The sequence below is a fragment of the Nonomuraea sp. NPDC049709 genome, assembly GCF_040674815.1.
GTDB lineage: Bacteria > Actinomycetota > Actinomycetes > Streptosporangiales > Streptosporangiaceae > Nonomuraea.
Window position 1 is genome coordinate 1 of sequence record NZ_JBFANM010000078.1, and the last position, 52,268, is coordinate 52,268.

The following is a 52,268-nucleotide window of genomic DNA, read 5'->3' on the forward strand; positions in this document are numbered from 1 at the left end:
CAGCAGCGTCCGCGCCGCCTCGTCGGCCGTCCAGCCGGGCGCGTCGGGCAGCGGCGCCCGTCCGGTACGCCGTCCGGCGGCGGCGAACGCCCGGCCCACCGTCCCGGGCTGCTCGGCGGCGGCCACGAGCGCGCCGTCCAGCCACGCCCAGTGCGCCGTGCCCCGGAGCGCGGCCCGCAGGCCCTCGGTCGACATCACACACCCCCACCTTCGACAGCACCCGGTCCGGACCGCTCACCCTCACGGGCGGAAGCAGGCACCCCGGCCTGGCGCACGGACGCCCGCTCACCCTCACGGGCGGAAGCATGCACCTCAGGCGGGCGCTGGGACGCCCGCTCGTCCCCGCAGGCGGAAGCGGGTGCCTCTGCCGGGTGCAGGGATACCTGCTCGGCGTGGCGGAGGAAGGCCAGTGAGCGGGCGGCCACGTCGGGGGCGGCGTGCGAGTGGCGCGGCAGCTCGACGGCCACCAGGCCCCGGTAGCCGGAGGCGGCCAGCGCCCGCAGCACGGGCGGGAAGTCGATCTCCCCTTCCCCGAACTCGAGGTGCTCGTGCGTCCCCCGGCGCATGTCGTCGATCTGCACGTTGACCAGGTGCTCGGCGACGGCTGTGACGCAGTCGGGCACCGGCTCGGGCTCGTTGCACCGGCAATGGCCGATGTCCAGCGTGAGGCCGAACCCGTCCGGCCCGCCGAGTGCCCGGCGCAGCGCGTGCCAGCCGGCGATCGTGTCGACGAGCATCCCGGGCTCGGGCTCGAACCCGAGCGGCAGGCCGCGGGCCCCCTCCAGGACCCGCGCGCACCCCTCCACCAGCCGGTCCCAGGCCAGTTCGGGACGCACGTGGGCGGGACGTACCCCCGACCAGAACGACACCGCCTCGGCCCCCAGGTCGGCGCCGATGGCGGCGGCCCGGTGCAGGAAGTCGATCCGCTTGTCGCGGTCGTCGTCGAGCAGGGTGGGGGCGTGCTTGCGGCGCGGGTCGAGCAGGTAGCGGGCGCCGGTCTCGACCACCACGGCCAGGCCGAGCGTACGCAGGCGGTCGGCCACCTTGGCCACCCGCTGCCCCAGCCCGTCGGCGTAGGGGTCGAGGTGGTGGTGGTCGAGCGTGAGGGCCACTCCGGTGTACCCGAGATCGGCGATCACGTCGAGGGCGTCGGGGAGGCGGTGGTTGGCGAAGCCGTTGGTGCCGTAGCCGAATCGGATCATGTCGGGGACAGCTTTCTGGCCAGGCGGCGGGCCAGCGGGACCACCGCGGCGAGGGCGAGACCGATACGGGGCGCGCCGGCCCGTGCGACCAGGGCGCCCTGGAGTGCGGGCAGGCTGACGATCCCGGCCGTGACGGCGGCGCGCACCCGGGCCGCCGAGGGATCGGCGACGGCACGGGCTTGCGGGGACCCGAACTGCGCGGCGTACCAGCCGGCGAGCCCGGCCTGCGCGACAGCGCCGGCCACGGGCCGCCCGGTGGCGGGAAGGGGGCTCGGGCCGGACGGGTGACGGGCTGCGGGGAGTGGTCCCGAGCCGGACGAGCGGCGGGTGGCCGGGAGGGAGGTCGGGGGAAGGGGGCGGGGGGCGGCGGTGGTGGCCAGGGCGAGGGTGGCGGCCAGGGTGGCGGCGGGGCGGAGGCGGCTGGTGCCGGACGTCTCGCCACGGGACAGGTCGGTCAGGAGGTAGGTGTGGGCGGAGACGGTGACGGCGGAGGGCAGCGCGGCGGCGAGGTGACGGCCGGGGGTGGCGCCCAGCAGCACGTCGAGGCCCCGGCAGGCGGCCATCGCGAGGGGTCCGGCGGAGGTGTTCTTGGCGACCAGGTCGTACGTCCAGACGGCCGCCGCCAGCGGTACGGCGACCGCCAGCGCGCGGCGACCCCCGGTGAGCCCCGCCATGGCGACGCCCGCGACGGTGAGCCCGGCGGCCAGGGCCAGGGCGGTGCTCGGCGGCACCCGGCCCGACGGGATGGGACGCTCGGGCCGCTCGACGGCGTCCAGGTGCCGGTCGGCCCAGTCGTTGGCGGCCATCCCCGCCCAGTACAGGCAGACCGAGGAGCAGGCCAGGCCGAGCGTGCGCCCGCCGAGCGCCCGCCCGGCCGCGGCCCCCGCCACCACGTCGCCCGGGACCGACAGCGCGGCCGGCGCCCGGACGAGCTCCAGCAGGTCCCGCAGGGCCGTCATCGGCACTCCCCTCTCAACAGGACCTCCCACGCCGGCGCGCTCGGGGCCCCGCGACCAGCACAGCACCGGCCGGGACCGTGCCGGCCGAAACAGTGCCGGCCCGACGCCACGCCGTCCCTCGCCACCGGCCCCGGCGCACGGGTCCAGCCGTGCCGGGCCGTTGCCGCGTCTTTCCACTTCCCCGCGAGACGTTCTGCCACGCTCGGGCTGCCACGCCCGGGCCGGTGCCCGCGGCGCGGCGGGCACCGGGGTCACGGCGGGCACCGGGGTCACGGCGGAGCGGTGTCACGGCGCCTGACGTCACCGGGCCTGACGTCACCGGGCCTGACGTCACCGGGCCTGACGTCACCGGGCCCGGCGGCACGGCGGATGGCGTCATGACGCCTGACGGCACGGCGGATGGCGGAGTCACGGCGGACCGCCGGGTCACGGTGTGGCCTCGGGGCCGAGAGTGGTGACAAGGTCGTGCAGGGCCTGCCACTGCTCGGCCAGCCCGTGCGGGACCTCTCCGAGGGGGTCCTTGAAGAAGAAGGCCAGCTCCGTCAGCGGCCCGGCCCGTCCGGCGCGGTGGGCGGCGGCGGTGAGCCGGGCCAGGTCGAGGATCAGCGGCGCGGCCAGTGCCGAGTCGCACCCGTGCCAGGTGAACTCCATCCGCATGCCGGTCCCGAGGAAGCCCTCGAACGTGACGAGGTCCCAGGCGGTCTTGAAGTCGCCGAGGTCCTCCAGGTAGTCGATGCGCGTCTCTCCCTGCGGCGTGTAGCCGAGCGTCTCGGCCAGCACGCGCTGCTTGCTGGCCGCCTTGGCCGCGTTCGCGCCCGGTTGGGCGAGGTTGGCACCGTCGCCGCCGCCCAGCAGGTTGACGCCGGACCAGGTGCGGACCTTCAGGTTGCGCTGGGCGAACATCGGGGCGAGCACCGACTTGACGAGGGTCTCGCCGGTCTTGCCGTCGCGGCCGGCGTACGGCAGGCCGCGCTCGCGGGCGAGCGCGTCGAGCGCGGGCAGGCGGGCGCCCGTCGAGGGGGTGAAGTCGACGTACGGGCAACCGGCGAGCAGGGCGGCGTACGCGGCCAGCGCGCTGGGCGGCAGGATGGCCTCCGGGCCGGCCAGCGCGGCGCGCAGCGCGTCGAGGTCGTCGTGGGCGGGGTGCGGCGGCGGGACGGGTTCGGTGGTCGAGACGTTGATGACGACGACGCGGTCCAGGTCGTGCACGCGGCGGAAGCGGTCGAGGTCGGCGCCGATGGCCTGGGCCGCCTCGGCCTGGGTGGGCGCGGTGGGCACCGGCCGTACGCGCTGGTCGACGGCGAGGAGCTCCCTCCGCACGGCCAGGACGAGGGGGGACGGCACGACCCCCGCCTCGGCCAGCTCGGCGGCCTTCTTGTCCAGCGGGACGGAGGTGATGTCGTGGCCGCCGAAGACCAGGTCGCCGATGCCGGGCCGGATCCGGTCGCGCAACCCGGGCGACTCCAGGACGCATCCGGTGGGCGCGGCCAGGCCCGCCCGTATGGCGAGCGCTCCGACCATGCTGGTGACGGCGACCGAGCCGCGTGCCCCGATCAGCCATGCTCCGGTTCTCATGGGGTCTCCTCCGCGCGCTGGCCGGCGCACCGGCCGGTGAAACGCCTGATCGGCCTCGTCACACATCCTCCACAGAGGTCAGGCGGCTCCCGCGAACCGCGCGCTCGTCCCCGACCGCGGTCCGGCACGCGCAGCACCCGCGAGCCGTCGCCGGAGAGGCGGCTCGGGTGCCGGTGCCGGTGGCGATCGCTTCCAGGAAGCCTTCCCCTCGCGGGTGAAGGTCTGCTCGTGGCCGAGGCGGTGCCCCGGCAGCCACCGGACGTCGAGGTGAACATGAGACGTAAGACGTTTGTGATGATCGGACTCAGAGACCAGGATCCGCTGGAAACCGCCGCCGTTCAAGAAGGAGCCGAATCTTGTTCACGTTCTGCGGGCGGGTTTTGTGCGGAGGTCAGCCCTTCAGGCCGCCGCTGAGCAGGTCGAGCCGCCAGAACCGCTGCAGGAACAGCAGCAGCGCGATGAGCGGGATCACCGACACGGCCGCGCCGACGATGGCGATGCCGTACAGGGCGGGCTCCGAGGAGCCCTTGGACAGCAGGGTGTACAGGCCCACGGTGATCGGGAACTTGGACTCGTCCGACAACATGATGTACGGCAGCAGGAAGTTGTTCCACGTGCCCACGAACTGCAGCATGAAGATCGTCACCATGCCGGGGAGCATCATGCGCAGCCCGATCGCGCCCAGGATGCGATATTCGCTCGCGCCGTCGATCCTGGCCGCCTCCAGCGTGGCGTCGGGCACGGAGGCGGTGGCGTACACGCGGGCCAGGTAGATGCCGAACGGCGAGATGAGGCCCGGCAGCAGGACCGACCAGTAGCCGCCGACCAGGCCGGTCTCCGACATGATCAGATACTGCGGGATCGCCAGCGTCATGCCGGGCAGGAGCACGCCGGCCAGGATCGCGTAGAACAGCACGGTCCGGCCGCGGAAGTCGTACTTGGCCATGGCGTACCCGGCCAGCGTCGAGATCAGGGTCGAGGCCGCGGAGCCGGCGCCCGCGTACAGGGCGCTGTTGGCGGCCCAGAGCAGGAACTGGCCGTCGCCGTAGGCGAACAGGTCGCGCAGGTTGTCCAGCAGGGCCGTGCCGGGGGCGAACGTGAACGTGGAGAACAGCTCCGTGCTCGACTTGGTCGCGGCCACCACCACCCAGGCGACCGGCACCAGGCAGTAGAAGGCCCCGGCGAGCAGGACGAGGGTGGGCAGGATCCTGGCCCGGTGGTGCGGGAGCGCGTGGGCTCTCATTGCATGCCTCCGAACGCCCGCCGCTGGGTGATCCGCAGCAGCACGACCGAGACGACGAGGGTGCCCACGGCCAGGACGACCGAGGCGGCCGAGGCGAGCGGCAGGTCGTCGCGGAGGAAGGCGTCGCGGTAGATCTGCATGAGCGGCACCCAGGACTGGGAGATCTCCGTGGTCATCGGCTTCAGCGTGGTCGGCTCGCCGTACACCTGCAGCGTGCCGATGAGCGCGAACAGGCCGGTGAGCACGAGCGCGGGCGCCACCAGCGGGATCTTGACGTGCCAGGCGATCCGCCACTCGGAGGCGCCGTCGATGCGGGCGGCGTCGGACAGCTCGGCCGGGATGCCGCGCAGCGACGTGTAGATGATGATCATGTTGAAGCCCACGCCGCCCCAGACCGCGATATTGGCCAGCGACGGGTAGATGCCGCCCCCGTCGAGGAACGGGATCCCGCCGAGCCCCAGTTCGCGGGTCAGGTAGCTGAAGGGGCTGGTGGAGGGCAGGTACATGAAGCCCCACAGGAGCGAGGCCGTCACCCCGGGGATGGCGTACGGCAGGAAGATCGCCGTACGCGAGAACCGGCGGGCGCGCGACCCGGCGTGGTCGAGGAGCAGCGCGAACAGCAGCGCCGCCCCGAGCGTCAGCGGCACGCTGATCAGCCCGTACAGCGCGAGCCGGCCGAAGCCGGCCAGGAACTCGGGGTCGGTCAGCGTCCTGGCGTAGTTGTCGAGCCCGACGAAGACCTCCTCGCGCGTGCCGAAGATGCCCTTGCCGGTCAGCCGCAGGCCGCGCGCGCTGAGGTAGACCGCGTAGCCGATGGGGACCGCCAGGAAGGCCACGAACAGCAGCACGGCGGGGGCGACGAACAGGTACGGCGCCCGCGACCCGCGGGCGCCGGCCTGCGTGCTCATGGGCCCGCGACCTTGAAGCCCGTGGCCTTCATGTCGTCCACCACGGTCTGCTGCGTCTTCTTCAGCGCCTCGGCCAGCGGGGTCTTGTCGCGGACGGCGGCGGCCGCGGCGTCCTGGAACGCGCTCTGGGCGGTGCTGACGTTGGGACCCCAGCTGATGTGCGGGATCGTGCTCTGGGCGGCCTTGGCCGCGATCTCCCAGTAGTCCTTCTGGTTCGCCACCAGCTTGGGCGGCGGGCTGCTGCTGGTGGCCTGCTGGCCGGCCAGCGACGCCGGGTACTCGCCCTCGGCGATCTGGATGTCGTAGGCCGCCTTGTCGGTGTTCATCCACTTGGCGAACGTGGCGGCGGCCTGGGCGTGCTGGGAGTTCTTGGTGACGGCGATGGCGCTGCCGCCCTGGAAGGCCACCCGGCTGTCGCCCTTGGTCCACTGCGGCAGGGGCGCGATGGCCCAGTCGCCGGCCTGTTTCTCCGCGATCCCGTAGAGCACGCCCGGGGCCCACAGAGCGCTCGGCCAGCTGAGGATCTTGCCCTTGTTGAGCTGGTTGTTCCACTCGGGGGTGAGCAGCGGCTCCGCCTTGACCAGGTCCTTGTCGATGAGCCCCTGCCAGAAGCCGGCCACCTCCAGGGAGGGCACGTCGGCGATGCCGACCGTCCACGTCATGTCCTGGATCTTCCACCAGGACGCGCCGGCCTGCTGGGCGAGCCCGGCGAAGTTGCCGAACTCGGCGGGGGCGAAGGTGGCGAGGTAGGCCTCGGGGTCCTTCTCGCGCACGTCCGCGGCCACCTTGGCGAAGTCCTCCCAGGTGGCGGGCGGCTCGATCTTCAGCTCGTCGAAGCGCTTCCTGTTGTAGACCATCACCATCGGCCCGACGTCCTGCGGGATGCCGTAGACGGCGCCGTCGAAGCTGGTGAGCGTCCACACCTCCGGGCTGAAGGCGTCCTTGACGTCGGCGGTGTGGGCGGAGATGTCGGCCAGCGCCCCGGCGACGATCATGGCGGGCAGCGTCTGGTACTCCAGGCACGCGGTGTCGGGAGCGTTGCCCGCCCGGCCGGCCGTGAGCAGCTTGGCCGCGGTGTCCGTGCCGCCGCCGGCGTCGGTGAGCCGTACCTGGATGTTCGGATGGGCCTTGTTGAACGCCTCGACCTTGAGCTTCTGGCCCGCGCTCCAGCACCAGTGCTGGAGCGTGACCGGCCCGGTCTCGGCCGCCTGCGTGGCCGTGCTCCCGGCGCCGCCGTTCGTGCCCGACGAGCAGGCGGCCAGCAGAACGGCCAGGCCGAGTGCCGCGATCGGGCCGGAGACTCCCTTGATACGCATCCGCGTCCCCTTCCGTGCAAAGCAAAAGTTGGCTTTGCAAGAAAGCCAACCTAGGGAAAAGTGAGTTCTATGTCACTACTTGTGCAGAGATTTCAGGAGTGTTATGTGCGGCTACGGTTACAGGGCGGACATGTTAGCTTTGCGGCGAAACCAATCTGGGAGGGGTGGCGTTGATGGCGGTCGGGGCCCGAAGATGGGTCGGCATGTGGGACGCCCTTCCCGACGCCGCGCGCTCCATCGTCAAGGAGCTGATCATCCACGGCCCCCAGTCCAGGACCGCGCTGTCCAGGACCCTGCACCTGTCGACCGGCAGCCTGACCCGGCTGACCAAGCCCATGGTCGACGCCGGGCTGCTGGTCGAGGGCGACGTGGTGCACGACCCGGTCAACGGCCGCCCGACCCGCCCGCTCGACGTGGCCGCCGGCGAGCACCGCTTCCTCGGCCTCAAGCTGACCGCCGACCGCGTGTACGCCGTCGTCACCGACCTGCGCGCCGAGATCGTCGCGGCCCGCGACGAGCCCATCGGCGACCACAGCCCGAGCGCCGTGTGCGACCAGGCCAAGCGGCTGCTCGACGAGCTGTCGGGCGGGGCCGGCGCGCTCGTCGGCGCCGGCGTCACGGTCGGCGGCAACGCCCGCGCCTCCGCGCAGGTGGGCGGCGAGCGGCTGGTCGACGCGCCCTACCTGGGCTGGTGGCAGGTGGAGCTCAAGCCGCTGATGGAGCGCGCGCTCGGCGTCCCGTGCGTGGTCAAGAACGACGTGGCGGCGCTGGCCCACCAGCACCACTGGTTCGGGCCGGGCCGCGGGTTGCGCGACTTCGCGCTGGTCACGATCGGCGCGGGGATCGGTTACGCCCTCATCGTGCACGACCACCTGGTGGCCGCGACCGAGGCCGACCTGGGCATGTTCGGCCACCTGGTGCTGCAGCCCGGCGGCCCGATGTGCCCGGAGGGTCACCGCGGGTGCGCCGCCGCCTACCTGTCCGGCTGGTCCGTGGAGGCCACCGCGGGGCATGCGCTGCGGCGTACGGTGACGTACGACGAGGTCATGCGGCTGGCCACGGAGGGGGACCGGGTGTGCCTCGGCGTGGTCCGCGAGGCCGCGCAGGCGCTCGGCCGCCTCATCGGGCACGTCGCCACGATCTCGATGGTCAAGACGGTGATCCTGGCGGGCGAGGGCGTGGAGCTGGCCCGCATCGCCAAGGACGACCTCGCCCGGGCCCTCACCGAGAACCGGCGCGACGTGCCCGGCTCGGTGGACGTGGTGATCGAGGCCGACGACTTCCGCGAGTGGGCCAGGGGCGGCGCGGTGGTCGCCATCCAGAGTTTCGTGACCGGCAGCGACTGAGGAGGACCTCTCACATGAAGCGGAGACCGGGCGTATGAAGATCACCGAGGTCGAGGTGCTGGTCACCTGCCCCGGCCGGAACTTCGTCACCCTGCGCATCCGTACCGACGAGGGCGTGTACGGCCTCGGCGACGCCACCCTCAACGGCCGCGAGCTGGCCGTCGCCTCCTACCTGCGCGACCACGTGGCCCCGTGCCTGATCGGCCGCAACCCGTTCCAGATCGAGGACATCTGGCAGTTCCTCTACCGCGGCGCCTACTGGCGGCGCGGCCCCGTCACGATGACCGCGATCGGCGCCGTGGACATGGCGCTGTGGGACATCAAGGGCAAGGCCCTCGGCGTGCCGGTCTACGAGTTGCTCGGCGGCGCGAGCCGGACCGGCGTGCTGGTGTACGGGCACGCCAACGGCGCCACGGCCGGGGAGGCGGCGGAGGCGGTCGGGCGCTATCTCGACCTGGGTTACAAGGCCGTCCGCGTGCAGGCCGGGGTGCCCGGGCTGACCGGGACGTACGGCGTGGGCCGGGGCGAGCTGTTCTACGAGCCCGCCGAGGCCGGCCTGCCCGTCGAGGACCTCTGGAGCACGGAGAAATACCTGGCCACGGTGCCGTCGTTGTTCGCCCGCGTCCGCGAGGAGTACGGCGACGAGGTCCACCTGCTGCACGACGCCCACCACCGGCTCACGCCGATCCAGGCGGGCCGGCTGGGCCGGGACCTGGAGCCGTACCGGCTGTTCTGGCTCGAGGACGTCGCCCCCGCCGAGCAGCAGGAGGCCTTCCGGCTGATCCGCGGGCACACCACCACGCCGCTCGCGGTCGGGGAGATCTTCAGCACCATCCACGACGCCACCCTGCTGCTGCGCGAATATCTCATCGACTACCTGCGCATGACCGTGGTGCACGGGGGCGGCATCACCCACCTGCGCACCGCCGCGGCCTACGCGGACGTGCACCAGGTGCGCACCGGCTGCCACGGGGCCACCGACCTCTCCCCCGTGGCGATGGCCGCCGCGCTGCACTTCGATCTGTCGATCCCGAATTTCGGCATCCAGGAGTACATGCGGCACACCGCGGAGACGGATGAGGTGTTCCCGCATTCTTACGCCTTTTCCGGTGGTTATCTGCATCCGGGTGACACGCCCGGACTGGGCGTGGACTATCGCGACGATCTCGCCGGGCGTTTCCCGTATCAGCGGGCGTACCTGCCGGTCAGCCGCCTGGAGGACGGGACGATGTTCAACTGGTGATCAGCCGGTGGCCCGGGTGCGGGCCAGGAGGAGGGCGATGTCGTCCTCGGCCTGCGTGTCGCCCACGATGGTGCTGATCACGGAGGAGCACAGGCTCTCCAGCGGGGACGCGCCCTGCGCCAGCGCGGCGGCGAGGCGCTCCATGCCCGCTTCCAGGTCCGCCTCGCGGGTCTCGATCAGGCCGTCCGTGTAGAGGGCGATCACGGTCCCGGGATCGAGCTCGAGGTCGATGGACTTGAAGGAGCTCAGGCCCAGGCCGATCGGGGTGCCGCTGGGCAGGCACGGGTAGGTCACGCCGCCGCCGGGGTGCAGGAGCGCCGGCGGCGGGTGGCCGGCCGTGGCCATGGTGCACCTGCGGGTGGCCGGGTCGTAGACCGCGTACAGGCAGGTGGCGCCGGTGGCGCCGAGCGGGAGACCGTCGGCTCCGGCGTCCTCCTCCGCCAGGCGCACGACCAAGTCGTCGAGGTTGGCGAGCAGCTCGTCGGGCGGCAGGCCCAGGTACGCCAGGGTACGTACGGCGGTGCGCAGGCGCCCCATCGTCGCGGCGGCGTTGATGCCGTGCCCGGTCACGTCGCCGACGACCAGGGCGACCCGGGCCCCCGGCAGCGGGATCACGTCGAACCAGTCGCCGCCGACGCCGACGCCCACGCCGGAGGGCAGGTAGCGGGAGGCCACCTCGACCGCGTCGCCACCGCGCAGGTTGCGCGGCAGCAGGTCACGTTGCAGCGCCAGCGCGGCGGTGCGCTCGCGGGTGTACCGGCGCGCGTTGTCCAGGCTCAGCGCGGCGCGGGCGGCCAGCTCTTCGGCCAGGATCAGGTCGTCGCGCATGAACCGCGCCGCGTTGTCGTGACGGACGAACACGGCGACGCCCAGGATGTCGCCCCGCGCCTGCAGCGGGACGATGATCAGGCTGTGCATCCCGGTGGCGTGGATGACCCTCGCCCGATCCGGGTCCTGGTCGAGCCAGGTGCCGGGCGAGGTGTCGAGGACGGGCTCGAAATGGGACCGGCCGGAGACCAGGACCTTGGTGAAGGGCGACAACGGCGGGACGAAGACCGCCTGCCCGAGCGGCCACAGGGATTCGGGGGTCCCGCCGTGGACCGAGGCCACCCCCGCCCGCCGGAACACGGGGATGCTCTCCTCCGTGGACGCCAGCCGCTGCAGGGGCTCGCCGCCGGGGACGACCGACTCGGCGAGATCGACGGTGACGTAGTCGGCGAGCACCGGCACGGCCAGATCCGCCAGCTCCTGCGCGGTCTTCTCGACGTCGAGCGTGGTGCCGATCCGGATGCTCGCCTCGCGGAGCAGTGCCAGCCGGTCGCGGGCCCGGCTGTGGCTGATGTCCAGCGCGAGCGAGCACACGCCCAGCGGCCGGTCGTCCGCGCCTTCCAGGCGGAAGAGCGAGGTCGACAACGTACGCTCCTCTCGGCCGTCCGCCGAGGTCCAGCGCGCCTCACGGTCGATCATGGGCTCGCCGTCGGAGAGCACCCTCCGCATCGCCTCCTTGGCGGCCCGGGTGTCCACCCCTGGGATGTGCTCGGTCAGCGATCGGCCGAGCCGGTAATGGGGGAAGACGTCGCTGAGGCGCTCAGCCTCCGCGTTCAGCCAGACGCAGCGCAGGTCGAGGTCCCACATGGCCATGGCCACGGGGAAGCGGCTGATGAGCGACTCCAGCAGGGTGCCCGTCCCGCCCGACAGGTCCGCGACCACCGGCGTGGCCGACACGAGCCAGACGTCCTTCCCCGGCGCGGTGGCGAGCCGGGACCCCTCGACGCGCACGACGACCCTGTGGCCGTCGCGGTGGCGGATCTCGGCCACCCCGGACCAGTGCTCCCGGGCGGCCAGCCGCCGGACCGCGTCCTCCCGGTCCGCCTGCGGGAGCAGGGTCGTGGCGGGGCGGTCGAGGATGTCCTGGGCGCGGTACCCGGAGAGCTCTTCGGCGGCCCGCGTCCAGCCGATCACGGTGCCCTCGGGGTCGATCAGGACGACTGCCGGTATCGCCTCCTCCGCGGGTGTGGCCATGTCACCTTCCATCCGCGTCTCGACAATCCCCTACTTCAGGCCAGAATAATGCTGTTGACCTGGGTTGATTCGTGCTTGACCAAGCCTTGCCACGACATATGCCCACAACCTCCCCGCCCCGCTTCGACCGCACCCCGGTCCGCCGGCGCCCCCGCCTCGGGGCCGGGAGGGGACCGCCTCGGGGCCGGGAGGGAGCCGGCTCGGGGTCGGGAGGGGGCCGGCGGACGGCCGCCCCGTGAAGGCAGCCGCCGCCCACCATGCGCCGCCCACCATGCGCCGACAGACAGGGCCGGCAGACAGGGCCGGCTCCGGCGCTACGCGGCGATGTGCTCCGGGCGGGCGCCCATGCCGATGAAGCGGCCCATGAGGTGCCGCAGCGGCGGCAGCGTCCGGAACGCGGTGAAGATCGGCGGCACGTGCTGTGTCGTGTCGTCGCCCAGGTCCTTGGGGTAGAGGCCGCGCAGGATCCTGAGCTGGAACGCCTGCGTCACCCTCGCGGCGCGCTCCCGGCGCGACTGCACCCGGGCCAGGTCGGCTTCCCCGGGGACGCCGCCCCCGGCGAGTAAGGGGCCCAGGAGGTTGGCGGTGGCCACCGCGTCCTGCACCGCCAGGTTGATGCCCACGCCGCCCGCGGGCGACATGGCGTGGGCGGCGTCACCGATGCACAGCAGTCCTGGCCGATGCCACCGGGGCAGCCGGTCCACCCGGACGGTCAGGTGGTGCACCGCCTCCCAGTCGAGCTGGTGGACGCGGTCGCGCAGGGCGGGCGCCAGGCCGGCCACCCGCTCCCGGAACGCCGCCAGCCCGGCGGTCTTGAGCTCGCCGAAGGCGGCCGCCGGGATCGCATAGGCGATCTGCCAGTAGTCGCCGCGGTCGATGGAGATCAAGGCCCCCTTGCCGCCCTGGAAGAAGGGCACCCGATCCGCTGCCCTGCGGGGCAGGTGGAACCACAGCACGTCCATGGGCGGCGAGTCGCTCACGGGAGCCAGGTCCGCCCGCGCCCGTACGGTGGAGTGGCGGCCGTCCGCCCCGATCACCAGATCCGCCCGCACCTCCACGGGGCCGTCCCCGGTGTCGGCCAGGACGCCGGTCACCCGCCCGCGCTCGGTGCGGAGCTCCGTCACCCGGGCGCTGCGCAGGAGGCGGAATGAGGGGAAGGCCGCGGCCTTGCCGGCCAGGAAGTCCAGCACGTCCCACTGCGGCATGAAGGCGATGTAGGGGCAGCGCACCCGCAACCGGCTGAAGTCGGCGAAGGTGACGTCCTTGCCACCCATGTTGACCGAGACCTCGGGCATCCTGGTGTGCGGGAGGCCGAGGAACTCCTCGATCCACCCCAGCTCGGCGATCACCTCCAGCGTGGAGGGGTGGACGGTGTCGCCGCGGAAGTCCCTGAGGAAGTCCGCGTGCTTCTCCAGCACGATCACCTCCACGCCCTGGCGGGCCAGCAGCAGCCCGGCCATCATCCCCGCCGGCCCTCCGCCTACGACACAGCACTGTGCGCGCATCTCATCCTTCTTCCGGAAACAGCAGCCCGACCAGGGCGGCGACGTCGATGGGGGTGCCCAGCCGCCGGTTGACGGCCACGGTGGCGAACAGGGTCCTGGCCGCCGTGGCGGTGTCGTGCGCGCGAAGCTCGCCGGCGGCGACCCGCTCGGCCAGGAAGTCGCCGATCAGCCGCTGGCCCTCGCTCACCAGCGTCGCCAGCGGCGCGCGGGCTTGGGCGGCGCTGAAGAACACCGCCATCAGGTCGGCGTGGCCGGCCAGCAGCCGATCGAACGCCTCCAGCAGCTCGGTCAGCACGACGGTGGCCGGGCGGCTGTCGAGAGCGTCGGCCCGCAACTCCCGCAGCCGGGGCAGGAAGCCCCGCTCCGACAGGAGCGTCGCCACCATCGCCTCCTTGCTGTCGAAGTAGCGATACAGCAGGCCGGGGGTCACGCCGGCCGCCTGCGCCACGTCCTTCACCGTGGCGCCGTCCACGCCCTTGGCGGCGAACACCTTCAGGGCCGCGTCCAGCAGTTGCTCGCGGCGCCACACCGCCTGCTCGTTTCGTGTCCTGGCCATCGCCCCGTCCACATTGAATAAACGTTTATTCAACGTAGCATACCGGGCCTTCCCGTCCCGCGGTCAGGTGGCGCCGGGTCAGCCGAGGGCGTGGTCGAGGTTGAAGGCGGCGCTGATGAGCGCCAGGTGGGTGATGGCCTGCGGGAAGTTGCCGAGCTGCTCCCCCGTGTGCCCGATCTCCTCCGCGTACAGCCCGAGGTGGTTGGCGTAGGTCAGCATCTTCTCGAACGCCAGGCGGGCCTCGTCGACGCGGCCGGCGCGGGCCAGCGCCTCGACGTACCAGAACGAGCAGATCGAGAACGTGCCTTCGGGACCCTCCAGCCCGTCGGGGCTGACCTCCGGGTCGTAGCGGTACACCAGCGAGTCCGAGACCAGCCCGAGGCCGAGCGCGTCGAGGGTGGACAGCCACTTGGGATCGGTGGGCGAGACGAACTTGGCCAGCGGCATCATCAGGATGGACGCGTCCAGCACGTCCTCGTCGAAGTGCTGGACGAACGCCCCGGCCCGCTCCGACCACCCCTGCCGCATGATGTCGCGGTAGATCGTGTCCCGGTTGGCGCGCCAGCGGGGGATGTCGGCGGGCAGGCCGCGCTGGGCGGCCATGCGCATGGCGCGCTCGATGGCGACCCAGCACATCAGCCGCGAGTAGACGAAGTTCTTGCGCCCGCCGCGCGTCTCCCAGATGCCCTCGTCGGGCTGGTCCCAGTTGTCGCAGACCCAGTTGACCAGCGTGCACACCTGGTCCCAGCGGTCGCTGGAGATGGGGTCGCCCCACTTGTTGTAGAGGTAGACGGAGTCGATGAGGGCGCCGTAGATGTCGAGCTGGAGCTGGCCGGCGGCGGCGTTCCCGATGCGTACGGGGGCGGAGGCCCGGTAGCCCTCCAGGTGGTTCAGCTCGTGCTCGGGCAGGTCGCAGCGGCCGTCGATGCCGTACATGATCTGCAGCGGCCCGTTGGGGCCGTCGCCGCTGAGCGGGACGTGCCTGGACAGGAAGCCCATGAACGCGTCGGCCTCCTCGGTGAAGCCGAGCCTGAGCAGGGCGTAGACGCAGAACGCGGCGTCGCGTATCCACACGTACCGGTAGTCCCAGTTGCGCCCGCCGGCGATCCGCTCGGGCAGGCTCGTCGTGGGGGCGGCGACGATGCCGCCGGTCGGGGCGTACGTGAGCAGCTTCAGCGTCAGGGCCGAGCGGTGGACGACCTCCCGCCAGCGGCCCCGGTAACGGGAGGCGGACAGCCACCGGCGCCAGTACCGCACGGTGGCGACGAACTCCCGCTCCGCCTCCTCCATCGGGCAGCCGCGCGGCGTGATCCCCAAGCCGACCCGGTCGAGGGCGAACACCGCGTGCTCGCCCTCCTTGAGCTCGAACGCGCTCCAGACGTCCCGCCCGTCGGTCTCGACCGGCACGCTGGCCGACAGGGCCAGCGCCAGGGACGGCGACTGGAAGGTCGTACGAGATCCGTCCCGGTGGACGGTGTGCTCCTGCCTGGCGTAGTCGAAGCGGGGCGCCACCCGGGCGCGGAACGGGAGCGTGCCGCGGACGCAGGAGACGCGCCGGATCAGCCGGTGCCGGTCGGCCTCGCGCGAGTCGTCCGCGATAGGCATGAAGTCCTGGATCTCGCCCACCCCGTCGTCGGCGAAGAAGCGGGTGATCAGGACGTTGGTGTCGGGGAAGTAGAACTGCTTGGTCGTCGCCGGGGTGTCGGCGGCCAGCTCGAACGACCCGCCCCGGTCGGCGTCCAGGATCGAGGCGAACACGCTGGGGGCGTCGAAGGACGGGCAGCAGTACCAGTCGATGGTGCCGTTGGTGCCCACGAGCGCGACGGTGCGCAGGTCGCCGATGAGCCCGTGCTCCCCGATCGGCAGGTAACGGGTGTCTGCCTGCATGTCCCCAACGTATGCAGGCGGGCGGCACGATGGGCTCCGCCGCTCGTCAAGGGATTCCCATTCCTTGACGTTTCACCCTTCATGCCTGCCCTGGTGAGTGCCCAGAAACCTACAAAAAACGCTCTGGCCGATCAGCCGCAACAAAGCATGCTCAGACTCCCCCCAACAAGATCATGGAGGTGGGTGTTGGGGTACAGCAGACGCGACTTCCTGTCCGCCGTCGGCGTGTCCGGCGGGGCAGGGGCGCTCTTCGCGACCATGGGCGCGCTCGGGCTCGCACCGTCGGCCGAGGCGGCCGCGAAGGGCGCCTTCGACCCGCCGCAGCCGTCCGACTTCTCACTCACCGGGCGGTCCGCCAGGAAGGTGGTGATCCTCGGGGCGGGGATGGCCGGGCTGGCGACGGCGTACGAGCTGGGCAAGGCGGGCTACGACTGCACGATCCTGGAGGCCCTGGACCGGATCGGCGGGCGCAACTGGACCATCCGCGGCGGCGACCGGGTGACCGAGTTGGACGGCTCCACGCAGGTGGCGCGCTTCCGCGACGGCGTCTACCTGAACGCGGGCCCGGCGCGATTAGCGCAGTGGATGGTCACCGTGGACTACTGCCGCGAGCTCGGCGTGGACCTGGAGGTGTTCACCAACGCCAACGCCCAGGCCTACATCTACCACCAGGGCATGACGGCCCCGGTCCGCTGGCGCACGGCCAAGGCCGACGTGTACGGCTACGTCGCGGAGCTGCTGTCGCGGGCCACCGACGCGGGCGCGCTGGACGCGGCGCTGACCGCCCAGGACAAGGAGCGGCTGATCGCCTTCCTGTCGGGGTTCGGGGCGGTGGGCAACCGGGCGAGCGGCTTCAGGTACGGCGGGACCTCGCGGCGCGGCTACAGCGTGGACCCCGGCGCGGGCGAGCAGGCCGGCACGGTGCTCGGGCCGGTGCCGTCGCTGTCGGAGGTGCTGGCCAGCGGCGTCGGGCAGCGGTTCTCGTTCGAGCTCGGCTATGACCAGGCGATGCTGATGTTCCAGCCGGTCGGCGGCATGGACGCGATCCCGAAGGCGCTGGCCGCGAGGATCGGCCGGCAGCGGATCCTGCTGCGCTCCGAGGTCACCGGCATCACCGACCTGGCGGACGGGGTGGAGGTGGAGTACCGCGACCGGCACGGGCGCACCCGGAAGGTCAGGGCCGACCTGTGCGTCGCGGCGATGCCACCGCACCTCCTCGCCAGGACGCCGCACAACCTGGGCGCGGAGGTCCAGGCCGCCCTGGCGACCCCGACGGTCTCCAGCGCGGGGAAGATCGGGCTGGAGTACCGGCGCCGGTGGTGGGAGGTCGACGAGGGCATCTACGGCGGCATCACCAGCACCGACCTCGACCTGGCCGGCATCTGGTACCCCTCCTACGGGTACGGCGGGCCGCGCGGCCTGGTCGTCGGCTACTACAACTTCGGTGCCCAGGCCGACGCCTACGCCGCGCTCGACCACGCCGGCCGGGAGCGGCGCGCGGTCGGGCAGGGCATGCTGATCCACGGCGCGAAGTACCGCGACGAGCTGGCCTCGTCGGTGTCCGTCGCCTGGCGGAAGCAGCCGCACATCGAGGGCGCGTGGGTGGGCTGGCCGTCGCGCCAGGGCGCCTACCAGTTGCTCAACCGGCCGGCCGGGCACGTGTACTTCGCCGGCGACTGGCTGAGCCACATGATCGCCTGGCAGTCGGGCGCCCTGGAGTCGGCCCGCAAGGTCGTCACCGAGCTGCACCAGCGCGTCCTGAGCAGCGGCTGAGCGTCGCGCAGGGTCAGCTGCGGCGCGGGCGTACCCGCCGTGCTGGCGGTGGCCGGTGACGGGCCGTTGCGGCGTCCGCTCGAAAGGCGCGCGGCGGGGTACCGGTGGTCGCGCCGGCCGCCGGGGGGCCGCTCGACCTCGTCCAGCCCAAGTCACCCGCGGGACGACCCGCCCGGGCTACGGGCGACCGTGGCCTGGGCAGGTCGCGGACGCCTCCCTGTGGGCGCCCGGCGGGGCAGGCCCGGGCGCCGGTCGCCGAGCGCGCCTGGCCGGCGTTGTGCGAGGAGTTGCTCGCCCACTACCGCGACGTGCTGGAGGTGCCGATGCCCGTGGCCGGATCCCCGGGGGCGGTCAGCGTAGATGGCACAGCTCCACGGGACCCTCCGCCCCCGTGCACGGCCTGAACCCCGACTCCGTCAGCCGCACCCGCGCCAGGCTGTGGCCGCGGACGAACTCCAGGAAGTTCGCGGCCGCCGAGCCCGGCCGCGGCCGGGCCCTCAGGTAGAGGTACTCCACCGTCCAGAACGGGTAGCCGGACTCCACGGCGGTGGCGGCGTCGAACGCCTTGCCGTCGAGGGTCAGCGCCGTGATGCTGCCCGCCCGGCGGGCCTCGGCCACCGATGCCGCGTCGGCGTACCCGATCGCGCCCGGGATCGTGCTGATCTTCTCCAGGACCTCCGCGTTGTCGTCGCGCTCGCAGCGGATCACGGGCGCGTCCGGGTTGCGGTCCTTCTCCAGGCACTCCTCGGAGGAGAGCACGTTCTCGCCGGTGCCGAGCACCCTCTCCTCGAACAGTTGCCGGGTGCCGGAGTCCTGGCCGCGGCCGACGATCCTGATGGGCAGCGACGGGCCCTCGCCGCGGACCTGCCTCCAGTCGGTCCAGGCGCCGCTGTTGATCTTCTGGAGGTCCTCGACGCCCAGCGTGGTCAGCCCGACCTCGCTGTTGACCACCACGAAGTAGACGACGATCGCCAGCCGTTCCCCGTACAGCCGGTCGTGATAGCGGCTCTTGCCGTCCGACAGCGCGATGCGCCCGTCCGCCCGGGCCGCGTCGGCGTTCAGCAGGCCGCGCACGCCGCTCAGCGAGCCGGTCGCCCGAGTGGCGATCTTGGTGTCGTCCCCGCACACCCGCGTGTACTCGGCGGCGACCGCCTGCATGGTCGACATCAGCACGCTCGACCCCTCCACGCTCAGCTCCCCGGTCGCGCACGCGACCGAGCTGTCGACCGGGCGGGCGAGCTGGCTGAGCACCAGGACCAGGGTGAGCAGCACGACGAGCGTGGCGCTGACGCGCGGCAGGGTGAGGCGGCGGGCCTTGCTCTCGTCCTGGATCAGGCCGGCGTCCTTGAGCTTGCCGGCGTGCTCGACGACCTTGGTGATGTCGTCCACCCCGCCGGGGCCGGCCTCGCGCAGGACGACGACGAGCTTGGCCTTCTGCCCGCGTTTGAGGGTGAGCCGGTCCAGCCGGACGCCGTGCCAGTTCGGCTCGGCGACCTCCTGGTTCTGGGCGCCGCCGACCCAGCGCGCCATGCGGTCGGACAGGCGCTGGCGTACGGTGAGCAGGTTGTCGCGGGCGGGCTTGTCCTCGTCGGGGAAGAAGCGCAGCGAGTCCCGTAACCGCTGGCGCAGCTCGGGAGTGCTGGCGTCGGAGACCCGGGCGTTCCACACGACGCGCCCGCCGAACGTGAACGACAGCGCCTTGTCGAAGTCGTCGGGGTCGATGTCGTAGCTGCCGCTGTTGCGGATGCGGATCACCACGATGCTCATCCGGTCGAGCAGCCGGACGACCCGGCTCAGCTGCGGCGGTCCCGCCTCGGCCGGGTCCGCCCCGTCGAGCCGCTCGGGGCCGACGCCGATCTTGGAGTTGTACAGGACGCGGAACGTGAGGCGCTTGCGGCGTACGACGAGCCGGTCGACGAAGGGCGCGGCCACCAGCAGCGCGATCCCGAACAGCACGGGACCCACGCCGCCGAGGAAGTTCACCAGCCGGCCCAGCGGCTCCAGCACGACCACCCACGCCCCCTTGGGTCAAGCTGCCTCAATTCTCGTGGCCGGCCGGCTTATGGGGCGCGTGTTGCCAGGTGTTCACGAAGAATTACGGGTCAGTAAATATCGGCATACGCTCCCTGGCCTGGCGGGCCAGGGGAACCACGGCGGGCCCGGCGGCCGGCTCGCCATCCGGACGTTTGGCGATCTCCTGCGGGGAAAGCTCCAAAAGGGCCAACGGACTCCTCCTGGCCCCCGGCGGCGAGACGATGATGACTTTCGAGTTCGAACTGCGCTGTCCCATCACGGCCGACCTCGGCCTGATGAGGGACCTGGTGCGCATCCACGGTCACCACTGCGGCCTGCCCCGCGGGCGGCTGGAGGACCTGGTGCTGGCCGTGAACGAGGCCGTCACCAACGTGCTCGACCACGGCGGCGGGTCGGGCACCCTCACCGCCCGCACCGCCGCCGGCCAGATCGTCGTGGAGATCCTCGACGTCGGGGGCCGCCTGACCCGCGACCACCTCGCCTCGGCGCGCGTCGACCCGGCCGGGTCCCATGGGTACGGCCTGTGGGTGATCCAGCACCTGTGCGACGAGGTCGCGCTCGAACAGACCGGCCACGGCTCCCTGCTCACCCTGCGCGTCCGCCACCACCCCGCCGTGCCCCACCGGCCCGATCATCGGCCCGACCAGCACGTCCGGAGCGACCACCACCCCGCACAACCGGTCGGCGTGCCATAGCCGATGGCCGATCGTGCGCGATGGCCCCACCCGCCTTGATCGCGGGGATAGTTTCGAGACATGCGTGAATCAGGTACCGGCCCCGGCCCCATCACCCCTGACGGATCCCCTGTCGAGTTCTACAGCCTGCTGGCCGCCGGCGACGAGCCCGAGATCGTCGCCCAGGTGACCCCGCCCGGAGGCTCCGTCCTGGAGCTCGGCGCCGGCGTCGGACGGGTGACGCATCCGCTGCTCGACCGCGGTTTCGCGGTGGTGGCCGTGGACGAGTCACCCGAGATGCTCGCCCGGGTGCGCGGCACCCGCACCGTGCTCGCCCGCGTCCAGGACCTGCGGCTCGACCGGCGCTTCGACACCGTCATGCTGGCCTCCCAGCTCGTGAACACCGTGCACGACGCCACCCGGCAGGCCCTGCTGGCGACCTGCGCGCGGCACGTCAAGCCCGCCGGCGCGGTGCTGATCCAGTGGATGCCCGCCGACGCGCACGACCGGTGGCACCCGGGCATGGGGCGCGACGACGGCGACATCACGATCACGATGGCGGCCGTCGAGGAGGTGTCGCCGGGGATCTACGAAGCGACCATGCGCTACACGTACGGCGGCGACAAGGTGTGGACGCAGTCGTTCTCCTCCAAGCGGCTCACCGACGACGACCTCGCCGCTGAACTGGCCGCCGAGGGGCTGCGCCTGGACCGCTTCCTCACCGAGGACCGCAGCTGGGTGGTGGCTCTCCCGCTCTGACCCGTGGTCAGGGGCGAGGGGCCGGCCGGAGGACGGCCTCCAGGTCGTCGAGGGCGGCCAGGCTCTCGGCGAGCCTGTCACGCTCGGCGTCGGAGAGGGTGAGCGCGCGGGCTCGGGCGATGGCGTCGCCGGCGGCAGCGGAGTCGTCGGCGCGGAGGGCGAGTTCGGCACGGTAGGCCAGCGCCTCGAGTAGCTCGGCGGGCGTCGCGGTGTCCCGGTCGCGCTCCAGGGCCGCGTCCAGGATCTGGGCCGCCCGTACGTGCTTGCCGTGGGAGTCGCCCATCACGACCGCCCTGTCCAGGGTCGTGGTGAGCCTGCCGGGGGCCTCCTCCTCGGGCGCGGGCCTGGCGGACGTGATCCTGATCCAGTTCCCGCCGGGGTCGATGACGGCGAATCCGGAATGGCCGTCGGCGTTCTTGCGCCTGCGGGGCCGGGTCATCCGGGGGATCCCCGAGATCAGGAGCCTGCCGTGGACCGCGCGCATGCCCGCCGCGAACGCCTCGAAGAGCTCCTTGGTGTCGGGCACGATGACCAGGCAGCTCCCGTAGGAGTCCTCGGGGTCGAAGCCCGGCATGCCGAAGAAGTGCAGCTGGAGGTCCTCGCGTTCGAGGGCCACGTACGGGTTCGGGCGGACCTGGTGGTAGGTCCGGGTGAACCCGAGCATGGTGTAGAAATCTTCGATCTCGTCGATGGACCGGCAGGGAAGGAGCGGCACGGTGATCTCATTGGCCATGGGTTCCTCCATCGGGTTGCGTGGATGCGGGGTCCTCGCCGGCCATGGTGAACGCGCCCTCCTCCAGGCGGCGGATCAGCCGGTGGGTCCATCGGGCGCCGGTCTCGGCGGTGGTCAGCCACAGGGACAGGACCTCGCCCACCGGCCCCCAGGTGTCCAGATCGGTGTCCGCCGGTAGGTGCGAGGTGATGCTCGCACGCCACTCGCGCATCGCGCGGGCCCGCTCGCGCAGCATCTCCAGGGCGTGCTCCCGGGGAAGGTCCTCGATCAGGCCGACGGCGGCGCCCAGCACGTCGAGGCCCGGGTCGTGGTCGGCGAGGGCCCGGCCCAGCAGGGTGAAGTATTCCTGCTCGCCCTTGCCGGTCAGCTCGTACTCGATCCGCGGCGGCCCCCCGGCCTCCGAGCGGACCGTCTCGTGCGTCACCAGCAGGCCCTGGGCGGCCATGCTCTTGAGCGCGTGGTAAACCGAGCCGGACGTGGCGGTGGACCACTCGTGCGCGCCCCACGCCTCCAGATCCGCGCGGACCTGGTAACCGTGTGCGCGTCCGCGCCTGCGCAGCGCTCCCAGGACCAGCAGCCGTACCGACTTCATCGAGCTCCCCAAAGGCGGCTGGCCAAATTTGGCTAGCTTCTCGGAAGCGTACCGCCGATCCTCTCGCTAGCCAAATTTGACTAGCTAGGCCGGGGTGAGCGCCTTTACGATGTAGATCACGCAATGGCGTCGATGTCGGCAAATTACTGGAAAATGCTGGGACTGTTGGTACAGTCGCGCCATGAGTGACCGGCTGGACGATCTCGAGCGGCGGATCGACGAGCTGCGGGCCGGCGTGCGCAAGGCGATGCGCGCCCGGGACGGCGCCACCGCCCGCCTCCTGCGGGCTGAGCTGCGCAGTGCCGAGCGCGCCTGGGACGCCCTCGTGAGCGGCGAGCAGGCCCGGCCCGCGGGCGGGGCCAAGGAGGAGCCGCCGCGCCTGGTCACCGTGCGGGAGCAGGTGCACCAGGGGCTGGGGCTCCTGGGGGCGGCCGCCCAGCCCAGGCTGGTCGTGGCCGTCAGCGAGGCGTTCTTCGGCGGCACGATCCGCAGCAACCAGCTCACCAGCCTGCGCAGGGACGAGGAGCGCTCGTTCCGGTCCTCCCCCCACGGGCGGCCGTACTACCTGTGTGCCGCCCTCACCGACCGCCTCTCCCCCGCCCGGGGCCTGCTCACGCTCAGCACGTGGCCGCTGGAGCGGCGCGTGGTCGGCCCGCTCAGCCCCCGCGTCGACTTCCTGACCTGCGCCATCGCGGTGGCCGAGCAGGAGCTGAGGAACGAGGCGGACAACGAGCGGGGGGCCCGCTTACTGGTCCGCATGGCCAGGAACATCCCGGGCGCCACCGACGGCACGCTCGGCACGCAGGACCCCGGGAGGGTGGTCGAGGCGGCCCGCGCGGAGCTGCGCGTGCACGCCGATCGCGACACGCGGGATCGCGCCGAGCTGGCGGAACGCGCCGCGGCGCAGCTCGGTGACGCCGCGCGCCTGTTCGGCGCCGCTACGCTGAGCACGATCAAGAAGGAGAACGCGAAGTGAGCGGCTTGAAGCGCGAAGGCGACCATGTGCACCGGCTGGAGGCGTTGCGGGGCACCACGCCCCAGCAGCCGCACGACGCCCGCGCCATCGCGGCCCTGGCCGCCAACCCCGGCTGCACCCGCCGCGCCCTCATGGACGGCGCCGGCATCGACAAGGACGCCGCCGCCCGGCACCTGGGGTTCCCCGCGCCGTTCGGCCAGTCGCCGTTCGCGATCACCCGCGGCAACATGTTCGAGGCGCTGGTCAAGGCCGACGGCTGCGCGGAGCTGCTGCGCATGCTGCGCGAGCTGCTCGGCCTGCCGATCGCCGAGGTGTCCTACCACGACGTCGAGAACGTCGGCGCCCACCTGCGCCACGCGCACACCAGGGCGCTGTTCGACCGGGCGGCGGGCGAGGGCCAGGACGCCGGCACGCTCTACGACCATCCGCTGCTCAGCCTGGAGATCGCCGGGCACACCGCCTACCTCGAGCCCGACGTGGTGGCCTTCCAGCTGGGCGGGCGGTTCCACATCGTGGAGATCAAGTCGTTCGCGGTGATCGACGGGCAGGCCGACCCGTCGGCGGTGGCGGCGGCGGCGCGGCAGGCGGCGGTGTACGTGCTGGCGCTGCGCACCCTGCTGGAGGACCTGGGCCACGACCCGCTGAAGGTGTCGCACGACGTGGTGCTGGTCTGCCCGGAGAACTTCGCGAACCGGCCCGTCGCGACCCTGGTCGACGTACGCAAGCAGCTGGCCGTGCTGCGCCGCCAGCTCACCCGGATGACCACGCTCGACCGGCTGCTGGACGGGCTGCCCGAGGACCTCACCTTCGACCTGCGGCCGGACGAGGACGGCCGGCCCACCAGGCCGGTCGCCGACCTGGCCGACGCGGTGCGCAGGACCACGGCCCGCTACGCGCCCGACTGCCTGTCGGCGTGCGACCTGTGCTTCTTCTGCCGCGACGAGGCCCGCCAGGAGGGCGCCTCCGACCTGCTCGGCCGCCAGGTGCGCGACGAGCTCGGCGGCGTCGCCTCCGTGGCGGAGGCGCTGGGCCTGGCCGACGGCGCCCGCGACCCCGCCGAGGGCCAGGAGGAGATCGCCCGGCTGCTCCGCAACGCCGAACGCCTGCGCAGGGAGTGCCTGACGTGACCCCGCCGCCGACCCCCGCCCCGCCGCGGAGACCGATCGACCTGAGCCTGCCGCGGAGAAGCCCCACATGAGCCTGCTGACCTCGCTCGCCCGGCTGCGGGCCCTGGACGAGGGCATCGCGCAGCCCGTCGCGACCGTCAGGCACTGCCACCTCTCGGCGCGGCCGATGGTGTTCATCCCGCTCAAGCTCTCGGGCGAGGCCGCCGCGCCGCTGGCGGCGATGCTCGGCACCGACCGCGACCGGCCGCGCCTGCTCGTGGTGACCCAGCCGCGCAACCGCGACCTGCGCTTCGCGTGGGCCGCCGACCTGGCCGGGGAGCTGCTGCCGTACGTCGAGAGCTTCCTCAACGACACCGAGACCGTGGAGCGCAGGAACGCCGACCCCTACGAGCGCGCGCTCGACGCGCCGCAGCTGCTCGTCCCGAACCCGGCCGGCGTGGCCTTCACCCGCCTGCTCGGGCGCTCGACGCGCTTCCGCAGCACCGAGGGGCCGTACCCGGTGCCCGAGGGGGTGCCGCTGCTCGGGCGGTGGCTGACCTATCTCGGGGAGCGGGCGGCCTACCCGGGCTCGTCGCTGATGCTGGCCGCCACCGAGGAGCTGGGCCGGCACTGGGCCAGCGGGCAGAGCTCGCTGGAGGACGCCAACCTGGCCGCGCTGCTCGCCTGGATCACCACGGGCCCGAGCGACGAGGCGGAGGACCCGCTGATCTGGCCGCCCGCCGGGCCGGCGACCGATCCGGGGTTCGACGCCGAGGTGCTCGCCCCGGCGATCGAGAGTGAGTCGGCCGAGCGCATCACCGAGGCGCTGCGTACCCAGCTGGAGCCCACCTGGCGGCTCATGTGGCAGGCGATCGACCTGCTCGCCGCCCTGCCGGAGGGCGCGAGCGTGGCGCAGCGGTGGGAGCAGGACCGCGGCTCGTTCAGCGGCATGGCGGTGCACATCGCCGAGGGCGCCCCGCCGCAGCCCCGCCGCGACGGCGCCGTCACCGCGGCGGCCAAGCTGGCCCGCATGGAACGCGCCCAGGCCGGCTACGACGTGCAACGCGCCTACGACGACCCCCTGGTGATGGCCGAATACCGCCTGACCGGCGAGGCGTTCGCGGGTGAGGTGGTCGAGACGGTCCCGGACAACACCGAGGGCGAGGGCCGCTCGCGCAAACTCCGCCCGCTGGTCGTGATCAAGACCGACGACCCCGTGTACCTCGCGCCCGGCACGTCGCTCGGCACCCCGCAGCGCCGCGGCCAGGGCGCCGAGCTGGTGGAGGCGGGCGAGGGCCTGGTGACGCTCAAGATCACCAAAGGCATGGGCCGGGGCAGGACGGCCGCCCCGGGAGCGGTGCCGGAGCTCGGCGAGCGGGTCTGCTACACCTCGCTGACCGACGACTTCCAGGGCTCGCCCGCGCTGCCCGAGGCCGAGGCGACGCCGTGGACGCACGGCGGGCCGCCACAGGAGCAACAGCAGGGATACGTGCCCGACGACGAGGACGCCCAGGAGGACTGGTCGTGACCGACAGCCCGGAGCAGGTCATCAGGAACGTCCTGGCCGACCTGCCGCGGCACCGCGGCGTGGTGGTCGACTCGCCGCCCGGAGCGGGCAAGTCCACCCTCGTCGTACGCGCCGCCGCCCACATCGCGGCCACCGGCGAGCCGCTGATGATCGTGGCCCAGACCAACGAGCAGGTCGACGACCTGGTGGCCCGGATCAGCGACAAGCACCCGCACCTGACCGTGGGCCGGCTGTCGGCGAGCGGGTACGTCCCGCCGCTGCGCATGCTGGAGCTGCCCGGCGTCCGGGTCGGCACCCGGATCCAGGACCTGGGCGACCCGGACATCGTCATCGCCACGGCCGACAAATGGGCGTGGATCGGCGACCGGGTGTGGCCGTGGGCGATCGTGGACGAGGCGTACCAGATGCGCTCGGACAAGCTGCTGCGGATCGCGGGGCTGTTCGAGCGGGCGCTGTTCGTGGGCGACCCCGGGCAGCTCGACCCGTTCTCGATCGTGGACGGCGACCGCTGGTCGGGGCTGTCGTGGGACCCGTTGCAGAGCGCCGTGTCGGTGCTGCTGCGGCACAACCCGGACCTGCCCGTGCACCGGCTGCCGGTGTCGTGGCGGCTGCCCGCGTCGGCGGCGCCGGTGGTGTCGCAGGCGTTCTACCCGTTCACCGGGTTCCGGTCGGGCACCGGTCACGGGGACCGGTGGATGGAGCTGTCGACCGGCGGCATGGGCACCGTGCACGACCGGGCGCTGGAGGAGGCGGCCCGGTCGGGGTGGGCGCTGCTGGAGCTGCCGAACCGGCACACCGTACGCACCGACGCAGAAGCCGTGCGGGCGGTGGCGCTCCTGGCCGAGCGGCTGCTGCAGCGCGGCGCGGTGGCCGGCTCCGAGCAGGGCGAGGGGCCGGTGACGGCGGACCGGATCGCGGTCGGGGCCGCGCACCGTGACCAGGTGGCCGCCATCCGGGCCGCCGGCCTGCCGCCGGAGATCACCGTGGACACCGCCAACCGGCTGCAGGGCCGCGAGTACGACGTCACGATCGTGCTGCACCCGCTGTCGGGCCGCAGGGACGCCACGGCCTTCCACCTGGAGTCGGGCCGGCTGTGCGTGCTGGCCTCACGGCACCGGCACGCGTGCGTGGTGGTGGCCAGGGCGGGCATCGCCGAGCTGCTGGACGCCCATCCATCGGCGGAGCCGGTGCAGCTGGGGGTCCCGGTGAAGTTCCCCGACGGGTGGGAGGCCAACCAGTCGGTGCTGGAGCACCTGTCCCGCCACCGGGTGTGAGCACGGTCAGAGGCGGCGGCGCCAGACGTCGATGGCCATGACCTGGCGCATCCCCGCCGACTCGTACAGCCCCAGGGCCGGCGTGGTGTTGTTGGAGTCGACGTGCAGGATCGTGCCCTTGCGCCCGCGGGCGGCGTCGGCGGCGAACGCGTGGCGCAGCAGGAACCGGCCCAGCCCCCGCCCCCTGAACTCGGGCAGCACGGCGAGCGTGGCCACGTAGCCGCAGCCCTCGTCCGGCAGGAACTGGTTGCTGCCGATCAGCACCCCGGCCGGCCGGCCGTCGAGCCGGGCCAGCGTGAGCTGGCTCCAGTCGGTCACGGTCATCGCCTGCCTGCGCTCGTACCACTGGTCGTAGGAGCTCGGGACGAAGCCGAAGTGCTCGGCGAAGCCCTCCTGGTGCACGCGGTGCGCCTCGCGCCGCACGTCCTCGGGCTCGCCCGTGTGCAGGGTGAGGCCGGGCGGCGCGGCGGGCGGCTCCACCGGGCCGTCGTGGTCGATGCGCATGCGGTGGAAGCTGGTGCCGGGCTCGAAGCCCAGCCCCTTCGTCCTCGCCTGCTTGGCCGTGTCGTCGCGGTAGACGCCGATGTGCAGCGTGACGGAGTCGTGGCCGTGCTCGGCGCCCAGCTCGGCCGCCCGGTCGAGCACGGCCCGCCACAGCTCGTCCGCCAGGCCGTCCACGCCGGGGCGGACGATCACCTCGACGTCCACCAGGTCGCTCTCGCCGTTGCGGCAGACCCAGGCGTAGCCGTCGAGCCGGCCGCCGGCGTCGTGCGCCAGCCAGCCGTCCCTGTCGCGATCGAAGCCCGGTTCGACCAGCTCGTCGACGACGTCGTCGAGCGTGGAGTCGGGGCCGCCGATCACCGAGGTGTCGTAGGCCGCGACGAGTTCGTGAATGGCGGCGGCGTCGTCCACCCGTGGCCGGCTGATGGTGTGCATGGGAGGGATTGTCCACAACGCGCCGGGAGCGCGCCTCCCATTTTCGGCACGGCGCCGCGCAGCGGGACGGCACCCGGTCGCCTCCGGCTTACTGGCCGACCGGCAAACGTAGAATGAGCCGGATACTTACTTGCCGGCCGTCAAGTCGAAATAGGTGCGAAGTGCGGGAAGACACGCGAACCCGGATCCAGGAGATCGCGCTGAGGCTCTTCACCGAGCAGGGCTACGAGGCGACCTCGCTGCGGGAGATCGCCGAGGAGCTCGGGGTGACGAAGGCCGCACTTTATTACCACTTCAAGACCAAGGACGACATCGTGGCGAGCCTGGTCGAGATGCGCCTGGCCGCCCTGGAGGAGCTGCTCGCCTGGGTCAGGAGCCGGCCCAGGACCCCGGAGATGCGCCGCGAGCTGGTCGAGCGTTACGCCGCGAGCATCCGCGCCACCCGGCATCTCGGGATCGCCCGGTTCCTGGAGCGCAACCAGACCGCGCTGCGCGACCACCCCACGATGATCAAGATCCGCGAGCGGATGATGGAGCTCACGGCCGAGATGAGCGAGCCGGACGCCACGCCCACGGAGCGGATCAGCCACTCGCTGGCGCTGTTCGCGCTGCACGCCGGCAAATGGCTGACGAAGGAGGACGATCTCTCCGAGGAGGAGATCCACAAGGCGACCTTGGAGGTCGCCATGCGCCTGCTCGAGCCGTAACGATTTCGGTCCCGCCCCTCCAGAAACGGACGATTGGGACACCGTATTGGGGGCAGGGGGCTGGCACGCATCCAACGGGAGGAGGCGCAGTGGAGGCTACGATAGCGCTCCGACTGCCCAGGGATGCGGCGAGCGTCCCGCTGATCAGGCAGATGCTGGACGGCACGCTGCGGTCGCTCGGCGTCGAGCCACAGATCCGCGACGACATCGAACTGATGCTCACCGAGGCGTGCTCCAACGTGATCAAGCACGCGGCCCCCAGCGACGACTACACGGTCAGCGCGTCCGTCCACGACCACCTCTGCATCATCAAGGTCGTGGACACGGGCAACGGGTTCGACCCGCGCAAACTGGTCATACCCGACCCCGGCTCAGAGCACGGGCGCGGGCTGCAGATCATGCGCGCGCTCGCCGACGACATCCGCTTCACCAACAGACAAGAGCACGGAGCGGTGGTCTGCCTGGAGAAACGCCTGCGGTACGCCCCGGGGGCGGCCGGGCGGCACCTCATGACCACCTGAGAGGCTCCCCTAGGTCCTGGTATGGCGCTCCACCGCACGCCGGTGGAGCCTGGACCGAGGGGGGCCTCCGCCCCGTTCCGCGGGCCTGCGCTCCCCCGGCCGGGCATCCCCGAGCAGGAAGCGGCGGCGCACCCGGGACACGCTCCCGTGCAGCTCCGCCCGCAGGCGTTCGGGCACCGCCGCCCCGCTGAGCTTCAGCTCCAGCCCGCTCCGGCGCCGGGTCAGCCGCCGCCACACCCTCCTCCACTGCGTCATCGAGGCGGCCATCGCCAGCAGCGTGACCATCGCGACGGCCGAGATGAGCAGCACGGCCAGGACGACGAGGAGGAGGACGACCACCAGGGAGCCGATCGTGCCGAGCACTGTCATCATTCGGCGGAAAGTGCCCGCCAACCAGTGCTTTATGCCAATAAATAGGGCTATATCGAGCTTACTCCGACCCGCCGTTGAGCTGATCGAGCCGTCCCGGCAGCAGGTCGAGCCGGCGCAGTATCACTCCTTCGCGCAGCGCCCACGGGCACACGTCGAGCCGGTCCACCTCGAACAGGTCCATGGCCGCGTCGGCGACCAGCGCCCCGGCCGCGAGCTGGGCCGCCCGGCCCTCGGACACGCCGGAGAGCTGGGCCCGCTCGGCCGAGTCCATCGTGGTGAGCTTGACGGCCCAGTCGGCCATGTCCTGGCGCGACAGCGAGCGCGAGACGTACGGGCCGTCGCTGGAGGGCGCCGCCCCGGCGATCCTGGCGAGCTGCTTGAACGTCTTGGACGTGGCGACCGCGCGGTTGGGCTCGCCGTACCGGACGACGTCGCCGACGGTGCGGGCGATCTCGGCGCGTACGTGCTTGCGCAGCTTGCGCACCTCGTCGGCGGACGGCGGGTCACCGGTGAACCAGTCGCGCGTCAGCCGCCCGGCGCCCAGCGGCAGCGACACGGCCACGTCGGGCTCCTCGTCCACCCCGGCGGCGATCTCCAGCGACCCGCCCCCGATGTCGAACGCCAGCAGCCGCCCCGACGACCAGCCGAACCACCGCCGCACCGCCAGGAACGTCAGCCTGGCCTCGTCGCGCCCGGACAGGACCGCGATGTGCACACCGCAGCGCTCGTCGATCTCCGCCAGCACCTGCTCGCCGTTGGCGGCCTCGCGCACGGCGGAGGTGGCGAAGGCCAGCAGGTCCTCCACCCCCTTGTCCTCGGCGAGGTGGACGGCCTCCTCGACGAAGTTGCCCAGCCGCTCGATGCCTTCCTTGCGCAACCGGTGGTCCTTGTCGAGGTACTCGGTCAGGCGCAGGTCGACCTTGTGAGAGTAGGCAGGCATGGGCCGGGCGCCGCGATGGGCGTCGACGACCAGTAAATGGACGGTGTTCGAGCCGATGTCCAGCACGCCGAGTCGCATGGGAAAACGCTACCGGTATGCGGCTTTTACGGCGAAACGGAGTCGGAAGTGGTCGAGCGAGGCGGGCACCGGATCCTCCAACGTGACGGACGGTCTGACTGAGCGCTCACGCAGGAAGGCGTCCAGCAACGCGACCGAGGTGAACAACACCAGCTCCTCCCCCGGGCAGCGCGCGAACCCGGCGCTGAAGGGCACCCCCGCCCACTCCTGGCCGCCGCCGAGCCACAGCTCGGGCCGGTAGGAGTCGCCGGGTTCGGCCCTGTTGACGTACGGGCTGTGGACGACCGCCGTCGTGCCCTCCGGGACGTCCCACGGTGTGGGGCCGGTGACGTCGCGCAGGATGGCGAGCGTGGTGGGCCAGAGCCGCACGGACTCCAGCACGGCCGCCCGCAGGCGGTCCCGATCGTGGGGTCCTGGGTGGCACGCCAGCAGGGCCAGGGCCCGGTAGGAGGCCATGGCGGCCGCGTCGTAGGCGAACAGCCAGTGCGGCACCTGCCCCTCGGCGTGCACGTCGGCCGCCGCGTGTGCGCCGGCGAGCACGGCGGCCAGGCTGCCGGGCTCGGCCCGCGCCAGGTGCCCGGCCAGGCGGCGCCGGAAGGCGTTGCTCACGTCGGTGCGCCGCCCGCGCAGCCAGGACCAGTTGGCGTCGCGGCGCAACCGGTCGAGCTGCCTGATGAGCGTCACGTCGTCGCGGGCGCCGTCGCCGAGCACGACGCGGCGGACGATCCGCCAGTGCGCGGCCTGGAAGCGCGGCCACGTCAGCACCCCTTGGCGGGGCAGCGTGGCGACCTCCTCCTCGACGACCCGGGTGAACGGGGCGAAGTCCGGGCACAGCACCCGCTCGTTCAGCTCGCGCCGCCGGTCGCGCAGCTCCCGCTCGGGGGTGATCAGCACGCCGTCGGGCTGGAAGTGGGCCAGCGCGCCGCGCTTCTCCCTGCTGGCGGGGGTTAACGCCCGGTCCTCCAGCACCGCCCGCACGTCGTGCGGGGCGAGCGGCAGCAGGGCCAGGCCGCGCCCCGGAATCGGGACCAGCAGCGGCCCGTCGCCGTGCTCGGCCCGCAGCCGGCGCAGGAGCCGGATCGCGCGCCCGTCGGCGTCGGCCAGCGCCGCCAGGCACACCATGGACGGGCGGCGCACCACGACGCCCTGCGCCAGGGCCGGCAGCGCCAGCACGGCGGCCAGGGCCAGCGCCTGGGCTGCGGTGACCGGGGCCGCCCGCGTGATCGTGGGCATGTTCCAGGGACTACCCTTCCTTGGTGTCATGACACGTTTGGGGGGATCTTTGAGCGCTTGCTGTGGCCCGAGCAGGGACGCCGCCGCGGGGCCGTACCAGGAGGGCGTCCAGATCACCGCGCGGCGGGCGGCGCCGCGCGGGATGGTGCGCGTTCCGGGCGGGACCTTCCTCATGGGCGGGGACGATCCCGACGGGCGTCCGGAGGACGGCGAGGGGCCGGTGCGGGAAGTCCGGCTCGACCCGTTCATGATCGATCCGGCGTGCGTGACGAACGCGCAGTTCGCCACGTTCGTCAAGGAGACCGGCTACGTCACCGAGGCCGAGCGGATCGGCTGGTCGTTCGTGTTCCACCAGTTCGCCACGGCCGGGGTGATGGACGCCACCGTGCCGGGCGCGTCCTGGTGGGTGGGAGTGGAGGGGGCCACCTGGCGCTCGCCTGAGGGCCCCGGCTCGGCGATCGGCGACCGGCAGAACCATCCCGTCGTGCACGTGTCCTGGAACGACGCCGCCACGTACGCCACGTGGGCCGGCAAGCGGCTGCCCACCGAGGCGGAGTGGGAGATGGCGGCCAGGGGCGGGCTGGAGCGCAAGCGTTACCCGTGGGGCGACGAGCTGGAGCCCAAGGGGCGGCAGCGGTGCAACATCTGGCAGGGCCACTTCCCGACCGCGCCCAGCAAGGGGACGATGCCGGTCAAGTCGTTCCAGCCGAACGGCTACGGGCTCTACAACGTCTCCGGCAACGTCTGGGAGTGGACGGCCGACTGGTGGGGCACCGGCTGGGAACCGTACGCCGACAACCCCACGGGCCCCGCCGAGGGCACGGCGAAGGTGATCCGGGGCGGCTCGTACATGTGTCACGACTCCTACTGCAACCGCTACCGCGTGGCGGCGCGCACCTCGAACACGCCCGACTCGGCGACCGGGCACACCGGCTTCCGCTGTGCGGCCATACTCTGATCGCATGTCACGAACCCTGCGACTGTTGATCACCGGCGGCGGCACCGGTGGTCACACCTATCCGGCCCTGACGACCCTTTCGGCCGTCCAGCGACGTCAGGTGCCGCACGACGTGCTCTGGGTGGGCACCGCCAACGGCCTGGAGGCGCGGATCACGGCCGAGCACGGCATCCCGTTCAAGGCGATCACCACGGGAAAGCTGCGCCGCCGCCCCAACCTCAAGGAGCTGGGCACGAACATCGCCGACGTGTTCCGCATCCCGATCGGGGTGTTCCAGGCGGTCGGTCACGCGGCCCGCTACCTGCCCGACGTGGTGCTGTCGACCGGGGGTTACGTGGCGGTGCCCATCGGGGTGGCGGCCAAGCTGATCCGCCGGCCGCTGGTGATGCACGAGCAGACGACCGTGGTGGGGCTGGCCAACCGCATCCTGTCGAGGCTGGCGACCCGGATCGCGCTGTCACACGAGTCGTCGCTGGAGTATCTGCCCGCCTCGGCGCGGTCGAAGGCCGTGGTGACGGGCAACCCGATCAGGCCCGAGCTGCTGCAGGGCAACCGGGCGGCGGCCTACGACCTGTTCGGGCTGACGTTCGAGGTGCCGCTGATCTACGTGACGGGCGGCGCGCAGGGCAGCAAGCAGATCAACACGCTGATCGCGGAGATCCTGCCGGGGCTGCTGCCGCACGCGCAGATCGTGCACCAGTGCGGGCCCGCGTGGATCGACCAGATGCGGGCCGTGGCGCTGCCGCCCGACCTGGCCGACCGCTACCACCCGGTGCCGTACGTGGGGGCGGAGCTGGCCGACCTGTTCGCGGCGGCCGACGTGGTGATCTCGCGCAGCGGGGCCGGGACGGTGTCGGAGCTGACCGCCATCGGCAAGCCCTCGGTGCTGATCCCGCTCATCCCGACCGGCGGTGACGAGCAGCGCAAGAACGCCGGCTACCTGGCCTCGGCCGGGGCGGCGCGGGCGCTGCTGGAGCCGCGTCCGACGGGCGAGATGCTGCTGGCGGAGCTGATGCCGCTGCTGGCCGATCCGGGGCTGCGGCAGGCGATGGGGCAGGCGGCGGGCAAGCTGGGCCGGGTGGACGCGGCCGACGCGGTGTGCGACCTGCTCCTGGAGACCGCCGGCTGGCAGGGCTCCCCCGGGGCCCACGGGTCTCAGGGATCCCAGGGCTCTTACGGGTCGAGGTAGCGGAAGGCCTCCTGGGCGGAGCTCACGCTCCGCCTCAGCGCCTGCTCCAGCCGGTCGGCGTCCTCGGCCAGGCGCTCCAGCTCCGGGATGGCGAACCCGTCGGCCCCGGTCTCGGCCACCAGCTCCTCGTACTGGTGCAGCCGGCCGCGCAGCTCCTCGATCTGGTGGTGGGCCAGGTACGCGCGCTCGGCCTCGGTGACGTTGGCCGCGTAACGTTCCAGCGCCTCGACCCGGGCCAGCACTGCGTCCTCGCTGCTGTCCAGCGCCCGGGCCAGGGGCTCGGCCACGGCCTCCACCTCGGGCGTGAGCCCCTGGGAGACGGTCTCCCTGTGCTTGGTGCGCAGGGCGGACAGCTTGGCCAGCAGCCGGGCGATCTCCCACTCCTGCGCGGGCAGCATCACGCCGTTGCGCACGTCGTCGAGCAGGCCCTCGGCGTTGACGCGGGAGGTGGTCACGGTGGCGATGGCGCGCTGGGCGCGGGCCAGGAGGCGGGCGGAGGACTCGTCGAGGTCCTCGGTGAGCACGTAGCGGCCCTCGTACCAGCGGAGTTGCTCGTAGACCTCCCGCTCGTACTCGTCCTCCTCGTCCTCGGGCAGGTCGTTGCGGACGAACAGGACGATCATCATGGGGATGCCGAGCAGCACGAGCAGCAGCAGGCCGAGCCCGCGGCCCAGGGCCCCGACGCCGAGTAACAGGCCGAAGAAGGCCACCGTGCCGAACGCCGCGATCATCCGGTAGTGCGTGCCGGAGATCGTCCGCCGCGACTGGGGGACCCAGCCCTGGCGCATCTTGATCAACACCCGCCGGCTTTCCCTGAGCAGTTGGGCGTCGTCCGGCGGCACCCCGGGGTCTACTACCACATCCGCCACGAATCCGGATCCTAAGCGAAGTCAGCCACTAAGGTGGCGAAAAGCCTCGTGCGCGGAGCTGACACTGTCGCGTAACGCCTGCTCCAGGCGGTCGGCATCGTCGGACAATCGGCTCAGCTCCGGGACCGCGGATCCGTCCGCGCCGGTCTCCGCGAGCAGTTCCTCGTAGCGGGGCAGCTTGGCGCTGAGCTGTTCGATCTGGTGCCGGGCGCGGTAGGCGCGCTCGGCGTCGGCCACGTGGCCGGCGTACCGTTCCAGCGCCTCGACGCGGGCCAGCACCGCCCGCTGGCTGCTGTCGAGGACGTGGGCGAGCGGCTCGGCCACGGCGGCCACCTCGGGCGTGACGCCCTCGGCGACCACCTCCTGGTGCTCGGCGCGCAGCTGTGACAGCTTGGCCAGCAGCCGGGCGATCTCCCACTCCTGCGCGGGCAGCATCACGCCGTTGCGTACGCCGTCGAGCAGCCCTTCGGCGTTCACCCTGGAGTCCATGACCTGCTCGATGGCGGCCTGGGCGCGGGTCATGAGCGCCCTGGCGGGCTCGTCGAGCCGCTCGCGCAGGACGTAGCGGCCCTCGTGGCGGCGGGCGGCCTCGTAGACCTCCCGCTCCAGGGCGTGCCGCCGCTCCACCTCGGCGTCGGGCCTGGGCCTGAGCAGGACGCTGACGATGAGCAGCGCCGCCCCCGTCATGATCACCACGAACGGCGGGTAGCGCTCGGCGACGAAGAGCCCCAGGCCGTACACGGCCGCCACCAGGGCCGTCGCGGTGGCCGCCAGCCGGCCCACGAGCCCCACCACGGGCAGGCGGCGCCGGTGCTCGGGAACCCAGCCCGTGTGGATGCGCAGGAGGAGCTTGCGATGGTCACGCAGTAAGGCCGCGACATCGTCGGGCACTGCCGGATCGACTATCACCTTCGCATGACGTCCGGGCACGTTTCTGATCCTATGTGCCGGTCTGTCCGAGAGTCAGCTTTCCAGGTACCGGAACGCCTCGTGGGCGGACTCGACGCTGCGGCGTAAGGTGCGTTCGAGGACGTCGGCGTCCTCGGCCAGCCGCTCGATCTCCGGCACGGCCAGCGAGTCGGCGCCCGACTCGGCGAGCAGCTCCTCATATCGGGGCAGCCTGGCGCGCAGTTCCTCGATCTGGCCGCGGGCGTGGTAGGCGCGCTCGGCCTCGGCCACGTGCCCGGCGTAACGTTCCAGCGCCTCCACGCGGGCCACCACGGCGGCCTCGCTGTTGACCAGGGCCCGTTCGAGCGGCTCGATCACCGCGGCCACCTCGGGGGCGATGCCCCTGGACAGCAGCTCGCGGTGCTCCAGGCGCAGCGCCGACAGCTTGGCCAGCAGGCGGGCGATCTCCCACTCCTGGGCGGGCAGCATGAGGGCGTTGCGGGCGTCGTCGAGCAGGCCCTCGGCGTTGACGTGGGAGCGCAGCACGGAGCCGATCGCCCGCTGGGCCCTGGTCAGGACGAGCCTGGCGTCCTGGTCGAAGTCCTCGGGGATCAGGAAGCGGCCGTCGTACCAGCGGGCCTGCTCGTAGACGCCGCGCTCGTGCGGCCGGTCGTTCTCGGCCACCTCGCTCATGGAGGCGATCTTGACCAGGACGATGAAGACGTACGTGCCGAGGAGCACGAACCCGGCGGGCGCGATCGACGAGGCCAGCAGCACCGCCATGAGCGCGATCACCACCGGGGTGGCGGCCAGCAGCAGCGCGCTGGAGGGGCCGCGGCGGCGCGGCGGGGCCACGCCCGCGGGGGGCACCCATCCGGCTCTGACCCTGGACAACAACGGGGCGTTGGCACGCAACAGTCCGGCAACCTCCGGCGGCACCGCCGGATCGACGACAACACCCACGTTCTGTCCTGGCACCCTGGCGCCCCCAACGCTCGTGATGTTCGGATATTACGTAGTAAACCGCCTGAGTGTCAGCCTCCGAAAGGTCAGGCTGGGGAACCACCAGTTACGCTCACCGAGCACTTCCATGACGGCAGGCACCAGGACCAGCCGCACCACAGTGGCGTCCACCAGCACCGCGGCAGCCAGACCGACCCCCATGGTGCTCAGCGCGCGATCGTCGAAAGCGCCGAACGCGGCGAACACGCAAAACATGATCGTAGCCGCGGCGGTAATGACCCTGGCGGTCTTGGCGAGCCCGGCGGCGACCGCGCGGGCGTTGTCGCGGTCCCGCAGATACTCCTCCCTGATCCGGGACAGCAGGAACACCTCGTAGTCCATGGACAGGCCGAACGTGATCGTGAACAGCATCATCGGCACCCACGCGTCGATCGGCCCCGCGGTGCCCCGGCCGAGCACGTCGAACTGGAAGACGGCCACGATCACGCCGTACGCGGCGCCGATGGACAGCAGGTTCACCGCGATCGCCTTCAACGGCAGCACCAGGCTCCGGAACACGGCCGTGAGCAGCACGAACGCCGCCAGCAGCACCGCGCCCACCACCCACGGGAGGCGGTCGGCCGAGTGGCGGGAGTAGTCGAGGGCGGCGGCGGTGGAGCCGGTGACGAGCACCGGCCCCGGCAGCTCCGCACGCAGCCGGTGGATGAGCTCCTCCGTGCGCTCGTCCTGCGGGCCGGTGGCGGGGATCACGATCGCGGCGCGCTCCCCGGCGGGGAAGGCCCGCGCCACGCCGGGCGTGCCGGCCGCCTGGCCGACCGCCCTGGCGAGGTCCGCGCCCGGCGCCGCGCCGCCGGCGGCCAGGACGAGCGGTCCCGCCATGCCCGGCCCGAAGCCCCCGGCGAGCAGGTCGTGGGCGCGGCGCGTGGTGTCGGTGACCGGCCGGTTGCCCGCGTCCGACCAGCCGGCGCGCAGGTGCGCGGCGGGCAGGGCGAGCACGCCGAGCGCCACCAGCGCCACCGCGCCGGTCAGCCACGGCCTGCGCTGCACGACCCGGCTCCACCGGTACGACAGCGGTACGCCCTCCTTCCGGCGCGGCAGCGCGAACCTGTCGATCCGCGGGCCGATCATCCGCAGCAACGCGGGGAGGAGGGTGAGGGCGGCGAGCATCACCATGAGCACGCCGCACCCGGCCGCCAGTGCCACCCCACCGCCCAGCGACGGGCCGAGGAACAACATGCCGGAACCGGTGGCGATCACGATGAGCCCGGCGAAGAGCACGGACCGCCCCGCCGTCCGCATCGCCTCCCGCACAGCCTCCTCCACCGCCGCCCCCGTACCACCCGCCGGAACCGCACCCCCGCCCGCACCCGCGCTCGCGCCACCGCCTACGCCCGTGCCACCGCCTGCGCTCGCGCCGTCGCCTGGGGCCGTGTCGCCGGTCGGGGCCGCGGAGGCGCTCGGGGCTCCCCCCACCGTCGGGCGGGCCACCGTCGGTGGGGCGGCCATCGGGCGGGCGGCCATCGCGGTGCGGAAGCGGGTGACGATCAGCAGGGCGTAGTCGATGCCGACGCCCAGGCCGAGCATGATCGTCAGGTAGACGGCGAAGCTGGGCGTGCCGACCACGTTGGACAGGACGGCGAGCAGCGCGACGCCGCAGGTCACCCCGACCACGCCGATCACCAGCGGGATCGCGGCGCCGATCAGGGAGCGGAACGCCACCAGCAGCACCACCGCGGCGGCCAGCAGCCCGGCGCCCTCCGTGACGCCTCCCGGGGTGAAGTCGGCGAAGTCGTCCCCGCTCAGCTCCACGGTCACACCGTCCGCCCGGAAGCCGTCGCGCAGCTCCCTGAGCTGCCGTGCGGCCGCCGGGTCCGGGTAGTCGATCGGGATGGAGGCGATGGTGCCGTCCTCGGAGACGCGCTGGGCGCCGGGGGTCACGTGGACGCCGGGGACGGCGTTCATGCGGGTGGCGAGGGCGGCGACGGAGTCGCGTACGGGGGCGGAGGCGACGCCGGACGGGGCGGAGACGACCAGCGCGCCCGGCGCCTCCGGAGCGGCGCCGTTCAGCAGGGCGGCGGCCCGAAGGCTCTCGGATCCCGGCAGAGAGAAGTCGTCGTCCGAGGGGCCCGGCCAGGTGGCCGCCGCCGCGATGAGCGCGGCCGACAGCGCCACCCACAGCACGACCACCAGCCGCCGGTGGCGGATGCAGAAACGAATCATGCGGCGACGTTAGGAAGGGCGGGCACCCGCGGTCGTCGTCCGGACGCGGGCAGGTGACTACGCCGATGGCGGTACTCCGCACACGGGGGTCGGGCCTGTCAGGTGGGGTTGCCGGGGCGGATCAGGCCGGTTTCGTAGGCGATGACGACGAGCTGGGCCCGGTCGTGCACCGACAGCTTGGTCATCATCCGGTTCACGTGCGTCTTGACCGTGAGCGGGCTCATGAAGAGCTCCTCGGCGATCCGGGCGTTCGTCAGGCCGCGGGCGACCCGGGCCAGGACCTCGCGCTCGCGCCCGGTCAGCGGGGCCAGCCGGTCGTCGTCGGGGGCGGCGGGCCGCGCCGTGAACTCCTCGATGAGCCGCCTGGTGACGCCGGGCGACAGCAGCGCGTCCCCCCGGGCGGCCACCCGGACGGCGTGCCGGATCTCGGCCGGCTCCGCGTCCTTGACCAGAAAGCCGCTGGCGCCGGCGCGCAGCGCCTCGTACACGTACTCGTCGAGGTCGAAGGTGGTGACCACGACGACGCGTACGCCGGTGGCGGCCAGGGTGCGGGTGGCCGCCAGGCCGTCGAGCTCCGGCATGCGGATGTCCATCAGGACGACGTCGGGCCGCAGCCGCCGCGTCAGGCGTACCGCCTCGGCGCCGTCGGCGGCCTCGCCGACCACGGTCAGGTCGTCCTCGGTGTCGAGCAGCGCCCGCAGGCCCGCCCGGACAAGGGGCTGGTCGTCGGCCAGCAGGACGCTGATCACGCCGGCAACCTGGCGGTGACGCGGAAGCCGCCGCCGGGGACGTTCGCGGTGGTCAGCCGGCCGCCCACGGCGGCGACGCGCTCGGCCATGCCGGTCAGCCCGTGCCCGCGCGGGGCCCGGGCGCCCTTCCCGTCGTCGTCCACCCGCACGGTCACCGCCCCGCTCTCGTACGTCAGCGTCACGGTCGCCGCGGTGGCGTCGGCGTGGCGCATGGTGTTGGTCAGTGCCTCCTGCACGACACGGTAGACGGTCAGGTCGGCGGCCGGTGGCAGCGGGCGGCGCTCGCCCTCGACGTCGAGCCGCACGGGCAGCCCGGCCGTCTCCAGCAGCCGGGGCAACTGCGCCGATCCCGGCTGCGGCGCGATACCCGACCCGGGGCGCAGCACGCCGAGCACGGCCCTCATCTCGGACAGGGCCTGCCTGCTGGAGGAGCGGATCACCTGGAGGGCGGCGGCGGCCTCGGACGGGCCGCCGGCGCGTTCGACGGCCTCGGCGGCGACGGCCGCGTGCAGGGCGATCACCGACACCGTGTGCGAGGTGACGTCGTGCAGCTCCCTGGCCACCCGCAGCCGCTCCTCCTGGGCCCGCCGCAGCGCCTCCTCCTCCCGGGTACGCTCGGCGTCGGCCGCCCGCCGCTCCACCTCGGCGGTGTAGGCCCGCCTGGTCCGCGACACCTCCGCCGGCTGCGCCGCCGCCAGCACGAGCAGCGCCCACAGGACCGCGGCCAGCACGACGTCGGTCTCGGGCCGCACGACCGCCACCGCCCCCGGCATCGCCACCAGGAACGCCGCCCCCGCCCAGCCGGCCACCCGGCGCCCCGCGGCGATGGCCGAGAACACGGCGATCAGCGCGGGCACCGGCCACAGCGCGAGCGCGTACCCCAGCGTGAACACGGCCGCGGCCGCCCCCGCGCACAGGGCCAGAGCCAGCTCCGGCCGCCGCTGCCACCAGGCCAGCCCGAGCGCCGCGACGGCCAGCAGCACGTGGCCGAGCAGGTCGAGCGGCCGGGCGCCGGGCTGGTTGCCGTACGCCATGACGGTGGAGGTGTAGACGGCCACCCCCATGCCGCATACCAGGGCAATCGTCCGCATACGTGCACGGTAGTGCGCCCCTTCCGCCCTCCGCGATACCGCCGACACGGTACCCGGGCTGCACCGGACGCGGTAGCACATGACGTACGTCATACGGCCCCGGCTGACGTACGGCACTACACCCGCCCCCACCCTCTCCAGCAGGGTGATCGCATGACTGGAAACGCGCTGGAACTCAGGGCCGTCACCAAGACCTACGGTCCGGTCACCGCGCTCGCCGGCGTCGACCTCGAGGTCGGCGAGGGAGAGACGGTGGCGGTGCTCGGCCCCAACGGGGCGGGCAAGAGCACGCTGCTGTCCGTCGCGCTCGGCCTGCTCGCCCCCGGCTCGGGCACCGCCAGGGTGCTCGGCCGCCCGCCGGTCGAGGCGTTGCGGGCGGGCCGGGTCGGGGTGCTGCTGCAGGAGTCGGGCCTGCTGGACGACGTACGGGTGGGGGAGCTGGTGACGGCGGTGGCCGGGATGTACCCGGACCCGCTGCCGCCGGAGCGGGCGATGCGGGCGGCGCGCGTCGAGGAGCTGGCCGGGCAGCGGATCGGGCGGCTGTCGGGCGGGCAGCGGCAGCGGGTCAGGTTCGCGCTGTGCGTGGTCGGGGACCCGGAGCTGCTGGTGCTGGACGAGCCGACCGTCGGGCTGGACGTGGAGGGCCGCCGCGCCCTGTGGCAGGAGCTCCGCGCCAGGACCGCGCAGGGGCGCACCGCCGTCTTCGCCACCCACTACCTCACCGAGGCCGACGACTACGCCGACCGGGTCGTCCTGCTCGCGGAGGGCAAGGTCGTCGCCGACGGCTCCGTGGCCACCGTCAAGGCGCTGGTCGGCGGCGTCGAGGTGCGCTGCGTGCTCGACGGCGCGGACCCCGCCGAGCTGGAGCTGCTGCCCGGGGTGCGGCAGGTGAGCGTGGAGGGGCGCGCGGTCTCGCTGCGCACGAGCGACTCCGACGCGACGCTGCGGGCCCTGTTCGCGATGTACGACGACGTCAGGGACGTGCGCCTGGAGAGCACGGACCTGGAGAGCGCGTTCGTGACCCTGACGGGAGGGCGGGGCTGATGAGGTCGTACCTGAGGCTGGAGCTGGTGCGCGGTTTCCGCAACCCGGTGGGGCTGGTCATGCTGACGGTGTTCCCCCTGGGGCTGTACCTGCTGTGGACCAAGGTGCTCGACGTCGTGCCGCAGGGGCAGGTGGGCGACTTCGCCGCGTACACGATGGTGTCGATGGCCACGTACGGCGCCATGGGCGGCGCGCTGTTCGTCGGGGGCGCCATCGCGCTGGAGCGGAGCAAGGGCTGGCTGGGGCAGCTCGCGGTGACGCCGCTGCCCGCGCACGGCTACGTGACGGCCAAGCTGCTGGGCGGCGCGACGGGGGTGCTGCCGAGCATCCTGGTGATGCTCGCCGCCGGGGCGCTGCTGTCCGGCGTGCGGCTCCCGTTCGGCACCTGGCCGGCCCTGGTGGTGCTGATCTGGGTGGGCGTGCTGCCGTTCGCGGCGCTGGGCATCGCCTTCGGCTACACGATGAAGGGGCAGAGCGCGAACCTGGCCATGATGGCCGTCTATTTCGGTCTGTCGGTGCTGGGCGGGCTGTGGCTGCCGGTGCAGGCCATGCCGGAGGGGATGCGGACGCTGGCCGAGTACAGCCCGGCCTACCAGGCGGGGTCGTTGGGGTGGCGGGCGCTGGAGGGCCGGCCGCCCACGTTGACCTCGCTCGCCGTGCTGGCCGCGTGGACGCTGCTGTTCTGCGCGCTGGCCGTGTGGCGTTACCGTCGGGCAGTGTGACGGTCGTTGCGATGACACGGGTGCGGGATCCGGACTTCAGCCGGGGCCGGACGGCGGCGCGGGCCGGGTCCTGCGCCTGGCTGCTGCTGACCGGCTGGCCGCTGTGGTCGTTCCTGGCCACCGGTCCGGAGCCGCTCCTCGCGGTGGCGGCGCTGGGCGCGCTGGCGGTGTTCGCGGCCTGCTGGGTGGCGATCATGTGGCGGATGCTGAGCGGCCGGGCCATGGTGCCGCGGCGGTGGGCGCTGGCCGGGCTGGTCGGGGCGGGGCTGGCCCTGCTGCCGGTGTTCGGGGAGCCGTGGGCGTACACGTCGTTCGTGTTCGCGATCAGCGCGTTCGCCGCGACGCTGCGCACCCCGGCCTTCGCGGCGGCGTCGGCCGCGACCGCGATCGGGGAGAGCCTGGCCCTGCTGGCCGCCGGCGTGCCGCTCGCCCGGGTCTGGTGGCTGCCCCTCGTCGTCGCGGCGCAGGCCGGGGCGGTGTACAGCATGAAGCACATGGGGCTGCTGGTGGCCCGGCTGAACACCGCCCGGGCCGAGGTCGCGCGGCTCGCCGTGGAGAACGAGCGGCTGCGCTTCGCCAGGGACCTGCACGACACCCTCGGGCACACGCTGACCTCGATCACGATCAGGAGCCAGCTCGCCGCCCGCCTCGCCACCGCCGACCCCGCCCGGGCGGGGCGCGAGATGACCGAGGTGGAGCAGGCCGCGCGGCGGGCCCTGGACGAGGTGCGGCACGCGATCGCGGGCTACCGGGCGCCGTCGCTGTCGGAGGAGCTGGAGAGCGCCACCCGGAATCTGGGGGTGGCCGGGATCGAGGTGACCGTCTCCCCCGCCGACGGGCCCATCCCCGCCGCCGCCGAGACCCTCCTGGCCTGGGCCGTACGGGAGGCCGCCACGAACGTCCTGCGCCACAGCCGGGCCCGGCGCTGCTGGATCGACCTGCGCGTGAACGGGACGGCGGCCGCCCTGGAGGTCCGCGACGACGGCCGTCCCACCCCGCTGCCCCGAACCGGGCCGGAAGGGGCCGGGAACGGGCTGGCCGGCCTGGCCGAGCGCGTCGGCGCCGCCGGCGGGCGCCTGGAGGTGGGGGCGCGCCCCGAAGGCGGCTATCGTCTCCACGTGCGGGTCCCGCTGGAGACGAGCACGCTGGACCCTGCCGGGGCGGCCTCATGATCCGGGTGCTGATCGCCGACGACCAGGACCTCGTCAGGGGCGGCCTGGCCGCGCTGCTCGGCCTGGAGGACGACATCGAGGTCGTGGCCGAGGTCGGCCGCGGCGACGAGGTGATGGCGGCGACCCGGGAGCACGCCCCCGACGTGATCCTCCTCGACATCGAGATGCCCGGCCTGTCCGGCCTGGAGGTCGCCGAGCGCCTGCCCGGCCACCGGGTGATCATCGTGACCACGTTCGGCCGCCCCGGCTACCTCAGCCGGGCGCTGGACGCGGGCGTGGCCGGTTACGTGGTGAAGGACGCCCCCGCCGCCGAGCTGGCCGCCGCCGTACGCAGGGTGATGGCCGGGGAGCGCGTCATCGACCCCAAGCTGGCCGTGGCCGCCATGACCACCGGCCCGAGCCCTCTCACCCAGCGGGAGGCCGAGGTGCTGCGCGTCGCCGCCGGCGAGGCCACCGTGGCCGACATCGCCCGGCGGCTGTTCCTGACCGAGGGCACCGTACGCAACTACCTGTCGTCGGCCATCGGCAAGACGGGAGCCCGCAACCGCGCCGAGGCCGTACGCGTGGCGGAGTCGCGCGGCTGGTTGTGACCCCCCGGGGGCGCGCTAGCCTGGGGCGCTGTGGTTATGCCCGCGTTATGCCGTTCGCAGCAGACTGGCGGCATGCAAGATCTTTTGGGGGCGCGGTGCGGGTTCTGATCGCCGAGGACGAGCGGATGCTCGCCGACTCGATCGCCGAGGGGCTGCGCGGGGAGGCGCTGGCCGTGGACGTCGCCTACGACGGGGACGCGGCGCTCGAACGGCTCGGCGTGCACGACTACGACGTCCTGATCCTCGACCGGGACCTGCCGGGGACGCACGGCGACGAGGTGTGCAGGACGGTGGTCGAGCGCGGCGGGCTGGTGCGGGTGCTCATGCTGACCGCCGCCTCCGACGTGCGGTCCCGGGTGGCGGGGCTGTCGTTGGGGGCCGACGACTACCTGCCCAAGCCGTTCGCGTTCGAGGAGCTGCTGGCCCGCGTGCACGCGCTCGGGCGGCGGGCGCGCAAGGCCGACCCGCCGATGCTGGAGCGGGCCGGGGTGCGGCTGGACTGGGCGCACCGGCAGGTGTTCCGCGACGGGCGCTACGTGCCGCTGGCCCGCAAGGAGTTCGGCGTGCTGGCGGAGCTGCTGCGCGCCCAGGGGGCGGTGGTCTCGGCCGAGACGCTGCTGGAGAAGGTGTGGGACGAGCACATCGACCCGTTCACGAACACGGTGCGTACGACGATGATGAAGTTGCGCAAGAAGCTCGGCGAGCCCCAGGTCATCGAGACCGTGCCCGGTTCGGGGTACCGCATCCCATGAGCGCCCGGCTGCGTTTCGCCCTGGCCTGCGCCGGGGTGTTCCTGGTGCTCGGCGGCCTCGTCACGGCCGGGGTCTACCTCGTCGTACGCCAGAGCCTCGAATACCGGACGGGCCTGCTCACCCCCGAGCGCATCACCGTCGACGGCTGGCGGACCTTCCGCCGGCTGGAGGACCCCTACGAGATCGCGCGGCAGCGGGCCATGCAGGTCCGCGCCGTCTACCAGCGCGACACGCTCGGCAACGTGCGCACCGCCGGCCTCATCGGGATCCCGGCCGGCGCGGCGGGGGCCTTCGGGCTGGGCTGGTGGTCGGCCGGGCTGGTGCTGCGGCCGCTCAGGCGGGTCACCGAGACGGCGCGGCGGGTGGCGCAGAGCCACGACCTGACCGAGCGCATCGGCTACGACGGCCCCCGGGAGGAGCTCAAGGAGCTGGCCGACAGCTACGACGCCATGCTCGCCCGGCTGGCCCGCTCGTTCGACGGCCAGCGCAGGTTCGTCGCCAACGCCTCCCACGAGCTGCGCACGCCGCTCACGATCAACCGCACGCTGGTGGACGTGGCCGTGCGGCGGCCCGACGCGACCGACGACGTCAAGCGGCTGGGCGAGTCGCTGCTGCTGGTCAACACCCGTCACGAGCGCCTCATCGACGGCCTGCTGGCGCTGGCCGAGGGCGAGCAGGCGGTGCTGGACCGGCGGCCGTTCGACCTGACGGACGTGGCCGAGCACGTCCTCGACCAGGCCGCGGCCGAGGCGGCCGAGCGTGAGGTGAGCATGCACCGGCTGCTCGACTCGGCCCCGACGGCGGGCGAGGCGGTGCTGGTGGAGCGGATGGTGCAGAACCTGGTGGAGAACGCCGTCCGGCACAACCACCCCAAGGGCGAGGTGTGGGTGACGACGCGGCGGCGGACCGGCCAGGTGGAGCTGGTGGTGGCCAACACGGGGCTGCAGGTGCCGGCGTACGAGATCGAGACGATCTTCGAGCCGTTCCGGCGGCTGCACGGCGACCGGCTGCGCTCGGAGCGGGGCAGCGGGCTCGGCCTGTCGATCGTACGGGTGATCGCCGAGGCGCACGGCGGGACGGTCACGGCCCGGCCGCGGGACGAGGGCGGGCTGACGATCACGGTGGAGCTGCCCGCCGACGAGTCCGTGCCCTAGCCGCGCCCTAACCTTCGTCCGGCATCAGGGCGCTCTGGTGGATCTCCCACAGGGCGGTCTCCGGGATGCCCGCCTTGACCAGCTGCTCCCAGGTCGCCATCCGGTCCGCCGGGTCGGCCAGCAGGGCGTGCAGGAGCGGCCGCAGCTCGGCCCGGTCGGCCCCCTCCTCGTGCCACATCGCGCCCAGCGCCTGGTGCATGGCCGGCGACCGGACGGCCACCGTGCGCAGCAGCTCCTGCAGGATGGCGGCACGATCCCGGTACGGCAGGGCGTGCCCCTCCCCCAGCGCCCGCAGCAGCAGGTCGAGCAGCCGGCGGTGGCGGGGTGCGTGCCCGGTGGCCACGGCGACGACGACGTCGCCCATGCCGGTGGGTTCCGTGCCGGCCCCGAGCACCACGTCCTCCCGGCCGCCTGCCATCACCCGGTGCGCCGACAGGGCGGTGACCAGCCCCGACCAGCCCTCCTGCCCGAGCTGCCCCTTCCACAGGTGGGTGAGCGAGGACCACTGCTCCAGGTGGTCCGGGCCGGGCAGGAGCGAGGAGACCGTGACGGGCTCCTCCGAGGCGGTGACGATGAGGAGGGTGAGGTTCGCGGAATAGGCGGCCAGGCGGCGGGTCATCGTATGGCGTACCGGGCGGAAGCCGGTGAAGTGGCGCCTGGGCCGCTCGTGCAGGGAGCGCCGCAGCAGCCCCGACAGCTGCTCCACGCAGCGGGCCCGCACCTCCGAGGGCACCTCGGCCAGCAGCTCCAGGATGAACCCGACCGTCGGACCCCGCTCGGCCAGGCAGGAGTGGGAGATGACGGCGTAAAGCAGGTCGTCGTCCACGGCCTGCACCAGGGCGAGCGGCTCGTCCCCCAGCAGGTGGCGGCGCCGGTCGAGGTCGCGCAGCGCGTACATGGTCAGCCAGGCCACCAGGAACTCGCCGAACGTGGAGTGCAGGAACGCGTGGCCCTTCCTGCGGACGAAGAAGAACCGCTCGGTGGCCTTGCGCGCCCAGTCGACCCGCTCCTCCTCCTCGCCGGGGTCCTCCTCGCCGCCGTGGCACAGGGCCGGCACGTCCCGGTCGAGCTCCTCGTCGGTGATGACCTGGCTGCCGCGGGCCAGCATGGACAGCGCCACCGAGCCGAGCAGGACGAGCTCCTGGTCGATCGCCACCCGGCGGGCCCCGCCGGTCTCGCGTTCGGTGTAGTCGCGCAGCAGGACCTCGTACAGGCGGGACCGGCCGAGCGGGCCGTGGTCGTGCTGCAGCGCGTTGCCGCCGGCGTCGTAGAGGGCGAGCAGCAGCAGGAGCAGCGGGTGCCGGGCCATGTCGCCGTGGACGAGCGCCGCCTCGGCGGGCAGCGGCTTCAGGTCGCGCCGGGCCAGCAGGGCGCGGTTGGCCTGGTCCCAGATGTCGAGCCACTGGCGTACCTGGTCGTCGTCGAACGGCTGCAGCTGCAACGCCAGCAGCCCGTCGGGGAAGCGGACGCGGTCGGCCACCACCGTGCGGCTGGTCACGATCACCGCGACCGGCCGCCCGAGCCCGGCCTCCCTGGCCTGGAACTCGTGCACGCGCTCCAGGTAGTCGTAGCGGCCGGTGTCGCCCTGGACCAGCTCGTCGAACCCGTCCAGCAGGATCACCGGCATCGCGCCGTCCCCGGCCGCCACCAGGTCGGCGTAGGACACCTCCTCCCCCAGCACCGCCGCCACGGCCTGCTCGACCTGCTCGGTCAGGCTCGCCCGGGCCCGCACCTGGCGCAGCTCCACCCTGATCGGCAGGAACTCCGACCTGGCCAGCCGCGCGGCCAGCACCTCGGTCAGCTTCGTCTTGCCCGAGCCGGGCTCGCCGAGCACGAGCAGCGGCGCCCGCGTGGCGCGCAGCGAGGTGAGGTGCCCGGCGAGGAACGCCTCGGCGTCGGGCAGCAGCCGCTGGCGCTCCCACCAGCTCCGTTGCGCGGGCTCGGACTCGCGCCTGAGCTCCGCCACCCGGCAGCGCGGGCTCAGGTAGCCCTCGCCGAGCAGCGGCAGCGAGACGTCCTCCGGGTGCTTGCCGGCCAGCAGGAGCGGCTGGTCGAGCGCGTTCGCGGCCATCCGCACCTGGTGGATCATGGGGCGGTCGCCGACCCGGGGCGGGGCCAGCTCGGCCAGCAGCCACGCCACCCGCGACAGCGCCGTGGCCGATTGCGGCCGCTCGGTCACCAGGCTGCGCACCCCGAACTCGTGGCTGTCGAGGGCCAGCGACCGGTAGTCCTCGTCGTAGATGCGCAGCGCGTGCGCGGGCGGCCCCTCCGCGAGCAGCCGGGGCAGCAGGAGCTGGTCGTCGACCGGCAGCTCGTCCCAGACCGCCAGGCCGCCGACGTACCCCGCCACGGCCTCGGACATGCGCTGATAGGCACGTTCCACGGCCACGCGGGTCTCGGAGAAGGGCACGTGCGGCTCGGGCGTGGGCAGCCGCTCCAGCAGCAGGCTCGCGATCAGCCTGGCGAAGCGCTCCTGCGTCGGCACGCCGTGGGAGATCGTGCGGGCGCTGTCGCCGTGGTCGAGCTGGTCCAGCGTGAAAGGCAGCTTCGCCTCGCCGAGCGCCTCGAAGTAGGCCGCCACGACGATCGCGGCGTGCGCCGCGGCCAGCCGCTGCGTGCGCGTGAACCGGTCGACACCGCTCCTCAGCTCCGGCATGCGGCGTACGACGTCCTCGCCGTAGGCGATGATGCCGTCGCGCATGTCACGCAGGTTCGTCGCGAGCCGGGGGCCGCCGGCCAGCGCCCACCCGGTACGCTCCGCCGCCGAGGCGAGCCCGATCACCTTGACGAGCCTGCCGTCCTTGCATCCGAGAATCCTCAGGGCGTCGGCGTAGCTCGGGGTATCGATCATGGCCTTCTCCCGGGGACTGGGATGTCCCATCATGCGCTGAACGCCCCGATCTCCGCAGGCTCCTTCGCCAGGACGATCTGAACGTTACCTGCGCGTCATGTTCCTTTCACGGCTTGTGCGATCTCCGGCAGCGCAGCGGGATCCTCGATGGTGGACGGCGCCGTGTACGGGTTGCCGTCGGCGATGTCCCGCATCGTGGCCCGCAGGATCTTGCCCGAGCGGGTCTTCGGCAGCCGGGCCACCACGACGGCGCGGCGGAAGGCGGCGACGGGGCCGATGCGCTCGCGTACGAGGGCGGTCAGCTCGCGCTCCACCTCCTCCGGGTCGCGCCCGGCGCCCGCCTTCAGCACCACGAACCCCATCGGGAGCTGCCCCTTCAGCTCGTCGGCCACCCCGATCACGGCGCACTCGGCCACGTCGGGGTGCGAGGCGATGACCTCCTCCATCGAGCCGGTCGACAGCCGGTGCCCGGCCACGTTGATCACGTCGTCGATGCGGCCCATGACGTAGAGGTAGCCGTCGCCGTCCAGGTGGCCGCCGTCGCCCGTCAGGTAGTGGCCGGGGTAGCGCTCGAGGTAGGAGCGGGTAAAGCGGGCCTCGTCTCGATAGAGGGTGGGCAGCGCGCCGGGCGGGAGCGGGAGCTTCACGGTGACCGCGCCCTCCGTGCCCGGCGGGCAGTCCTTGCCGTCGGCGTCGAGGATGTGCACGTCCCAGCCGGGTACGGCCTTCGTCGGCGAGCCGGGCTTGATCGGCAGGACTTCGATGCCGACGCTGTTCGCGGCGATGGGCCAGCCGGTCTCGGTCTGCCACCAGTGGTCGATGACGGGGATGCCGAGCAGGTCGGAGGCCCAGTGGTAGGTGTCGGGGTCGAGCCGCTCGCCGGCCAGGAACAGGTACCGCAGCCCGGACAGGTCCCACTTTTTCGCGAAATTGCCGGATGGGTCCTCTTTTTTGATGGCGCGGATCGCGGTCGGCGCGGTGAACAGCGTGCGCACGTCGTGCGTGGCCACCACCCGCCAGAACGCGCCGGGGTCGGGCGTGCCGACGGGCTTGCCCTCGTACAGGACCGTCGTGCACCCCGCCAGCAGCGGCGCGTAGACGATGTAGGAGTGGCCGACCACCCAGCCCACGTCGGAGGCGGCCCAGTAGACCTCGCCGGGGGCGGCGCCGTACACGTTGGCCATGCTCCAGTGCAGCGCCACCGCGTGCCCGCCGTTGTCGCGCACGACGCCCTTGGGCGAGCCGGTGGTGCCGGAGGTGTAGAGGATGTAGAGCGGGTCGGTCGCGGCGACGCTCACGCATTCGGCCGGCTCGGCCTCGCCCACCGCCGCCGCCCAGTCCAGGTCGCGCCCCTCCCGCAGCTCCGCCACGCATTCGGGCCGCTGCAGGATCACGCACCGGCCGGGCTGGTGCCCGGCCTGCTCCAGCGCGGCGTCCAGCAGTGGCTTGTACGCCACCACCCGGTTCGGCTCGATCCCGCAGGACGCCGACAGCACCACCTTGGGCCGGGCATGGTCGATCCGCACCGCCAGCTCCCTGGCCGCGAACCCGCCGAACACCACCGAGTGCACCGCCCCGAGCCGCGCGCAGGCCAGCATCGCGACCACGGCCTCCGGCACCATGGGCATGTAGATCACCACGGTGTCCCCGGCCACCACCCCGAGGCCGCGCAACATCCCCGCCGTCCGGGCCACCTGATCCCGCAGCTCGGCGTAGGTGTAGGTGCGCGTGGAGCCGGTGACCGGACTGTCGTGGATGAGCGCCGCCTGCCCGCCCCGCCCGGCCGCGACGTGCCGGTCGAGGGCGTTGTGGCAGGTGTTGAGCCGCCCGTCGGGGAACCACCGGCCCTCGGCGTACACGGTGGCGGGCGCCACGTCCCAGTCGATCCCGAGCGCCGCCTCACCCCAGAACTCCTCGGGCCGCTCGATGCTCCGCCGGTATGCCTCGTCATAAGCGCTCACTTGTCGATCAGAACAGCCGTTGCCCCCATGGCGCAAGATAGGGCGGGTGAACGATGACGTGATCCTTTCCGTGGTGGTGGGGTCCCGGGCGTACGGGCTGGAGACCGACGCCTCTGACACCGACCGCCGGGGCGTGTACGTGGCGCCCACCTCGGCGTTCTGGCGGCTGGACAAACCGGCGACGCACCGGGACGGTCCGCTGCCCGAGCAGTTCTCCTGGGAGGTGGAGCGCTTCTGCTCCCTGGCCCTCGACGCCAACCCCACCGTCCTGGAGTGCCTGTGGTCCCCGATCGTGGAGGTGATCACACCGGCCGGGCGGCGGCTGCGGGACCTGCGCGGGGCGTTCCTGTCGCAGCGGGCGCACCGGTCGTTCACCGGGTACGCCGAGGCCCAGTTCCGCCGCCTCGACCCGGACCGGATGAACTGGAAGCAGGCCATGCACATGGTGCGGCTGCTGCTCAGCGGCCTGCACCTGGTACGTCAGGGGGAGCCGCTCGTCGGGGTGGGGGCCCACCGGGAGCGGCTGCTGGCGATCCGGCGCGGCGAGGTGCCGTGGGGCGAGGTGGACGCCTGGCGGGCCGCCCTGTCGGCGGAGCTGGCCGCCGCGCCGAGCGTGCTGCCGGAGTGGCCGGACCGGGAGCGGGTGGAGGAGTTCCTGGTCGGGGTGCGCGTGGAGAACCTGCCGTCACCCGTGCCCGGCTCCGCCGGCGCCCCTCCTCAGCTCCGCGCCGAGGGGGTCTGACGCCGTCCCTTGGTGCCCGCGGGCAGAATCGGTGATGTGACGTTGGTGGGCAGGAAGGACGCGCTGAGGGTCGTCGAGGAGGTCCTGCTGGCCGGGGCCGGGTGCGTGGTGGTGGAGGGGCCCGCCGGGATCGGCAAGAGCCGCCTGCTGGAGGAGGCCGCCGGACTCGGGCGGCCCACCGGACTCGATCGGTCGGCCGGACTCGATCGGTCGGCCGGACTCGATCGGTCGGCCGGAATCGGGCGGTCGGCCGGGCAGGCGGTGGCGGCCGGGCGGGTGGTGGCGGCCGGGCGGGTGGTGGCGGCCGGGCGGGTGGTGGCGGCCGGGCGGGTGGTGGCGGCCGGGCGGGTGGTGG

At 73.0% G+C, this 52,268-nt stretch carries 46 protein-coding genes and 1 pseudogene; 21 read left to right on the plus strand and 26 right to left on the minus strand.

From position 1 onward, the window contains the following. The 7 genes from AB0J69_RS49080 to AB0J69_RS49110 form a co-directional block, all read right to left on the minus strand. Positions 1–198, minus strand: a 198-nt coding sequence (locus AB0J69_RS49080; protein ID WP_364132818.1) for a hypothetical protein, incomplete at its 3' end; no start/stop codon positions are given. After that, positions 195–1,202 (minus strand): sugar phosphate isomerase/epimerase family protein, encoded by a 1,008-nt coding sequence (locus AB0J69_RS49085; protein WP_364132819.1) that lies wholly within the window; start codon positions 1,200–1,202, stop codon positions 195–197. The genes AB0J69_RS49085 and AB0J69_RS49080, both read right to left, overlap by 4 nt. Beyond that, positions 1,199–2,161, minus strand: a complete 963-nt coding sequence (locus tag AB0J69_RS49090) for an SCO3242 family prenyltransferase (protein WP_364132820.1) — start codon at positions 2,159–2,161, stop codon at positions 1,199–1,201. Before AB0J69_RS49090 ends, AB0J69_RS49085 begins: the two co-directional genes overlap by 4 nt. Before the next feature lie 426 nt (positions 2,162–2,587). After that, positions 2,588–3,736, minus strand: a complete 1,149-nt coding sequence (locus tag AB0J69_RS49095) for an inositol-3-phosphate synthase (protein ID WP_364132823.1) — start codon at positions 3,734–3,736, stop codon at positions 2,588–2,590. Positions 3,737–4,127: 391 nt separating this feature from the next. Beyond that, positions 4,128–4,979 carry a carbohydrate ABC transporter permease gene (locus tag AB0J69_RS49100; RefSeq protein ID WP_364132825.1) on the minus strand — a complete coding sequence of 284 codons (852 nt, stop codon included), beginning with the start codon at positions 4,977–4,979 and terminating at the stop codon, positions 4,128–4,130. Continuing rightward, positions 4,976–5,887, minus strand: a complete 912-nt coding sequence (locus tag AB0J69_RS49105; RefSeq protein ID WP_364132827.1) for a sugar ABC transporter permease — start codon at positions 5,885–5,887, stop codon at positions 4,976–4,978. Before AB0J69_RS49105 ends, AB0J69_RS49100 begins: the two co-directional genes overlap by 4 nt. Then, a complete protein-coding gene (locus AB0J69_RS49110) occupies positions 5,884–7,203 on the minus strand; it encodes an extracellular solute-binding protein (protein ID WP_364132828.1) in 1,320 nt (439 codons plus the stop codon). Before AB0J69_RS49110 ends, AB0J69_RS49105 begins: the two co-directional genes overlap by 4 nt. Positions 7,204–7,406: 203 nt before the next feature. Here AB0J69_RS49110 and AB0J69_RS49115 point away from each other — a divergent pair, with 203 nt between their 5' ends. Both AB0J69_RS49115 and manD read left to right on the plus strand, forming a co-directional pair. Continuing rightward, on the plus strand, positions 7,407–8,549 hold the full coding sequence (locus tag AB0J69_RS49115; RefSeq protein WP_364132830.1) for an ROK family transcriptional regulator: 1,143 nt from the start codon (positions 7,407–7,409) through the stop codon (positions 8,547–8,549). Between the two features lie 34 nt (positions 8,550–8,583). Next, positions 8,584–9,792, plus strand: coding sequence for a D-mannonate dehydratase ManD (manD, locus tag AB0J69_RS49120; RefSeq protein WP_364132833.1), 1,209 nt, complete (start codon positions 8,584–8,586; stop codon positions 9,790–9,792). Here the strand turns inward: manD and AB0J69_RS49125 are convergent, their stop codons facing one another. The 4 genes from AB0J69_RS49125 to AB0J69_RS49140 form a co-directional block, all read right to left on the minus strand. Further along, the gene (locus AB0J69_RS49125) at positions 9,793–11,814 is read right to left on the minus strand and encodes a SpoIIE family protein phosphatase (protein WP_364132837.1); all 2,022 of its coding nucleotides are present in this window, start codon (positions 11,812–11,814) and stop codon (positions 9,793–9,795) included. Between the two features lie 314 nt (positions 11,815–12,128). Further along, entirely contained in the window at positions 12,129–13,319 is a 1,191-nt protein-coding gene (locus AB0J69_RS49130; protein WP_364132839.1) for an FAD-dependent oxidoreductase, read from the minus strand. Between the two features lies 1 nt (position 13,320). Further along, positions 13,321–13,875, minus strand: coding sequence for a TetR family transcriptional regulator (locus tag AB0J69_RS49135; RefSeq protein ID WP_364132841.1), 555 nt, complete (start codon positions 13,873–13,875; stop codon positions 13,321–13,323). Between the two features lie 78 nt (positions 13,876–13,953). After that, positions 13,954–15,762: a glycoside hydrolase family 15 protein gene (locus AB0J69_RS49140; RefSeq protein ID WP_364132844.1), complete on the minus strand. Its 1,809-nt coding sequence runs from the start codon at positions 15,760–15,762 to the stop codon at positions 13,954–13,956. Positions 15,763–15,945: 183 nt separating this feature from the next. Between AB0J69_RS49140 and AB0J69_RS49145 the strand changes: the two genes are divergently transcribed. Continuing rightward, positions 15,946–17,535 carry an FAD-dependent oxidoreductase gene (locus AB0J69_RS49145; protein WP_364132846.1) on the plus strand — a complete coding sequence of 530 codons (1,590 nt, stop codon included), beginning with the start codon at positions 15,946–15,948 and terminating at the stop codon, positions 17,533–17,535. A gap of 351 nt (positions 17,536–17,886) precedes the next feature. Here the strand turns inward: AB0J69_RS49145 and AB0J69_RS49150 are convergent, their stop codons facing one another. Then, a complete protein-coding gene (locus tag AB0J69_RS49150; RefSeq protein WP_364132849.1) occupies positions 17,887–19,548 on the minus strand; it encodes a substrate-binding domain-containing protein in 1,662 nt (553 codons plus the stop codon). A gap of 242 nt (positions 19,549–19,790) precedes the next feature. On the opposite strand from AB0J69_RS49150, the gene AB0J69_RS49155 reads away from it, so the two are divergent. Beyond that, positions 19,791–20,264 (plus strand): ATP-binding protein, encoded by a 474-nt coding sequence (locus AB0J69_RS49155; protein WP_364132853.1) that lies wholly within the window; start codon positions 19,791–19,793, stop codon positions 20,262–20,264. A 60-nt stretch (positions 20,265–20,324) separates the two neighbouring features. After that, positions 20,325–21,002, plus strand: coding sequence for a methyltransferase domain-containing protein (locus tag AB0J69_RS49160; RefSeq protein ID WP_364132856.1), 678 nt, complete (start codon positions 20,325–20,327; stop codon positions 21,000–21,002). Between the two features lie 7 nt (positions 21,003–21,009). Here the strand turns inward: AB0J69_RS49160 and AB0J69_RS49165 are convergent, their stop codons facing one another. Together AB0J69_RS49165 and AB0J69_RS49170 are read right to left on the minus strand one after the other, a co-directional pair. Beyond that, entirely contained in the window at positions 21,010–21,735 is a 726-nt protein-coding gene (locus AB0J69_RS49165) for a VOC family protein (protein WP_364132859.1), read from the minus strand. Further along, positions 21,725–22,327 carry a PadR family transcriptional regulator gene (locus AB0J69_RS49170; RefSeq protein ID WP_364132861.1) on the minus strand — a complete coding sequence of 201 codons (603 nt, stop codon included), beginning with the start codon at positions 22,325–22,327 and terminating at the stop codon, positions 21,725–21,727. Before AB0J69_RS49170 ends, AB0J69_RS49165 begins: the two co-directional genes overlap by 11 nt. 181 nt (positions 22,328–22,508) lie before the next feature. Here AB0J69_RS49170 and AB0J69_RS49175 point away from each other — a divergent pair, with 181 nt between their 5' ends. From AB0J69_RS49175 to AB0J69_RS49190, 4 genes are all read left to right on the plus strand, one after another. After that, on the plus strand, positions 22,509–23,303 hold the full coding sequence (locus tag AB0J69_RS49175; RefSeq protein WP_364132864.1) for a hypothetical protein: 795 nt from the start codon (positions 22,509–22,511) through the stop codon (positions 23,301–23,303). Further along, a complete protein-coding gene (locus AB0J69_RS49180) occupies positions 23,300–24,430 on the plus strand; it encodes a hypothetical protein (protein WP_364132866.1) in 1,131 nt (376 codons plus the stop codon). The genes AB0J69_RS49175 and AB0J69_RS49180 overlap by 4 nt, the downstream gene beginning before the upstream one ends. Positions 24,431–24,497: 67 nt before the next feature. Continuing rightward, positions 24,498–25,937 carry a hypothetical protein gene (locus AB0J69_RS49185; protein ID WP_364132867.1) on the plus strand — a complete coding sequence of 480 codons (1,440 nt, stop codon included), beginning with the start codon at positions 24,498–24,500 and terminating at the stop codon, positions 25,935–25,937. Next, a complete protein-coding gene (locus AB0J69_RS49190) occupies positions 25,934–27,211 on the plus strand; it encodes an AAA family ATPase (RefSeq protein WP_364132870.1) in 1,278 nt (425 codons plus the stop codon). The genes AB0J69_RS49185 and AB0J69_RS49190 overlap by 4 nt, the downstream gene beginning before the upstream one ends. Positions 27,212–27,217: 6 nt before the next feature. Here AB0J69_RS49190 and AB0J69_RS49195 read toward each other — a convergent pair whose 3' ends face one another. Beyond that, positions 27,218–28,147 carry a GNAT family N-acetyltransferase gene (locus tag AB0J69_RS49195; RefSeq protein ID WP_364132873.1) on the minus strand — a complete coding sequence of 310 codons (930 nt, stop codon included), beginning with the start codon at positions 28,145–28,147 and terminating at the stop codon, positions 27,218–27,220. 161 nt (positions 28,148–28,308) lie between these two features. On the opposite strand from AB0J69_RS49195, the gene AB0J69_RS49200 reads away from it, so the two are divergent. Then, positions 28,309–28,854: a helix-turn-helix domain-containing protein gene (locus tag AB0J69_RS49200; RefSeq protein ID WP_364132875.1), complete on the plus strand. Its 546-nt coding sequence runs from the start codon at positions 28,309–28,311 to the stop codon at positions 28,852–28,854. Between the two features lie 89 nt (positions 28,855–28,943). Then, a complete protein-coding gene (locus AB0J69_RS49205; protein WP_364132878.1) occupies positions 28,944–29,375 on the plus strand; it encodes an ATP-binding protein in 432 nt (143 codons plus the stop codon). A 9-nt stretch (positions 29,376–29,384) separates the two neighbouring features. Here AB0J69_RS49205 and AB0J69_RS49210 read toward each other — a convergent pair whose 3' ends face one another. Genes AB0J69_RS49210 through AB0J69_RS49220 form a run of 3 tightly spaced genes read right to left on the minus strand, consistent with a single transcriptional unit; the run spans position 29,385 to position 31,998 of the window. Continuing rightward, positions 29,385–29,747, minus strand: coding sequence for a hypothetical protein (locus tag AB0J69_RS49210; protein ID WP_364132881.1), 363 nt, complete (start codon positions 29,745–29,747; stop codon positions 29,385–29,387). A 58-nt stretch (positions 29,748–29,805) separates the two neighbouring features. Next, the gene (locus AB0J69_RS49215) at positions 29,806–30,765 is read right to left on the minus strand and encodes a Ppx/GppA phosphatase family protein (RefSeq protein WP_364132884.1); all 960 of its coding nucleotides are present in this window, start codon (positions 30,763–30,765) and stop codon (positions 29,806–29,808) included. 9 nt (positions 30,766–30,774) lie between these two features. Beyond that, complete coding sequence (locus AB0J69_RS49220) at positions 30,775–31,998, minus strand: cytochrome P450 (protein WP_364132887.1); 1,224 nt, start codon at positions 31,996–31,998, stop codon at positions 30,775–30,777. A gap of 49 nt (positions 31,999–32,047) precedes the next feature. Between AB0J69_RS49220 and AB0J69_RS49225 the strand changes: the two genes are divergently transcribed. Further along, positions 32,048–32,956 carry a formylglycine-generating enzyme family protein gene (locus tag AB0J69_RS49225; RefSeq protein ID WP_364132890.1) on the plus strand — a complete coding sequence of 303 codons (909 nt, stop codon included), beginning with the start codon at positions 32,048–32,050 and terminating at the stop codon, positions 32,954–32,956. A 4-nt stretch (positions 32,957–32,960) separates the two neighbouring features. Next, a complete protein-coding gene (locus AB0J69_RS49230; RefSeq protein WP_364132893.1) occupies positions 32,961–34,145 on the plus strand; it encodes a UDP-N-acetylglucosamine--N-acetylmuramyl-(pentapeptide) pyrophosphoryl-undecaprenol N-acetylglucosamine transferase in 1,185 nt (394 codons plus the stop codon). On the opposite strand, the gene AB0J69_RS49235 is transcribed toward AB0J69_RS49230, so the two are convergent. The 6 genes from AB0J69_RS49235 to AB0J69_RS49260 all read right to left on the minus strand — a co-directional run bounded on the left by AB0J69_RS49235 (position 34,130) and on the right by AB0J69_RS49260 (position 40,925). Then, positions 34,130–35,014 carry a hypothetical protein gene (locus AB0J69_RS49235; RefSeq protein WP_364132896.1) on the minus strand — a complete coding sequence of 295 codons (885 nt, stop codon included), beginning with the start codon at positions 35,012–35,014 and terminating at the stop codon, positions 34,130–34,132. The genes AB0J69_RS49230 and AB0J69_RS49235 overlap by 16 nt on opposite strands. Positions 35,015–35,035: 21 nt before the next feature. After that, a complete protein-coding gene (locus AB0J69_RS49240; RefSeq protein WP_364132899.1) occupies positions 35,036–35,944 on the minus strand; it encodes a hypothetical protein in 909 nt (302 codons plus the stop codon). 33 nt (positions 35,945–35,977) lie between these two features. Further along, complete coding sequence (locus tag AB0J69_RS49245; protein WP_364132902.1) at positions 35,978–36,865, minus strand: hypothetical protein; 888 nt, start codon at positions 36,863–36,865, stop codon at positions 35,978–35,980. Between the two features lie 48 nt (positions 36,866–36,913). Then, entirely contained in the window at positions 36,914–39,085 is a 2,172-nt protein-coding gene (locus AB0J69_RS49250; protein WP_364132905.1) for an MMPL family transporter, read from the minus strand. Between the two features lie 98 nt (positions 39,086–39,183). Continuing rightward, a complete protein-coding gene (locus AB0J69_RS49255; RefSeq protein WP_364132908.1) occupies positions 39,184–39,834 on the minus strand; it encodes a response regulator transcription factor in 651 nt (216 codons plus the stop codon). Then, positions 39,831–40,925 carry a sensor histidine kinase gene (locus tag AB0J69_RS49260; RefSeq protein ID WP_364132911.1) on the minus strand — a complete coding sequence of 365 codons (1,095 nt, stop codon included), beginning with the start codon at positions 40,923–40,925 and terminating at the stop codon, positions 39,831–39,833. The genes AB0J69_RS49255 and AB0J69_RS49260 overlap by 4 nt, the downstream gene beginning before the upstream one ends. A gap of 153 nt (positions 40,926–41,078) precedes the next feature. On the opposite strand from AB0J69_RS49260, the gene AB0J69_RS49265 reads away from it, so the two are divergent. The 6 genes from AB0J69_RS49265 (at position 41,079) to AB0J69_RS49290 (ending at position 46,359) form a co-directional block, all read left to right on the plus strand. After that, positions 41,079–41,969: an ABC transporter ATP-binding protein gene (locus AB0J69_RS49265; RefSeq protein WP_364132914.1), complete on the plus strand. Its 891-nt coding sequence runs from the start codon at positions 41,079–41,081 to the stop codon at positions 41,967–41,969. Beyond that, positions 41,969–42,691, plus strand: a complete 723-nt coding sequence (locus AB0J69_RS49270) for an ABC transporter permease (RefSeq protein WP_364132917.1) — start codon at positions 41,969–41,971, stop codon at positions 42,689–42,691. The genes AB0J69_RS49265 and AB0J69_RS49270 overlap by 1 nt, the downstream gene beginning before the upstream one ends. 11 nt (positions 42,692–42,702) lie before the next feature. Continuing rightward, positions 42,703–43,863 (plus strand): sensor histidine kinase, encoded by a 1,161-nt coding sequence (locus AB0J69_RS49275; protein ID WP_364132920.1) that lies wholly within the window; start codon positions 42,703–42,705, stop codon positions 43,861–43,863. Beyond that, positions 43,860–44,453: a response regulator transcription factor gene (locus AB0J69_RS49280; RefSeq protein ID WP_364132923.1), complete on the plus strand. Its 594-nt coding sequence runs from the start codon at positions 43,860–43,862 to the stop codon at positions 44,451–44,453. The genes AB0J69_RS49275 and AB0J69_RS49280 overlap by 4 nt, the downstream gene beginning before the upstream one ends. A gap of 95 nt (positions 44,454–44,548) precedes the next feature. After that, on the plus strand, positions 44,549–45,205 hold the full coding sequence (locus AB0J69_RS49285; protein WP_364132926.1) for a response regulator transcription factor: 657 nt from the start codon (positions 44,549–44,551) through the stop codon (positions 45,203–45,205). Then, positions 45,202–46,359 carry a HAMP domain-containing sensor histidine kinase gene (locus AB0J69_RS49290; RefSeq protein ID WP_364132929.1) on the plus strand — a complete coding sequence of 386 codons (1,158 nt, stop codon included), beginning with the start codon at positions 45,202–45,204 and terminating at the stop codon, positions 46,357–46,359. Before AB0J69_RS49285 ends, AB0J69_RS49290 begins: the two co-directional genes overlap by 4 nt. 7 nt (positions 46,360–46,366) lie before the next feature. Here the strand turns inward: AB0J69_RS49290 and AB0J69_RS49295 are convergent, their stop codons facing one another. Then, positions 46,367–49,210, minus strand: coding sequence for a hypothetical protein (locus tag AB0J69_RS49295; protein WP_364132931.1), 2,844 nt, complete (start codon positions 49,208–49,210; stop codon positions 46,367–46,369). Positions 49,211–49,305: 95 nt separating this feature from the next. After that, positions 49,306–51,171 (minus strand): propionyl-CoA synthetase, encoded by a 1,866-nt coding sequence (locus tag AB0J69_RS49300; protein WP_364132934.1) that lies wholly within the window; start codon positions 51,169–51,171, stop codon positions 49,306–49,308. 46 nt (positions 51,172–51,217) lie between these two features. Here AB0J69_RS49300 and AB0J69_RS49305 point away from each other — a divergent pair, with 46 nt between their 5' ends. Further along, on the plus strand, positions 51,218–51,913 hold the full coding sequence (locus AB0J69_RS49305; RefSeq protein WP_364132936.1) for a nucleotidyltransferase domain-containing protein: 696 nt from the start codon (positions 51,218–51,220) through the stop codon (positions 51,911–51,913). 36 nt (positions 51,914–51,949) lie between these two features. Beyond that, positions 51,950–52,268 (plus strand): annotated as a pseudogene (locus tag AB0J69_RS49310) (hypothetical protein); the annotation flags it as partial.

What these genes read in the sequence shown, in the direction of transcription:
- AB0J69_RS49085 (WP_364132819.1), bottom strand. Translation starts at nt 1,202, where the DNA reads ATGATCCGATTCGGCTACGGCACCAACGGCTTCGCCAACCACCGCCTC.
- AB0J69_RS49090 (WP_364132820.1), bottom strand. Translation starts at nt 2,161, where the DNA reads ATGACGGCCCTGCGGGACCTGCTGGAGCTCGTCCGGGCGCCGGCCGCG.
- AB0J69_RS49095 (WP_364132823.1), bottom strand. Translation starts at nt 3,736, where the DNA reads ATGAGAACCGGAGCATGGCTGATCGGGGCACGCGGCTCGGTCGCCGTC.
- AB0J69_RS49100 (WP_364132825.1), bottom strand. Translation starts at nt 4,979, where the DNA reads ATGAGAGCCCACGCGCTCCCGCACCACCGGGCCAGGATCCTGCCCACC.
- AB0J69_RS49105 (WP_364132827.1), bottom strand. Translation starts at nt 5,887, where the DNA reads ATGAGCACGCAGGCCGGCGCCCGCGGGTCGCGGGCGCCGTACCTGTTC.
- AB0J69_RS49110 (WP_364132828.1), bottom strand. Translation starts at nt 7,203, where the DNA reads ATGCGTATCAAGGGAGTCTCCGGCCCGATCGCGGCACTCGGCCTGGCC.
- AB0J69_RS49115 (WP_364132830.1), top strand. Translation starts at nt 7,407, where the DNA reads ATGTGGGACGCCCTTCCCGACGCCGCGCGCTCCATCGTCAAGGAGCTG.
- manD (WP_364132833.1), top strand. Translation starts at nt 8,584, where the DNA reads ATGAAGATCACCGAGGTCGAGGTGCTGGTCACCTGCCCCGGCCGGAAC.
- AB0J69_RS49125 (WP_364132837.1), bottom strand. Translation starts at nt 11,814, where the DNA reads ATGGCCACACCCGCGGAGGAGGCGATACCGGCAGTCGTCCTGATCGAC.
- AB0J69_RS49130 (WP_364132839.1), bottom strand. Translation starts at nt 13,319, where the DNA reads ATGCGCGCACAGTGCTGTGTCGTAGGCGGAGGGCCGGCGGGGATGATG.
- AB0J69_RS49135 (WP_364132841.1), bottom strand. Translation starts at nt 13,875, where the DNA reads ATGGCCAGGACACGAAACGAGCAGGCGGTGTGGCGCCGCGAGCAACTG.
- AB0J69_RS49140 (WP_364132844.1), bottom strand. Translation starts at nt 15,762, where the DNA reads ATGCAGGCAGACACCCGTTACCTGCCGATCGGGGAGCACGGGCTCATC.
- AB0J69_RS49155 (WP_364132853.1), top strand. Translation starts at nt 19,791, where the DNA reads ATGATGACTTTCGAGTTCGAACTGCGCTGTCCCATCACGGCCGACCTC.
- AB0J69_RS49160 (WP_364132856.1), top strand. Translation starts at nt 20,325, where the DNA reads ATGCGTGAATCAGGTACCGGCCCCGGCCCCATCACCCCTGACGGATCC.
- AB0J69_RS49165 (WP_364132859.1), bottom strand. Translation starts at nt 21,735, where the DNA reads ATGGCCAATGAGATCACCGTGCCGCTCCTTCCCTGCCGGTCCATCGAC.
- AB0J69_RS49170 (WP_364132861.1), bottom strand. Translation starts at nt 22,327, where the DNA reads ATGAAGTCGGTACGGCTGCTGGTCCTGGGAGCGCTGCGCAGGCGCGGA.
- AB0J69_RS49175 (WP_364132864.1), top strand. Translation starts at nt 22,509, where the DNA reads ATGAGTGACCGGCTGGACGATCTCGAGCGGCGGATCGACGAGCTGCGG.
- AB0J69_RS49185 (WP_364132867.1), top strand. Translation starts at nt 24,498, where the DNA reads ATGAGCCTGCTGACCTCGCTCGCCCGGCTGCGGGCCCTGGACGAGGGC.
- AB0J69_RS49195 (WP_364132873.1), bottom strand. Translation starts at nt 28,147, where the DNA reads ATGCACACCATCAGCCGGCCACGGGTGGACGACGCCGCCGCCATTCAC.
- AB0J69_RS49210 (WP_364132881.1), bottom strand. Translation starts at nt 29,747, where the DNA reads ATGATGACAGTGCTCGGCACGATCGGCTCCCTGGTGGTCGTCCTCCTC.
- AB0J69_RS49215 (WP_364132884.1), bottom strand. Translation starts at nt 30,765, where the DNA reads ATGCGACTCGGCGTGCTGGACATCGGCTCGAACACCGTCCATTTACTG.
- AB0J69_RS49220 (WP_364132887.1), bottom strand. Translation starts at nt 31,998, where the DNA reads ATGCCCACGATCACGCGGGCGGCCCCGGTCACCGCAGCCCAGGCGCTG.
- AB0J69_RS49230 (WP_364132893.1), top strand. Translation starts at nt 32,961, where the DNA reads ATGTCACGAACCCTGCGACTGTTGATCACCGGCGGCGGCACCGGTGGT.
- AB0J69_RS49250 (WP_364132905.1), bottom strand. Translation starts at nt 39,085, where the DNA reads ATGATTCGTTTCTGCATCCGCCACCGGCGGCTGGTGGTCGTGCTGTGG.
- AB0J69_RS49260 (WP_364132911.1), bottom strand. Translation starts at nt 40,925, where the DNA reads ATGCGGACGATTGCCCTGGTATGCGGCATGGGGGTGGCCGTCTACACC.
- AB0J69_RS49265 (WP_364132914.1), top strand. Translation starts at nt 41,079, where the DNA reads ATGACTGGAAACGCGCTGGAACTCAGGGCCGTCACCAAGACCTACGGT.
- AB0J69_RS49270 (WP_364132917.1), top strand. Translation starts at nt 41,969, where the DNA reads ATGAGGTCGTACCTGAGGCTGGAGCTGGTGCGCGGTTTCCGCAACCCG.
- AB0J69_RS49275 (WP_364132920.1), top strand. Translation starts at nt 42,703, where the DNA reads ATGACACGGGTGCGGGATCCGGACTTCAGCCGGGGCCGGACGGCGGCG.
- AB0J69_RS49280 (WP_364132923.1), top strand. Translation starts at nt 43,860, where the DNA reads ATGATCCGGGTGCTGATCGCCGACGACCAGGACCTCGTCAGGGGCGGC.
- AB0J69_RS49290 (WP_364132929.1), top strand. Translation starts at nt 45,202, where the DNA reads ATGAGCGCCCGGCTGCGTTTCGCCCTGGCCTGCGCCGGGGTGTTCCTG.
- AB0J69_RS49295 (WP_364132931.1), bottom strand. Translation starts at nt 49,210, where the DNA reads ATGATCGATACCCCGAGCTACGCCGACGCCCTGAGGATTCTCGGATGC.